The sequence below is a fragment of the Mycolicibacter longobardus genome, assembly GCF_002102265.1.
Taxonomy (GTDB): Bacteria; Actinomycetota; Actinomycetes; order Mycobacteriales; family Mycobacteriaceae; genus Mycobacterium; species Mycobacterium longobardum.
Window position 1 is genome coordinate 1 of sequence record NZ_LQPG01000019.1, and the last position, 56,511, is coordinate 56,511.

The following is a 56,511-nucleotide window of genomic DNA, read 5'->3' on the forward strand; positions in this document are numbered from 1 at the left end:
CCCCGCCGAAGAACTCGACCGACTACTGTCAGACCCGTCCACATTCGTTGCAGCGACCGCCTGAATTCAGGCGCACTTCTTCGCCATGGACGCAGAGTCAGCGGAGACGGATGGAGAACTGAGCCACACCGGGTTCACCCGGGCGGGCCACGTCGTAGCCGCCGCGGCGCAGTGCATCGGTGGGCGCGGCCATCGGCTCGAAGCAGACCACGTCCTCGGCGGCTGGGGCATAGATCTGCGCTGCCGGATATCCCTGATCGAAGCGCACCTCGATGCGCCGGCCGCCGCCGGATACCGCGAACTCCGCCCCGGCCGGAACCTCGTCGAAACCGTGGTCGAAAACCTTGTTGCCCAACAATTCCGTGGTGGCCGGGTGGGGCTCGACCGCCCCGGTGGGTATGCCGCGGGCGTCCACGATCCGAGACCGCATGGCCGGGGTCTCGATGAGCCACTGTGACCGGGGCACACCGGGAAGCCGTAGATACGGGTGGAAGCCGAAGCACAGCGGCACCGCCGTCTCGGTCGTGGCGGTGACCGCGGTGCGTACCGTCAGAGTGCGGTCCGTCAGGGTGATCGCGATCTCCAGCAGGTGCGGGAAGGGAAAGGACGCCAGCAGCTCGGGCCGCGACCCGAAGTCCAGTTCCGCCGTCAACGACGACGCCGACTGCTCGCTCACCCGCCAGCCGTCATCTCCGGCTAGCGTGCCGTGGATCGGGGCGCCATGCTCGTCGGCGTGCACCCCGCCGGTTCCGGGGGTGAGCGTGACGTCGGCTCCTTCCACCCGGTATCCGTTGCCACTCAAACGATTCGCCCACGGATACAGCAGTGGTATGCCCATGGTCTTCTGGTCGGAGACGTAGGCTGCCAGGCCCCTGCGCTGGCCGAGCAGTTCCACACCGCCGTCGGACAGCGAGGTTCCGATCATGCCGGCCTTCGGGACGAACGTCGCCGTCAGCGGCGACGACGGATCGGACAGCAGACAGGCTTGCGGATCGCTCACCATCACTCCGACAGCGGGTCGTGTTGAATGCGATGCGCGGGAGCGCCTTTGGCGATCAGTGCGGCCTCGGTGGCCCGCGTCATCTTCGGCCCGCCGCAGATCAGGATCTGCCGATCGCCCCAGCCGCCGTACCGGGTGACCACCTCGGCAAGCCGTCCGGTCTGGCGTACATGCAGCCCCCGCGGTGGGGCCACCTCGGGGTAGTCGGCGGCCCACTGCGGGTCGGCGGAGTACTCCGAGACCGGGGTCACCGACAGCCACGGGTTGTGCACCGCGATCTGCCACAGGGTGGGCAGGTCGTAGAGCTCGCATGGGTACCGGCCGCCGAAGAACAGGTGCACGCGCGGGTTCACGCCCCACCGCGTGAGGTCCATGATGATCGCCCGCAGCGGCGCCAGACCGGTGCTGCCGGCGACCATCAGCACGTCGCCGGCGTCGCGGTCGACATGCAGGCCGCCGTGCGGACTGGACAGTCGCCAGCGGTCACCGGGCCGGGTCTCGTTGACGATCGCGGTGCTGACCAGCCCTGCGGAGACCGCTCGCACGTGAAACTCGATCGCTCCGGTCTCGTCGGCGGGGATGCTCGGGCTCAGGTACCGCCATGATCGCGGGCACTGCGGCACCTCGACCTTGACGTACTGGCCGGGGTGATAGGGCAGCGGGGAATCCAGCTGCAGCCGGACAACAGCCAGGTCGCGGGAGACCCGCAGGTGTTCGACGACGGTGCCGTCCCACCAGGCCGGGCCCTCCTCGGCGTCGGCGGCACCGCCCATCACCCCGGTGATCAGATTCAGTGACTCGCGAGCGGCCTCGTCGACGGCGTCGGTCCAGTCGTCGCTCAGCTCGTCGCGCAGGGCGGCGTAGAGCACCCGGCACATGGAGTCGTAATGCTGTTGCATCACACCGTATTTACGATGATCACGGCCGAGTTGAGCCAGAAACGACACCGGTTCCTGGGCGCGTTGGGCGATGAACTCGCCGTACACCCAGCTCATGGCCTGAGCGAAGGCGATGCGGGTGGCGGCCAGGTCTGCGGGGAACAGATCGCGGGTCGACGGGTTGGCGCCGAACCAGCGGGTGAAGAGGCGGCCGACGAAGCTCTGGGCGCTGTCCGGGGCCGTGAAGTTGTCGCGCAGCACCTGTAGTGCATCACGGTCGTCAAGGCCCACGGTCGCGATCCTAAAGCGTCCCGCCCACGGGCGACGTCGACGTACCGTGAGGCCATGGGCTATGAGTACATCGAGGTCAGCCGCAGTGGCGATTTCACGACGATCACGATGAACCGACCGGAGCAGCGCAACGCGCTCTCCCGCGCCCACCTCGCAGAGCTCACCGCGGCGTTCCGCGCGGTCGGCGACAGTGATGCGCGGGGCGTCGTGCTGGCCGGCAACGGTCCGGTCTTCAGTGCGGGGCATGACTTCGCTGAGATGGCGGATGCCGATCATGCCGCCATGCGACGGCTGCTGACCATCTGCACGGAGTTGATGGTCACCATGCAGCAGATCCCGCAACCGGTGGTGGCCCGGGTCCACGGATTGGCGACCGCGGCAGGCTGCCAACTGGTGGCCAGTGCCGACCTGGCGGTCGCCGCGGACACCGCCGCCTTCGCCGCGCCCGGCGGCAAGGCCGGTCTGTTCTGCCACACTCCGATGGTTGCGATCGCTCGCAATATCGGCCGCAAACGGGCCGCGGAGCTGGCGCTTTCGGGTGATGTGATCGACGCGGCGACCGCGCTGGACTGGGGCCTGGTCAACCAGGTGGTGCCGGTCGGGCAGCTCGACAGCGCGGTCGCGGAGCTGCTCGAGCGGGTCACCCGCGGGAGTGCGGAAAGCAAGGGGCTGGGCAAGCAGGCGTTGTACACCCAGCTCGATCTCGACCAGAACGCCGCGTATGCCTACGCGATCGAAGTCATGGCGGCAGCAAGTCAACTCCCCGATGCCCGCGAGGGCGCCCGGGCGTTCCTGGAGAAGCGCAAGCCGGAGTGGCGACGAGACTACAAACCGTGAATTCCGTTGTAGACCACCATCGCACCGATGAGGACCAGGACGACGGCGACCAGCGCGGCGTGCTGCTGCTCCATCCACTCCTTGAGCCGGTTCAGCGCCGGATCCAGCCGGTGGCTGGCGGCCAGGTAGCCCAGAATCGGGATCACCACCGTGGATGCGGCGAGAGCGACGAAGAACACGGCCGCCGGCCAACTGTCCGCGACGCCTACACCGGCGCTGCCGATGGCCAGTCCGGCCGCTGCGCACATGAGCAGTACCTCCGGCCGTATCACGGCCAGCGCCGCGGCCGTCAGCCCGGCACGCAGCGGGGTCATCGAGGTGAATGAGCGCATCCAGCTTGGCATCTCGCTGTGCCGGTTCCTGGCCGTCCAGCGGTAGATGCCGAACGCGATCAGCGCCGTACCGACGACGATTCGCAGCCACGACGCCCAACTCGGCGGCGTGGTGCGCAACCCGCCCAGCAGACCGGACGCGCCTACGAAGGCCGCGGTAAGTGCCGCCAGACCCGCCAGCCAGCCGATCAGAAATGCCAGGCCCGTCTCGCGCGGGCGTGCGGTGTGCAGCACCAGCACCGCCGGAATAACGGTGATCGGGGAGAGCGCCACCACCAGCGCGAGCGGAATCAACGCAGGCCACACCGAACCCAGGCTGGTCGTCATGGCAGCACCGTAGCCCACCGGGTTCCCGCCCACGCGTCTCCCTTGCCAGATACCTATACGGGGTATAGGTTTGGCAGCGGCACCTAGCGGAAGGCGGAGATGTCCCCCACTTCAGAATGTCGCGATCGGCCGGTGAGACCTGCCGGTCGTCGGTTCGGGATGGCGGGAGTGCTTGCCGCACTGACCTGTACGTTGGCCTGCTGCCTCCCGGCGATCCTGGTGGCGCTCGGGGCCGGCGCCTCTGCCGCCGGGGGTGTGGGTCACGCTGCGCACGGTGGTGCGCAGTCCCAGGGTTGGTTCGCCGCCGTGCTGGACGTGCTGCACCGGATCAGCCCGGGGCTGCTGCTCGCGTCGATTGTCCTGGTGGCCGTGGCGTTCGCCATGAGGCGGCGCGCGGCTATCCTCCCGGCGCTGGTGGCTGGGGTTGTGCTCTATCTGAGTGTGCACGGCCAGACCGATCCGGCCGTGATGTACGCCGGGATGGCGCTGGGCTACGGCGCCTGGATCGCCCTATACCTGTGGACGCGTCCGCGGCCCGGCGCCGGGTCGTGCGAGAAGTCAGTTCTTTGACGGGCTCGCCGCGCGCAGCTCGGCTCGTACCAGACCGGCTGCGAACGCCACCAGCTCGGCGCGGCTGACGTGCAGTCGACCGTCGGCCCAGTCGAGAACCAGCGCGGTGAGCGCTCCGGACAGGGCGCTGGCGCTCATGGCTCGCGCGGCGGCGGCGGGAGACGAATTCCCGGCGCCGGACGGGCCGACCAGTGCGCTGAGCAGGCCGGGCAGGACTTCGGCGCGATGATCGGCGAGCAGACTGCTGGACTGCGGCTCGCGCAGCAGGATCCGCAGCCGACGCGGGTCCTCCTCGAAATAGGCTGACGCGCTGTCGAGTGCCGCGCTGATCGGAGACGGTTTGCCGGCGACGCCGGCCATGATGGCGAGCAGTTCGGCGTTGCACTGGTCGTAGACGGCCAGGATCAGCTCGTCGGTGTCACTGAAGCTTTCATAGAAGTAGCGAAGGCTGAGCCCGGCGTGGCGGCATGCCGCGCGCATGGTGACGCCGGCCGTGCCCGCGGTGCCCATCAGTTCCACCCCGGCCTCGATCAGTTGAGCCCGACGTGCCTGGGCCCGGGCATCATGGGTCTGGCCGCGCCACACCCGCGGCTCTCGGTCGACCATGTGCACCTCCAAATCGGGGCAAGGCTTGAGGATACGTTTGCCCGCCTGCTACGCATTCTAGGAATCGACTGATTCCAGTTTGAGCTGACAGCCGCGAGCAGTCCCCCGCAAGCGGGAGGTACCCCCAAGAGAATCGCACCGTGCGGCAGCGCGGAGTGCGATTCTGCGTCTGCTCGGCACAAAAATGGACTTGAGCGGAACAGACTCAACCTTGACGGCGTTGAACAACCCGACAAGCATTTTTCCCGGGCTCTTCCAGGCCCGCTCTGACCCCGAAATGGAGGTGTCGTGGACTCGTTCAACCCGACCACCAAGACCCAGGCTGCCCTGACCGCGGCTTTGCAGGCGGCCACCGCCGCCGGCAACCCCGAAATCCGGCCCGCGCACCTGCTGCAGGCTCTGTTGACCCAGAACGACGGGATCGCCGCGCCGCTGCTGGAGGCGGTTGGCGTGAACCCCGCGACGATCCGGACCGAGAATCAGCACCTGCTGGACCGGTTGCCGCAGGCCAGCGGCGCCAGCGCGCAGCCGCAGCTGTCCCGTGAATCCCTCGCGGCGATCACCGTCGCCCAGCAACTGGCCACCGAGATGGACGACGAGTACGTCTCCACCGAGCACCTGATGGTCGGCCTGGCCACCGGCGACTCCGATGTCGCCAAACTGCTGACCGGCCACGGCGCCTCCCCGCAGGCCCTGCGCGAGGGGTTCACGAAGGTGCGCGGCAGCGCCCGGGTCACCAACCCCGACCCGGAGGCCAGCTACCAGGCCCTGGAGAAGTACTCCACCGACCTCACCGCCCGCGCCCGCGAAGGCAAGCTCGACCCGGTGATCGGCCGCGACACCGAGATCCGCCGGGTGGTGCAGGTGCTCTCCCGGCGCACCAAGAACAACCCGGTGCTCATCGGTGAGCCCGGAGTCGGCAAGACCGCGATCGTCGAGGGCCTGGCCCAGCGCATCGTCGCCGGCGACGTTCCGGACAGCCTGCGCGACAAGACCGTCGTCGCACTGGACCTGGGCTCGATGGTGGCCGGCGCCAAGTACCGCGGCGAGTTCGAGGAACGCCTCAAGGCCGTCCTCGATGAGATCAAGGACTCCGCCGGTCAGGTCATCACCTTCATCGACGAGCTGCACACCATCGTCGGCGCCGGTGCCACCGGCGAGGGCGCGATGGACGCCGGCAACATGATCAAGCCGATGCTGGCCCGCGGCGAGCTGCGCCTGGTCGGCGCCACCACGCTTGAGGAATACCGCAAGTACATCGAGAAGGACGCCGCGCTGGAGCGCCGTTTCCAGCAGGTCTACGTCGGCGAACCGTCGGCCGAAGACACCGTCGGCATCCTGCGCGGGCTCAAGGACCGCTACGAGGTGCACCACGGTGTGCGCATCACCGACTCGGCGCTGGTCGCCGCGGCCACCCTTTCCGACCGGTACATCACATCGCGGTTCCTGCCGGACAAGGCCATCGACCTGGTCGACGAGGCAGCCTCGCGGCTGCGGATGGAGATCGACTCCCGGCCCGTCGAGATCGACGAGGTCGAGCGCCTGGTGCGCCGACTCGAGATCGAAGAGATGGCGCTGAGCAAGGAGGAGGACGACGCCTCCAAGGACCGGCTGGTCAAGCTGCGTGCCGAGCTGGCCGACCACAAGGAGAAGCTCGCGGAGCTGACGGCCAGGTGGCAGAACGAGAAGCACGCCATCGACATCGTCCGCGAACTCAAGGAGCAGCTGGAGGAGCTGCGCGGCGAGTCCGACCGCGCCGAACGCGACGGCGACCTGGCCAAGGCCGCCGAGCTGCGCTACGGGCGCATCCCCGAGGTGGAGAAGAAGCTCGAGGCGGCGCTGCCCAAGGCCGAAGCCCGTGAGCAGGTGATGCTCAAGGAGGAGGTCGGCCCGGACGACATCGCCGATGTGGTGAGTGCCTGGACCGGCATTCCGGCTGGACGGCTGCTGGAGGGCGAGACCGCCAAGCTGCTGCGCATGGAGGACGAGCTCGGCAAGCGCGTTGTCGGGCAGCGTAAGCCGGTGCAGGCGGTGTCGGATGCGGTGCGGCGCAGCCGGGCCGGGGTCGCCGACCCCAACCGCCCGACGGGCTCGTTCCTGTTCCTGGGACCCACCGGCGTCGGCAAGACCGAGCTGGCCAAGGCCCTGGCCGACTTCCTGTTCGACGACGAACGCGCCATGGTCCGTATCGACATGAGCGAATACGGCGAGAAGCACTCGGTGGCGCGGCTGGTCGGGGCGCCCCCCGGCTACATCGGCTACGACCAGGGCGGTCAGCTGACCGAGGCGGTGCGCCGACGGCCCTACACGGTGGTGCTGTTCGACGAGGTCGAAAAGGCCCACCCGGACGTGTTCGACGTGCTGCTGCAGGTTCTCGACGAGGGCCGGCTCACCGACGGGCAGGGCCGCACCGTCGACTTCCGCAACACCATCCTGATCCTGACCTCCAATCTGGGATCGGGTGGCACCGAGGAGCAGGTGATGGCGGCGGTGCGGGCGGCGTTCAAGCCGGAGTTCATCAACCGGCTCGACGACGTGCTGATCTTCGAGAGCCTGGACCCTGAGGAGCTGGTGCGGATTGTCGACATCCAGCTCGAGCAGCTGAGCAAGCGGCTGGCGCAACGCCGGCTGACCCTCGAGGTCTCGCTGGAGGCCAAGAAGTGGCTGGCCGACCGTGGGTTCGACCCGATCTACGGGGCGCGTCCGCTGCGCCGGTTGATCCAACAGGCGATCGGCGACCAGCTGGCCAAGATGTTGCTGGCCGGTGAGGTGCACGACGGCGATGTGGTGCCGGTCAACATCAGCCCGGACGGCGAGTCGCTGATCCTGGGCTGACGGTTCCGGCTGGAAAGGCCGGCTCAAAAGGCAAGGTCCCCCGAATGATTTCGGGGGACCTTGCCTTTGCCTACTTTTGCGTGGGCTCCCTTTGCAGATGCGGTGTTGAAGCTGATCGGTTAGCCTGACGGTTACTGAGAAAATCCGGCAGTTCATCGGAGGGGTAACCATGTCAGCTCGTCGCCACCGCTTGGTGGGTGCAATCAGCGCTGCTGGCGCGTTCCTGGCATTGAGCACCCCCGCCCCGGCCGCAAACGCTGACTGGGACGACCTTTTCCAGCCGATCCTCGATGCGTTTTCCTTCGTCGACCCGGGGATCGCTGCCGACACCGATCCGGGTTCGTCCCTGGCCTCGCTGGACTCGCTGTTCGACGGCTGGTACCAGAACCTCGTCTACACCCCGCTCAACAGCATCGCGCCGTGGCTGTTCGCTACGAGTGATGTACCGGGCAGTGCCGTTGCGTACGGTCCGGACACCCCGGTCGACCAACTCCCCACCAGCTTCACCGTCCCGATGGACGTCAATCTGACCACCCAGCCGGTGGTCAATGTCTCGGTGGGCGGCGGCGCGCAGACCGAGGTACTGGTGGACACCGGCGCTGCCGGGCTGGTCATACCGATCTGGAACATCAACCCCTTCGGCATCACCGGCCTGCCGACCGGCTTCAACATCGGCCAGTTCGGCGGCTACCTGAACTACTTCTACCTGGAACTGCCCACCACCGTTACCTTCGACGGCTTCGACGCGGACGGTGTCGCGGGCTCAGTCACCGCCGACACCTCGGTCGCCGCGGTGCTCTTCGCGTTCCCGGCGGACTTCAACATCTTCGGGCCGTGGTCTATCGAGGACTATCTGGCCGGCACCTCCACCGGCATCCTGGGGATCGGGCCCAACGCGCTCGGGCCCACCGTGGACCACATTCCGACCGCTGACCTGCCAGGTGAGCTCGGTAAGGGCGTGTTGATCGACCAGCCGGGCGGCCAGCTGGTCTTTGGGGCCAACCCGCTGGAGGGCGGGATCGTGGTTCAGGGGGCGCCGTGGTCCACCCTGCACGTGAGCCTCAACGGGGCAAACCCGACACCGGTCAACTCGGTGATCGACTCGGGTGGTGTGTTCGGCACCATGCCGCGGTCGGTGCTCACTGCTGCGGGCGTAACTCCGACCGCCAACGGATCTCTGCCGGTCGGGACGACCGTGCAGGTCTACACCCCCGGCGGGCAGCTGCTGTACGAGTACACCATCGGCGAGACCAGGTATCCGGGGGACCAGGACCCGCAGGACTGGCCTCTGCTTCGTAGCCCGGTCGTGATCAACAGCGGCGGCATGAACACCGGAAACTTCTTGTTCGCCCAGCAGCCGGTCTACATCGACTACACCGCGCCCGACGGCAAGGGGCTCACCATCATCGGTGGCACCCCCATCGAATTGTGATGTTGACCTGTTGGAACACTGCTGATGCACGGTTGTGACCAGCCAGCGTTCTCGGTTCGGGGCCGAGAGCAGATACGCTAGGTCCAATGGTCCCGCTCTGGTTCACGCTGTCCGCGCTGTGTTTTGTCGGCGCGGCGGTGCTGCTGTACGTGGACATCGACCAGCGTCGCGGCCGCAGCCGGCGACGTAAGTCCTGGGCGCGCTCGCACGGCTTCGACTTCGAACCGGAGTCCACTGAGATCCTGCGGCGCTGGAAGCGCGGCGTGATGTCGACGGTCGGCGACGCTCCGGTCCGCAACGTGGTGCTCGGCCAGATTCGCGGCGAGGCCGTCTACATCTTCGACCTGGACGAAGTGGCGACGGTGATCGCACTGCACCGCAGGGTCAGCACCAATGTGGTGGTCGACGTGCGGCTCAAGGGGCTCAAGGAGCCGCGGGAGAACGACATCTGGCTGCTCGGCGCGATCGGTCCCCGGATGGTGTACTCCACCAACCTGGACGCGGCGCGGCGCGCGTGCGACCGGCGGATGGTCACCTTCGCCCACACCGCCCCGGACTGCGCGGAGATCATGTGGAACGAGGCGAACTGGACTCTGGTGAGCATGCCCATCGCCAGCACCCGCGCCCAGTGGGACGAGGGTCTGCGCAGCGTTCGCCAGTTCAACGACCTGCTGCGGGTGCTGCCGCCGACGCCGCGGCGCCAGCCGGCCGAAGCGGCGGCGGCCTCAGCGGGCCGGCGCAACGGGCAGCCCAGCCGTCCGCTCGGTTCGGCCGGTGCGGTCGAATCGCTCGACGACAGCGACGCCGAACAGGTCCCGGCACCGTCCCGGGCCGCGACTCCTCCGCTGGGTAACACCGCCCCGGCCGCCGAGCCGCGGCCGCGCCGCCGGACGAGCCGGGATGAGTCGTCGGGCGTGCTGCGTTCCTCTGCCGGTCGCAACGGCCGGCAGACCGCGCACCATCAGCGCTGACAGCCTCGTTAGGCTGTCCGTCATGTCCCGCCCCGTCGCTGTGGTCACCGGACCCACCTCAGGGTTGGGAGCCGGCTACGCGCGCCGCTACGCGGCCGACGGATATGACCTGGTCCTGGTATCCCGCGACGTCGAACGCCTGGAGGGATTGGCGACCGAACTGCGCGGGAGCCATGGCGGCGCCGTCGAGGTGCTGCCCGCCGACCTGGCCGACGGCGACGGCCGCGCGAAAGTCGCCGACCGGCTGGGCGCCGGGGTGCGGGTACTGGTCAACAACGCCGGGTTCGGCACCTCCGGTGAGTTCTGGACCGCCGACCCGGCCCTGCTGCAGTCGCAACTGGACGTCAACGTCACCACGGTGATGCAGCTGACCCGGGCGGCGCTGCCCGCGATGATCGAGGCGGGCGCCGGCACCGTCATCAACATCGCCAGTGTCGCCGGGCTGCTGTCCGGGCGCGGCTCGACCTACTCGGCGTCCAAGGCCTGGGTGGTGTCGTTCACCGAAGGGCTGGCCGGCGGGCTGCACGGCACCGGTGTCGGCATCCACGTGGTCTGCCCGGGGTATGTGCACACCGAATTCCACGAGCGCGCCGGCATCGACATGGCGACTCTGCCGTCGTTTATGTGGATGGAGGTCGACGACGTCGTCGCGACGAGCCTGGCCGACATCGCCCGCGGCGATGTGATCAGCATCCCGGGCCTGCAGTACAAGACATTGGTAGGCGTTAGCCGGCTGATTCCGCGCGGGGTGTCCCGGAGACTGACCAACACCTTCGGGAGGGGCCGTGGGCGCACTTAACAGCGACGAGCGCGACGAACTGGCCGCGTTGGTGCGTGAGCTTTCGGTGGTGCACGGCCGCGTGACACTGTCGTCGGGAGCCGAAGCCGACTACTACGTCGACCTGCGCCGCGCCACCCTGCACCATCGGGCCGGCGCGCTGATCGGGCGGCTGGTCCGTCAGCTCACCGACGACTGGGACTACGTCGCCGTGGGCGGTTTGACCCTGGGCGCGGACCCGGTGGCGACCGCCGTCATGTACGCCCCGGGTCGGCCGATCGACGCGTTTGTGGTGCGTAAGTCGGTGAAAGCCCATGGCATGCAACGTCTTATCGAGGGGGCCGACGTGGCGGGCCGGCCGGTTCTGGTGGTAGAGGACACCAGCACCACCGGCGGGTCGGCGCTCACCGCGGTGCGTGCGGTGCGTGAGGCCGGGGGCCAGGTCGTCGGCGTGGCCACCGTGGTGGATCGCGCCACCGGCGCAGCCGAGGCCATCGAGGCCGAGGGCGTGCCGTACCGCAGCGTGCTCGGCCTGGCCGAACTGGGCCTGGGCTGAGCCGCCGGGGCCGGGTCGTGCGGACTCTCATCGCGGTGGTGTCGGCGCTGGCCGTCGCTTGGGTGGCGGCCTGCTCGGGTCCGGGCGCGACCGGTCCGTACGGCGCCCAGGGTGCCCGGATCGATTCGGCACTGACCGTACTGGGCTGGGAGATGACCCTGTCCAACCTGCGCTGGGAGGTCGATCACGTCCTGATCGACGTCAAGGCGCAGGTCGTCGATTCAGATGCCCCGCACGCCGCGGCCCGCGATTTCCGGTTCGGGGTGTACGGCACCCCCGCGCGCCCGTTCGAGGCGACCGGTCTGGGCAGCTGCAACGCCCTGGGGGAGTTGGCGCCCACGCCGCTGGCGGCCACTGAACCCGACCGGCTGAACGGGACCGTGTGCCTGGGGCCGCTCAAGGAACGCAGCGCGGTGCGCGGGGTCTACGTCTACTCGCCGGCCGACCGGATCAAGGACACCACGGTGGCCTACGGGGCGGCGTTCCCGGTGGGGCTGGCTCCGGTCAATCCGGGGGACACCGGCCTGGCGCTCACCTCACAGGGCGTGGCGGCCTACCGGGGTGATGGGCTCCCGCTTACTCCGGCTGCTCTCGGCGACCCGAAAGCCTTCACCGGCGCCGGTTATATGGTCCTGAGCTTCACCGCGGACGCGGTGGCCGGCCGATACCGCCAGGACGCACAAGCGCGCGGCGGGCCCCTGATGCTGATCGCCGGACCATCCACACCGATACCCGGTCTGGGACCGGATTGCCTCGCGTTCGGTTCGTCGGTGCTGATTCTGCCGGAGGCGTCGCTGAACTCGGTGCACGTGCCCACCTCGCTGTGCACGCACGGCGAGATCAACGCCGCGCTGCTGTACGCCACGGTGTCGGTGGTGGGCACGCATGCCGCCGTGTGGACCACCTCGTGACCGAGCCGTCCGATGCGGCCGATTCATGCGGCGGTCCCAGCTTCGCCTCTCCTCCGTCGAGCCTCGCTGAACCGCCGGGCCCCACCGAGTGGTTCCCGCCGGCCAACGGGGTAGGGCCGTGGGAGGGCCCGCTGCCGGCCGACCCCCGCTACGACCCGGAACTGCTGCGCGAAGGCGACAGCCGCAACGTCGTCGACGCCTACCGCTACTGGACCCGTGAGGCGATCATCGCCGACATCGACCGGCGGCGGCACCGGCTGCACATCGCTATCGAGAACTTCGGGCACGACGCCAACATCGGCTCGGTGGTGCGCACCGCCAACGCGTTCGCCGTGCACACCGTGCACATCGTCGGGCGTCGGCGCTGGAACCGGCGCGGCGCCATGGTCACCGACCGCTACCAGCGGCTGCAACACCACGAAACCACCGCTGAGTTACTGGATTTCGCCGCGCAGCAGGGCCTGACCGTGGTCGCGGTGGACAACGTCGCCGGGGCGGCGCGCCTGGAGCAGACCGCGCTGCCCGCCGACTGTCTGCTGGTGTTCGGCCGGGAGGGCCCGGGCATCAGCGACGAGGCCCGCGCCGGAGCGGATCTGACGGTGTCCATCGCTCAGTTCGGCTCCACCCGCAGCATCAACGTCGGGGTGGCCGCCGGGATCGTGATGCACGCCTGGATCACCCGGCACGGCCACCTCGACCAGGCCTGGTGAACCCGCTCGGCACTGCGGACCACGCCTCATCCAGGGCTTTTCCAGGGGTTGGCGAGCCAAATGCAAGGGTTTTCCCTGTTTCGGCCACACGAGGCTGGCCAATAGCGTTTTCCCAGTAAGCGCTCAGCATCAACTTACAGTTGTAATGGGCGATGGCACTGTTTTTGGGGAGGTTTGAAATGGTCTCAAGTATTCGCCCACTGGCGACTATGGGTGTCGCCCTGACCAGCGCGAGCATGATCGCGGCCGGCCCGGCTGTCGTGGCGGGCCCGCCGGTGCTGACGCACACCGTCACGTCCGTAGAACTGCTGGCCAGCCCGGACGAGATCTCGGATTCACTGGTCGACCTGCTTCCGCTCTTCGGGTGGCTGGGCGACATCGACTTGGAACAATTCGACGGACTCGCGCCCTACGTTGCCTTCGTCGCCGACTTGTTGCGGTCCACCATCGAGACCCTGGCCGACTTCGGAACCACGGTCGATTCGTGGCTGGAGCCCATGGGGATCTCGGGGCTCGGCGATTGGATCGGCGGTCAAGTCGCGCTCTTGAGTCCAATGCTGGACACCGGCTGGGACGCGGTGGCTTGGCTGACGACGGGGTTCCCGGAGGTTATCGGCAACGTCTTCACCCCCATGGCGGAGTTCGACCTCGACGGGCTGTACACCATGTTCGGCCTTCCCGAAGAGACCTTCGACCCGCTCAATGAGCTGGCGAGCGTCGGGTCGAGCATTCTCGGCGGTCTGACCAGCGGACTGATGATGGGGACGGTAGCGCCGGTCGGAATCGTGGCGCAGATTCTTGCGGGCAATCTGGACCTGGCCGACCTGCAGTCCCTGCCACTGTGGGAGAACATCGAGGAGCTGCAAATCCAAGTGCAGCAAACCTTCGATTCGCTGAGCGACCAGCTGTTGAACCTGCTGATGTCGCTGTCGGACATGGTGCCGAGCGTCTAGGCGGTTCACCCGGGGGGCGACAGGCATCCTTCCCGTGGCGACACCCGCCGCGGGAAGGATGTCCGCCTGCCGACTCGCCCGATAGGGCAGGATCAACGGCTATGGATCTGCTCTGGGCGAACCGGGCCGAAAGCGCCGAGGCCGCCGTCACCGCGAGACACCTCAAAGCCCTCTGGCGCATCCCGGGCACCCAGCTGGGGGTGGTGGCCTGGCCCCCGATCCGGCGCGCCCCGCACTGGCACTACTGGTGGCAGGCGCACCTGCTGGACTGTTTGGTCGACGCGCAACTCCGTGACCCGCAACCGGAACGGGTGACCCGGATCAAGCGGCAGATCCGTACGCACCGGCTGCGGAACGTGGGCCGCTGGACCAACGCCTACTACGACGACATGGCGTGGTTGGCGCTGGCCATCCAGCGGGCCTGCCGGGTCACCGGCGTCGACCGGCATCGCGCGTTGGGCACCCTGACTCGCGAGCTGACCGACTCGTGGATGCCCGAAGCCGGCGGCGGCATCCCATGGCGCAAGGACGAACAGTTCACCAACCCGTTCTTCAACGCCCCCGCAAACGGGCCGGCCGGGATCTTCCTGGCCCGCGAGCCGGACTGGCTTGGGCGCGCCCAGGAGATGGGCGACTGGATCGACGACACCCTGATCGACCCGGAGACCCACCTGGTGTTCGACGGCATCAGAGCTGGCTCGCTGGTGCGCGCCGAGTACACCTACTGCCAGGGCGTGGTGCTGGGGCTGGAGACCGAGTTGGCGGCGCGCACCGGAGCCGAGCGGCACGCCGCCCGCGTCCACCGGCTGGTCGCCGCGGTGAAAAAGCAGATGGCCCCCGGCGGGGTGATCAAGGGCGCCGGCGGCGGCGACGGCGGGCTGTTCGCCGGCATCACCGCGCGCTATCTGGCGCTGGTCGCCACCGATCTGCCGGGTGACTCCGCCGCCGACGCCGAGGCGCGTGACACCGCGGGCAAGCTGGTGTTGTCGTCGGCGAAATCGGCGTGGGACTACCGGCAATCGGTCAACGGGCTGCCGCTGTTCGGGGCGTTCTGGGACCAGGCCGCCGAGGTGCCCCGGGCCGACGGCGAAGTGGCCACCTCTATCGGCGGTGCGGTGCGCGAGTCCGAGGTGCCCGAGCGCGACCTGTCGGTGCAGCTGGGCGGATGGATGCTGATGGAGGCCGCACACACCGTCGCGGCCGCCCAACCGGCTAGCTGACCTACTCGGGATTCTGCGCGCTGAGGGCCGACTCGTCGGCCGGTGTCTGCGCCGCGCGGTTCCGGCGGCGCGCCAGGTACGCCTTGGCCGCCGAGAAGATCGCCGGCAGCAGCGAGACGAACAGAATCCCGATGATGATCAATTCCAGGTGCTCGGTGATGCCGGGCACCTTGGTGCCCAGCCAGTATCCCGTCAGGGTCATCCCGGCTCCCCACAGGATGCCGCCGACGATGTCGAAGGCCAGGTAGACCGGGTATCGCATGTAGGAGACGCCCGCGATAGCCGGGACGAAGGTCCGTGCGAACGGCACGAAGCGGGCCAGGATGATCGCGGCCGGCCCGTACTTCTCGAAGAAGGCGTGCGAATCCGTCACATAGTGCTTCTTGAAGAAGCGGGAATCCTCTTTCTTGAACAGCGCCGGCCCGAGACGGCGGCCGATGAAATAGCCGGTCTGATCGCCCAATATCGCCACGATCGCCACGGCAGGCGCCAGCACCCAGATGTCGGGATTGCCGGCGGCGGCCAGCAGGCCACCGGTGACCAAAAGCGATTCACCGGGTAACAGCGGAAACAGCAAGCCGGTTTCGACGAAGACGATCACCAGGATGGCCGGCAGTACCGCGTGCTCGAATAGGCCGCCCTGCCCGATCCAGTACATCGGGTCCAAGATGTGGGGCATCGCCGCCGCCACCGTCATGCTCATGAGGCCCCAACATACCGGTGTCGTGGGGAATTAACCGTTGGGGATACTGGGGAGGCACAGTCTGCCCCCAGGAGGAGAGAGTTCCATGCCCATCGCCACCCCCGAGGTCTACGCCGAGATGCTGGGCCGCGCCAAGGAGAACTCGTACGCGTTCCCGGCGATCAACTGCACGTCGTCGGAGACCATCAACGCGGCAATCAAAGGCTTCGCCGACGCCGGGAGCGACGGCATCATCCAGTTCTCCACCGGGGGGGCGGAATTCGGATCCGGGCTGGGTGTCAAGGACATGGTGACCGGCGCGGTGGCACTGGCCGAGTTCGCCCACGTGATCGCCGCCAAGTACCCGATCAACGTGGCCCTGCACACCGACCACTGCCCCAAGGACAAGCTGGACGGCTTCGTGCGTCCGCTGCTGGCGATCTCCAGTGAGAGGGTGCGAGTGGGCCAGAATCCGCTGTTCCAGTCGCACATGTGGGACGGCTCGGCCGTGCCGATCGACGAGAACCTGACCATCGCCCAGGAACTGCTGGCCCAGGCGGTGGCCGCCAAGATCATCCTCGAGGTGGAGATCGGCGTGGTCGGCGGTGAAGAGGACGGCGTGGAGGCCGAGATCAACGAGAAGCTCTACACCTCACCGGAGGACTTCGAGAAGACCGTCGCCGCCCTGGGCGCCGGCGAGCAGGGCCAGTACCTGCTGGCCGCCACCTTCGGCAACGTGCACGGCGTCTACAAGCCCGGCAACGTCAAGCTGCGCCCCGACATCCTGGCCGAGGGCCAGAAGGTGGCGTCGGCCAAGTTGGGCCTGGCCGACGGCTCCAAGCCGTTCGACTTCGTCTTCCACGGCGGCTCGGGTTCGTTGAAGTCTGAGATCGAGGAGGCGCTGCGCTACGGGGTGGTGAAGATGAACGTCGACACCGACACCCAGTACGCGTTCACCCGCCCGGTCGCCGCGCACATGTTCACCAACTACGACGGGGTGCTGAAGGTCGACGGCGAGGTCGGCAACAAGAAGACCTACGACCCGCGCAGCTACCTCAAGAAGGCCGAGGCCGCCATGACCGAACGGGTCGTCGAGGCCTGCAACGACCTGCACAGCGCCGGCAAGAGCCTGAGTTGAACTCGTTGACTCTGCGTCCACGGCGGAAAAGTGCGAGAAGACTCCACCGTGGACGCAGAGTCAACGTGCTAACCGGCGTGCCTGATTCGGCGGCCCAGCTGCGCCCCTCCTCCGTCGAGCCTTGCTAGCCGCCGTGCGACTGGCAGATCTTCCACTGGTCGTCGCGGAACTGCAGGTCGAAGCTGCGGGTTGAGCGCACCCGCGGCTCGTAGGCCATGAACGCGGTGACGTTGGCTTCGGCGTGACCGTCGTTGACGACGACTTCGTCGATGCTGGCGACCACCGGATACTGCTTGGCCGCCGAGATCCGGCGGTAGGTGTCGTCCCAGGCCTTCTGGTCGTAGTTGACGTAGCGGTCGCGGAAGTCGCCGCAGGTGAGACTGCGCAACGCGGCCAGGTCACCGTTCTGCATGGCGATGTCGAAGTTCTGGATGGTGGCGCGGACGTGCTCTTCCTGCGAGGCGGCCTCCCTGCTGTCGCGGGTCAGCCACAGGGTGCCCAGCACCGCGACGACCGCGAGCAGCAGGACGATCAGGATCACCGCCATCACCCAGCCCCAGCTACGTGACACGGTGGACGGCAGCCTCCCGCCCGCCCGAGCCGGGATCTGTTGCGGTATCGCCTTTCCCGCGTCATCGCCCTGCTGCGCGATCACCTCGGTCTCCGCGTCACCCACCGACGGGATGACCTCGGTCTGCCCGGCGTCGAACCCGGGTGCGGTGAACCGGCGCTCCGGCGATCCGTCGACACCGGGTTCCTGGGGCGCGGCCTCGGTGGTGATCACCTCGGTGACGGCCTCGGTGTCGGCCGGGGCTTCTGCGGGAGTCTCCGGCATGACGGTGGTCTCGTCTTCCGCGGAGGCGGCGGCGTGGACCTCGGTGACCTGTTCGTCGCCGTCGGGCTGCTGCTCGATCGGGGTGGCATCACCGGTCTGGGGACCGTGATCGGATGCGGGCGGGGCGGGGACGTCGTCGCGGTCGGGGCCGGATGGGTTCGGCATGGGCTACTGCTGTCCTCCCGCTAGCGAATCTGCTGGGCGCCAGCTTACTGAGCGCGGTGGCGGATTGCCGGAGTGGCTGGCTATGGACGGCACGGCAGAATGAACGATGTGACGCACACCGGTGATCTTCTCCGCCCCGATCCGATCTTGCTACCCGGCGACCCCGACGCCGAGGCCGGCCTGCGGGCCAACCAGAACCCCACGATTGTCGCGGCCGCGCATCCGGCTGCCTCGGTGGCGTGGGCGGTGCTGGCTGAAGCGGCATTGGCCGAGGACAAAGTGGTCACCGCCTATGCCTACGCGCGCACCGGTTACCACCGCGGCCTGGACCAGCTGCGCCGTAACGGGTGGAAGGGCTACGGTCCGGTGCCGTACGCGCATGAGCCCAACCGGGGCTTCTTGCGGTGTGTGGCCGTGCTGGCGCGAGCCGCCGACATCATCGGGGAGACTGACGAACAGGCGCGCTGCCTGGCTCTGCTCGACGACTGCGATCCCGGCGCCCGCTCTGCGCTGGGGCTGAGCTGACTCACGGCGTGCTGGGGCATCAGTATCCGAGTGGGCAGTGACCACCCTGCCCGGCAGGTTCCACCTGCACGGTGGCGTGAGTCAGCCCGCGGGCGGCCAGCACGGCCCGCGCGTCGGCCAGCACCCGGCCGGCGTCGGCGCCGGTGCCCAGGTGGGCGGTGGCCATGTCTTGGCCCGGAACCAGCGTCCAGACGTGTAGGTCATGTACGTCGGTGACACCGTCGACGGCGGCGAGCGCCGCGCGGAGTTCGTCGACGTCGATGTGGCTCGGTGATGCCTCCGACAGGATCCGCAGCGCCGCCCCGGCCAGCGCGAACGCCCGCGGCAGCACCCACAGCGCCACGAAGACGGCGACCACCACGTCGGCGTAGGGCCAGCCGGTGGTCACGGTGACGATGCCGGCGATCAGCACGCCGACGCTGCCGACGGTGTCGGCGACCACCTCCAGGTACGCCCCGCGCACCGCGAGGCTCTGCGCCGAGTGGGAGCGCAACAGCAGTGCCACTCCGATGTTGACGGTCAGTCCGGCGAGTGCGACGACGATCATCGGCACGCCGGGCACGTCCGGTGCGGTGCCGATGCGGCGGATCGCCTCGGTGAGGATGAAGGTCGCCACCCCGATCAGCAGCACGGCGTTGGCGACCGCGGTGAACACCTCGGCGCGGTGCCAGCCGTAGGTGCGCGACGGTGACGTGCTGCCGCGCCGGGCCAGCATCACCGCGGCCACGCCCATGAACAGGGCGGCCAGGTCGGTGAGCAGATGCCCGGCGTCGGCCAGCAGGGCGATCGAGTTGATGGTGATCGCGGTGGTCAGTTCGACGACGAACAGCGTGGTCAGGATCGCGGCGGAGACGATCATCCGGGACAGGCGAGTGTCGGTGTGACGATGATCGTGACCGGCGCCCATGGCTGGCAAATATATTCGGCGCGGGCGGCGTCCCGGCTCGGAACTCAGAACCAGGATCCCCAGAACTGGGTCAGCCCCAACCCCCACCCCACCAGCTGGCGCGGCACGTCGAACAGGTCGAAGAACCACAGCACCATTGCGAAGAACTTCCGGTTCAGCGCCGGTGAGGCGATCAGCAACATCAGCAGGACCAACAGGCCCCACTGCTGGAACGGCTGCACGGCGCGGCGGGTCGCCGGGCTCAGGTGCGGCTCCAGCGCGCCGTAGCCGTCCAGCCCCGGCACCGGCAGCAGGTTCAGCACCACCGCGGTGACCTGCAGGAAACCCAGGAACGCCAGCGCGGACCAGAACACCGGGTGCGCGGGGTCGTAGAACGCCCGGGTGGAGCCCAGCAACAGCACCGCCAGTATCAGGTTGGCCGCCGGGCCGGCCAGGCTGACCAGGGTGCGCCGCCACGGCGTCATGAACGACGTCTGGACGTACACCGCCCCGCCCGGCAGGCCGATGCCGCCGAGCATGATGAACAGCATCGGCAGCACCAGCGACAGTCCCGGATGGGTGTAGCGCAGCGGGTTGAGGGTCAGATAGCCGCGCATCTCCACGCCGCGGTCGCCGAACCGCCAGGCGGTGTAGGCGTGGCCGAACTCGTGCAGACACAGCGACACCAGCCAGCCGGCGATCACGAACACGAACACACCGGCGTGGGCCAGCGGACGGACGTCGGTGCCCGCCCACCAGGCCAGCGCGCCGCCGAGCGCGGTCACCGCCACCAGGGCCAGAAAGACCGGGCTGGGCCGCACCGCCTGGCCGCGCAGGGGATGGACGTTCACGCCCACGAACCTATCCGACCAGCAGCCAGTCCTCGATGTGCCGATAAAAGGTGGACCGCTTCACGGTCCGGGTGCCATAGACCCCGTCGCGCACCACCAGTGCACCGGTCGTGCCCAGCTGCGCCGCGCGGCCCGTCACCCAGCGTCGCACCCGGCCGCCTCGCTGCGGGATCCCGGCCCGCAGTCCCGGTGCGGTGCCGATCGGTTCGATCAGCACCCCGGCCACGTCCCCGTCGAACAGCGCGGCGTCATCGACGATGCCCTCACCGCGCAGCACCCCGGCGCCGTCGACCGGCAGCCAGCGGCCGACGCCCACCAGGGCGGTGCCCGCGTCGTCGCGGACCAGCGGCACCGGGCGGGCGGTGCCCCGCCGCGCGCGCCGCACTGCGCGCCACCCGGCCGGCAGGCGGTAGGCGGTGGTCGCGGGGGTGCGTCGCGGCGGCGCGTAACCCACCTCGACATCGAGCCGGTCGGCGCGCAGCATCCGGGTCAGCACCCGCGCCAGGTCCGCGTCACCGCCCACCACCACCAGCCGGCGGTAGCGATTGATCGCCGCGTCCAAGACTCCCGAGTTGTCCGTGTCCGCTTCGGCGACCTGCACCGTCGACAACCCACGCAGGGCCCGCGGCAGCGACCGCCCGGCAAACAGCAAAACGGCGGTTTCAGCAGGCATCAACCGGCCCCCGGTGCCGTTAGTGGCGTTCAACACGCTCCTTGTGAATCGCTTCAGATAGGCTCATTCCCCGGCTGGACCACAGTAAGCCAAGACAGTTAGCGAGAAATCCATGCCGGCAATCGTCGTCATCGGCGCCCAGTGGGGCGACGAGGGCAAAGGGAAAGCCACCGACCTACTCGGCGAGCGAGTGCAGTGGGTGGTGCGCTACCAGGGCGGCAACAACGCCGGCCACACCGTGGTACTGCCCACCGGGGAGAACTTCGCCCTGCACCTGATCCCATCCGGGGTGTTGACGCCGCACGTCACCAACGTCATCGGCAACGGCGTGGTGGTCGACCCGGGCGTGCTGCTCGAGGAGCTGGCGGGGCTGGAGCGCCGCGACGTGGACACCTCGCGGCTGCTGATCTCCGCCGACGCCCATCTGCTGATGCCCTATCACGTCGCCATCGACAAGGTGACCGAGCGCTACATGGGCAGCAAGAAGATCGGCACCACCGGCCGCGGCATCGGGCCCTGCTACCAGGACAAGATCGCCCGGATCGGGATCCGGGTCGCGGACGTACTCGACGAAGAGTCGCTGGCGAACAAGATCGAGGCCGCCCTGGAGTTCAAGAACCAGGTGCTGGTCAAGATCTACAACCGCAAGGCGCTCGAGCCGCAGCAGGTGCTCGAAGATCTGCTGAAGCAGGCCGAGGGTTTCAAGCACCGCATCGCCGACACCTCGCTGGTGCTGGGTGCCGCGCTGGACCGCGGCGAGAATGTGCTGCTGGAAGGCTCGCAGGGCACCCTGCTCGACGTCGACCACGGCACCTACCCGTACGTGACGTCGAGCAACCCGACCGCCGGAGGTGCGGCGGTGGGTTCCGGCGTCGGGCCCACCCGCATCACCACGGTGCTGGGCATCCTGAAGGCCTACACAACTCGGGTCGGCTCGGGGCCGTTCCCCACCGAACTGTTCGACGCCAGCGGCGAGTACCTGTCCAAGACCGGCGGCGAGGTCGGCGTGACCACCGGCCGCCGGCGGCGGTGCGGCTGGTTCGACGCGGTGATCGCCCGCTACGCCACCCGGGTCAACGGCATCACCGATTACTTCCTGACCAAGCTCGACGTGCTGTCCAGCCTGGAAACCGTGCCGGTCTGCGTCGGCTACGAGATAGACGGCAAGCGCACCGACGAGCTGCCGATGACCCAGGAAGAATTCGCCCGCGCCGAACCGGTCTACGAAGAACTGCCGGGCTGGTGGGAGGACATCTCGGGTGCCCGGACGTTCGAGGAGCTGCCGGTCCATGCGCGCGACTACGTATCTCGGCTGGAAGAGATTGCCGGAGCCCAGGTTTCGTGCATCGGGGTCGGTCCCGGACGGGAGCAGACCATCGTGCGTCGCGATGTCGTGCGGAGCCACGCGTGAGCGACGGTGCGCCGCTGGACGGCACAGACAACACCGATAGTGATCCCGACTACGCCAGTCACGGCGGATTCCCGGACTACGGCGTCGTCGAGCCGAGCGCGGGCTTCGCGCGGTTCGTCACCACCATGCGGCGGCTGCAGGACCTGTCGGTGTCGACCGATCCCAGCGACGCCACCTGGGACGACGCCGCCGACCGCGTCGAGGCGCTGGTGGGGTTGCTGGAGAAGTTCCCGGCGCCCGCGGGAGTCGCCCCGGCCGGGCGGGCACCGTCGCTGCCGGGTATGGGCAGCCTGCTGCTGCCGCCGTGGCGGATCAGCCGCTTCGAGCCCGACGGTGTCTCGATGACGGGCTCGTTCAGCCGGTTCCATGTGGGCGGTAACTTCGCGGTACACGGGGGCGTGCTGCCGCTGCTGTTCGACTGGATGTTCGGGATGGTGGTGCACGCCGCGAACCGCCCGATCAGCCGGACGGCGTTCCTGCACGTCGACTATCGCAAGGTCACCCCGATCGACACCCCGCTGTTGGTGCACGGCCGGATCGAGAAGGTCGAGGGACGCAAGGCGTTCATCGGCGCCGAACTCACCGACACCGACGGCACCGTGCTGGCCGAGGCGCAGGGCCTGATGGTGCGCCTGTTGCCCGGCCAGCCCTAATCGTTCGGGCGCGGCCCGCGCAGCGTCATCGCCGTGAACAGCGCCAGAAACGACGCGGCTGGCACGGTGTTGGGGATGCTGTCACGGACCCGGACGTGCGCGCCGACCGCGAGGATGAAATACAGCGTCAACGCCGCGGTGGTCACCCGGGCCAGCACCGGGAACCGGTGCACGGACAGCAGGCCGACTGCCGAGGCCACCTTGACGATCGGCAGGATCGGCCGGACCTGCTGCGGGCACTGCACCGTGTCGAGGGCTTTGGCGATGTAGGGCACCGGGATGGCGCAGGCCACCGCATCAGCGACCTGAAATGCGGCCAACCCCGTGTAGGTCTTCGGTGATGTCAGGACACTCATGGTTTCAACTGTATTCGGCTGCGCGCGCAGGCGCCGGGCCTATCCTGGAGCAGCATGCAACATTGCCGTGGCACGGGGAGGGTGGGGCGGTGAACGGCGAGGCGGGTGAGTTCGCGACCGAGCGGTTGTCCGCCGACGGTCCCAGCCGAACCAGGGTCGCGCTGCTCGGGTCTGGTGATCTCAGCCGGGAGTTGGTGACGGCGCTGCAGCGCCTGGGCGCCGAGGTGATCGCCGTCGACCGTTACGCCGACGCGGCGCTGCACGGGATCGTCGACCGCTCGGTGGTGGTCGACCTGAGCGACAACGACGAACTTGCCGCGGCGATCCGGTGGTTGCAGCCGAAATTCGTGGTGGTGGCCTCCGACGTGGTGGCCACCGACGCGCTGGCCGTCGCCGCCGACACCGGATTCACCCGACTGGTGCCCGGTCTGCGCGGCGCCCGCTTGGCCGCCGACCCGGAGGGGATGCGGCGGCTGGCCGCTGACGAACTGGGGTTGCCCACCGCGCCGTTCTGGTTCGCCGGATCCGTCGAGGAACTGCGGGAGGTGGCCGAGCACGCCGGATATCCGATGTCGGTCAAACCGGTGGGGGGCTCGCTCGGCGAGGGCCGTTCGGTCATGGTGCGCGACAGCGATATCGAGCCCGCTTGGCAGCGGGCGGTCTCGGCCGCCGTCCCGGGGACGCCGCCCCGGGTGCTGGCCGAGACGGTGGTGGAGTTCGACAGCGAGGTCACCCTGCTCGCCGTACACAGCGAGGGCCCGGGTGGACCGGCGCTGGACTTCTGCGCACCGATCGGGCACAGCAGCGCCGAAGATCCGAATGGGCAACTGACGGTGGAGTTCTGGCAGCCGCACCCGATGACCGCCGTGGCGCTGGACGCCGCCAAGTCGATCGCCGCGCGGGTGGCTCGGGCGCTCGGCGGACGCGGCCTGTTCGGAGTGGACCTGCTGGTACACGGCGACGAGGTGTATTTCGCCGGCGTCGATGTGCGCCCGTATGACGCCGCGCTGCTGACGTTGCGGACCCAGCGGCTGTCCGGTTTCGAACTGCAGGCGCGTGGAATCCTCGGGCTGGCAACCGACACCATCATGGTCTCGCCCGGTGCCGCCCGGCTGATCTACTCGCGTCGCCGCACCGGTCCCGCGGCTGAGGTCACCCCCGACAGCGTGACCGTGGTCGCCGATGCGCTCAGCGTGACTGAAAGTGATGTGGTGGTGTTCCGGCACCATGAGGGACACCCGCGCCGGCGGTTGGGCTTGGCGCTGGCCACGGGGCCGGACGTGGCGATCGCCCGGGACCGCGCCGGGCAGGTGGCGACCGTTCTGGACAAGCTCTGGCCGTGACCCGCCGTGGCGTGAACCGGATTCAGGTGCGAGACTTTCGCAGGTGAGCTACGCAGGAGATATCACACCCGAGCAGGCCTGGGCGATACTGCGCGACGACCCGGCGGCGACGCTCATCGACGTGCGCACCGACGCCGAATGGCGCTTCGTCGGCCTGCCCGACGTGTCCGGTCTGGGCCGCGAGGTGGTCTGCGTCGAGTGGGTCCACTCCGACGGCAGCCCCAACCTCGATTTCTCCCGCGAACTGGCGGCGCGCGTCGCCGGCGGGCCGGCGATCTTCTTGTGCCGCTCGGGCAACCGCTCCATCCCGGCGGCCGAAGCCGGTACCGCGCTGGGTCTGACCCCGTCCTACAACGTGCTGGATGGTTTCGAGGGCCAGCTCGACGAGCACGCCCACCGGGGTGGCACAGGCTGGCGTGCCGTCGGCCTGCCCTGGAAACAGTCATGAGCGAGCCGGGCCCGAAACGTTCTGTCCGTATTCCGAAACCCCTGCCGGACGGCGTCGGTCCGGCCACCATCGGCGTGCGCGGCGGGCTGCTGCGCTCGCAGTTCGAGGAGACCGCCGAGGGGTTGTTCCTCAGCTCCGGTTACGTCTATGAATCCGCGGCCGCCGCGGAGCAGGCCTTCGCCGGCGAGGTCGAGAGGTTCGTCTATTCGCGGTACGGCAATCCGACGGTGTCGATGTTCGAGGAACGGCTGCGCCTGATCGAAGGGGCCCCGGCGGCGTTCGCCACCGCCAGCGGCATGGCGGCGGTGTTCGTCGCACTCGGTGCGCTGCTGGGCGCGGGTGATCGTTTGGTGGCTGCGCGCAGTCTGTTCGGATCGTGTTTCGTGGTCTGCAACGAGGTTCTGCCCCGCTGGGGGGTGGAAACCGTCTTCGTCGACGGTGATGACTTGGCGCAGTGGGAACAGGCACTGTCGGTCCCCACCAGCGCGGTGTTCTTCGAGACGCCGTCCAACCCGATGCAGTCACTGGTCGACATCGCCGCGGTCACCGAGCTGGCCCATGCCGCCGGCGCGAAAGTGGTGCTGGACAACGTGTTCGCCACTCCGCTGCTGCAGCAGGGCATTCCGCTCGGTGTGGATGTGGTGGTGTACTCCGGCACCAAACACCTCGATGGGCAGGGCCGGATCCTGGGCGGGGCGATCCTGGGCGACCAGGAGTACATCGACGGCCCGGTGCAGACCCTGATGCGTCACACCGGCCCCGCCCTGAGTGCTTTCAACGCGTGGGTTCTGCTGAAAGGCCTTGAAACACTGTCGGTTCGGGTCGACTACGCCAACACTGCGGCGTTGCGGATCGCGGAGTTCTTGGAGCAGCATCCGGCGGTGCGCTGGGTGCGCTACCCGTTCCTGCCGTCGCATCCGCAGTACGAGCTGGCGCGCAGGCAGATGTCCGGCGGCGGCACCGTCGTCACCTTCGAACTCGACGCCCCGCCGAGCGCTGCCAAGCAGCGAGCATTCGAGTTGCTGGACAGGCTGCAGCTGATCGACATCTCCAACAACCTCGGGGACGCGAAGTCGCTGATCACCCATCCGGCGACCACCACCCATCGGGCGATGGGGCCCGACGGGCGTGCGGCGATCGGGCTCGGCGACGGGGTGGTGCGGATCTCCGTCGGGCTGGAAAGCACCGACGATCTGATCGCCGACCTGGATCAGGCGCTGGGGTAGCGCGGGCTTTTGCGGGTTCAGTCGCCTTCGACGACGCCGGTGGCGTGCTGCGCGCGGTCCTCGTAGGCCTTGCGGGCCGCGGTGTCGAACTGCAGAAACACGGTGTCGTTCTGGGTCTTCTTGTTCAGCCAACGACGGCCCCGGTCCGGCAGCAGGCTCGCCAGGATCGAGACGCGACGCCCAAAGCTGGGCACGGAAACCAGAGTCTTGGGCTTATCGAGCACTTTGACAACGCCGGCGGCGATGTCTTCGGGCTCCACCGGCTTCTGGGCCGCCGACGGCGTTGTGCCCGAGATCAGTTCGGTGTTGGTGAAGGTGGGCAGTACCGCGGAGACCTTGACGCCCTGCGGTGCGAACTCGTCGGACATTGCGGTGGTCAGGCCGACGACGGCGAATTTGGTTCCGGCGTAGAGCACCTGGCCCGGTACGGCCACGACCCCGGCCAGCGAGGCGATATTGATGATGTGGCCGCTGCGGCGTTTGACCATCTCGGGCAGCACCAGCTGGCAGCCGTTGAGCACGCCGTAGAAGTTGACCTCGGTCGCCGAACGAATGGTCTGCGGCGTCTGCTCGAGGAAGGGTCCCACCGGCATGACACCGGCATTGTTGATCAGCACGTCGATGTGGCCCTCGCCGTCGGCGCGGGCCTTGTCCAGAAACGTCGAGAACGACTCGCGGTCGGTGACGTCGAGCGGGTGGCCGGTGACCGGACCGCTCGAACCGAGTTGCTTGACCGCTTTGTCGAGCACGCTCACGTCGCGGTCGCCGATGACGACCCGGGCGCCCCGAGCGAGCAGTGCGGCGGCGGTGGCCAGCCCGATCCCACGGGCGGCGCCGGTGATGGCGATGGTCTTACCGCGAATGTTGTCCACGCGACGAACTTAACAGGTGTCAAATTCGTCCGTCGAGGGGTTTGACGATCCGGGGTCGCAGGCGCCGAGGGCGTCAGGCCCAGCGGCCCAGGATCTCGCCGGCATGCCTGCCCAGCGCGGCTTGGAGCAGTGGCCCGAAGCTGACCCGCCCGACACCGAGTGGGCCGAATGAGGCCGGGTCGTCGGTGTCGGGTGCGGCCAACGCGTTGACCGGCTTCGGCAGTCCGGCGGCCAGCACACGCAGGGTCTCCCCGTCGTGTCGGCCGACCGGGTAGAGCACGTCCGCTCCGGCGTTCGCGCACTCGGTCAGCCGGGCGATGGCACGGTCGATGCGGTCGGAGTCGTCGCCGTCCTTGCGCAGGAACAGGTCGGTGCGGGCGTTGATCACCAGGTGTGTGCCCGCGGCGTCGGCGGCCTGCCGCAGTGCGGCGACATACGCGGCGTGCTCGGAGGATGACCGCAGCCGCTTGTCTTCGCTGTGCACCGAGTCCTCGATGTTGCACCCGACCACGCCGGCGTCCAGGAGACCGTCGACCAGGTGGGCCGGGGTTTCGCCGTAGCCGGACTCGATATCGAGCGACACCGGCACGTCGACGGCCTCGGTGATCTGGCGCGCCCGGCTCAGCGCCTCGGCGAACGTCATCCCTTCGCCGTCGCTGCGGCCCATCGATTCGGCAACCGGCTTGCTACCGACGGTCAGCGCGGCGAACCCGGCGCCGACAGCCAGCCTGGCCGACCACACGTCCCACACCGTCGGCAGGATCACCGGATCGCCGGGCCGGTGCATCGCCAGGAAAGCCGCCGCCCGCTGCCCAAGAACCTCGCTACTCGTCATTTTTACAACTCTGCCATGTGTTAATTAATCGCGGAAGGTGGGGCCTGTGGTCATTCGGCGGAGCCGGGCTCCGGCGTCAGCGGAAGGCACCCGACCCGGTGAAGGCCTGGCCCAGCACCAGCTGATGCATCTCGGGGGTGCCCTCGTAGGTCAGCACCGACTCCAGGTTGACCATGTGCCGGATTACCGGGTACTCCAGCGATATCCCGTTGCCGCCCAGGATGGTTCGGGCGGTGCGGCAGATCTCCAGCGCGCTGCGGGTGTTGTTGAGTTTGCCGAAGCTGACCTGCTCGGGGCGCAGCCCCGCGCTGTCCTTGAGCCGTCCCAGATGCAGCGAGAGGAGCTGGCCCTTGTGCAGCTCGACGGCCATGTCAACGAGTTTGGCCTGGGTGAGCTGGAATCCGGCGATCGGTTTGCCGAACTGCGTGCGCGCCATGGCGTAGTCGCGGGCCGACTGCCAGGCCGAGCGGGCCGCGCCCATTGCGCCCCAGATGATCCCGTAGCGCGCCTCGGACAGGCTGGCCAGCGCACCCTTGACGCCGCGCGCCTTGGGCAGCATCGCCTCGGCCGGAAGCCGCACGTCGTCGAGCACCAGTTCGCTGGTGATCGAGGCGCGCAGTGACAGCTTGTGGTGAATGGTGTTGGCGGAGAACCCGGGGGTGTCGGTGGGCACGATGAAACCGCGGATGCCCTCGTCGGTGGCCGCCCAGACCACCGCGACGTCGGCGATGGTGCCGTTGGTGATCCACATCTTGCGGCCATTGAGTATCCAGTCGGATCCATCCCGCTTGGCCCGGGTGGTCATGGCGGCCGGATCGGAGCCGACGTCGGGTTCGGTCAGCCCGAAGCAGCCGATCAGCTCGCCGGTGGCCATGCCCGGCAGCCACTGCTGCTTCTGTTCTTCGGAACCGTTGTTGTAGATCGAGTACATCGCCAACGAGCCCTGCACCGACACCAGCGAGCGCAGGCCGGAGTCGGCGGCCTCCAACTCCACGCAGGCCAGTCCGTAGTGCACCGCGGATGCCCCGCCGCAGCCGTAACCGTGCAGGTGCATGCCCAGCAACCCGAGTTTGCCGAATTCTCGGGCCAGTTCGCGGGCCGGCAGGTCGCCGATCTCGAACCAGTCGGCGATGTGCGGCAGGACGTGTTCGGCGCAGAACTTCGCGACGGTGTCGCGCAGCGCGATCTCGTCGTCGGAGAGCAGGGTGTCCAGGCTCAGCGGGTCGATCGGGTCGAAGGGCGCGGTGCTGCTGGTTGCCATCCGTTCATCCTGCCACCGCCGGGTCAGTCGCCGACGCCGCTCGAAGTACCAGGTGCACCCGGCGTCCCGTCGGAGCCGCCGTCACCGCCAACACCACCGGGCTGGCCGGCCGCGCCGTCCGAACCGCCGTCGGCGCCGTCGCCGTTCGGCCCGACCTGGCCGCCATGCCCCCCGGCTCCGCCCGCTCCGCCGATACCGCCGGGGCCGGTCTCGGCGGCGTCTCCGCCCTTCCCGCCGTCGCCGCCGGTACCGCCGTGGCCTCCGTCGGCCGCGGCGGTGCCATCACCGCCGTTGCCCCCGTTACCGCCGGCGCCGCCGGCACCTCCGGGCTGGCTGCTGGCATCGGTGGTGTCGTCGCGCGGCGGAACGTATCCGCGCCCGGCGCTGCCACCCTGGCCACCATCGCCGCCGTTGCCGCCGGTGCCGCCGCCGGACCCGGTGCCGCCGTTGCCGCCGTTACCACCCTGGCCGGAACTGCCAACACCCCCGGCGCCACCGTTGCCTCCGGTACTTCCGGCGCCGATGCCGGCACCTCCGTTGCCGCCATTGCCGCTCTCGGCCAGGTACGGGGTGTCGCCGCCGGCGGCGCCGTTGCCTCCGTTGCCGCCGGTACCGCCATCAACACCGGCGCCACCGATGCCGCCGGTACCGCCGGTGGACTGGGCACCCGCGCCGCCGGCACCACCGTCGCCACCGGTGCCGGCGATTCCAGCACCGCCACCACCACCGCCGCCACCGCCGGCTGCGCCGAGAGCCGGCGGGGTGCCGCCGTTGGCGATGGTGCCGACAGCGTCGAAAAAGCCACCGATCCCGGTGGCACCGGTGCCACCGGTACCGCCTTGACCGGCCACGCCGTCACCGCTGGTGCCTCCCGCACCGCCGGACCCGCCGGCACCACCGGAGCCGTTGAAGAAGCTGCCGGTTCCGCCTGTTCCGCCGTTGCCGCCGTACCCGGCGGATGCACCGTCGGTGCCGTTTCCGCCCCTACCGCCGTTGCCGCCGTTACCGCCATTGCCCGAGAGCGGGCTGGCCGAGGCGCCGGCGCCACCCGCACCGCCGTTTCCGGCGACGGCATCGGTACCGCCGGCGGTGCCGCCGTTACCGCCGGCGCCACCGTTGCCCGGGGTACTGGTGTCACCGACCAGACCACCGGAGCTGCCCGCGCCGCCGGTGCCGCCGTGGCCGGCGACACTGCCGTCGCCGACGGTCGCACCGCCATCGCCGCCTGCGCCACCGTCGGCGCCGCTACCACCGAACATGGTGCTGATCGAGGGGAACAGCGCGTTCCCGGTCAACTGCCCGGACAGCTCCTCGAGCCTGTCGAGGGTTTCCTGAATGTCCGCAGGGGACCTGCCGGTGGTGGCCGAGATCTGTTGGATGACCGCGGCGAGTTGATCGGGCGAGCTGAAGAAACTGCCCAGCGAACCGGCGCCGCCGCCGTCACCGCCGGCGCCGGCGTTGCTGCCGGCGCCGTTGCCGGCACCGCCCGTTCCACCGTCTCCGCCGGCACCGGCGTTACCACCGCTGAACATGCTGCCGATCCCGCCGCTGCCGCCGTCACCACCCGCACCGGCGGTGCCGTTGACGCCGGTGACGTCACCGCCGGCGCCGCCGTCACCGCCTGCGCCGCCCTGGCCCCGAAGCAGCATCGAGCCGAGTCCGCCCGTCCCGCCGTTGCCGCCCGTGCCTGCAGCGCTGCCGTCACCGACCGCGGCGCCACCGGCGCCACCGTTGCCGCCCTGACCGCCGCCGGAGCCGAACAGCGGCCCGCCGAGGCCGCCGGTCCCGCCGTTGCCGCCGGCACCGGCGGTGCTGTCGACACCGGTTGCGGCGCCGCCGTTGCCGCCGTTGCCGCCCGCGCCGCCGTGGCCGCCGAACAGGATTGCGCCGAGGCCGCCGTTGCCGCCGTTGCCGCCGGCCCCGGCGACGCCCTGCTCTGCCTCGACCGCGCCGCCGTCGCCGCCGTCGCCACCTGCGCCGCCGTTGCCGCCGAACCTCGCCGAGTTGGCGCCCCCGGCCCCGCCGTTGCCGCCCGCGCCACCCACATCGGTGCCGTCTCCGCCGGCCCCGCCGTTGCCGCCGACGCCCCCGAAGGACAACCACCTTCCGGCGGACGCACCGCCGTCGCCGCCGTCGCCCCCGTTGCCCCCGGTCAGGCCGGCTCCACCGGCGCCGCCCGCACCGCCGATGCCGATCACGGTTCCGCTGGTGCCGCCGTTGCCGCCGTCGGCTCCGGCGCCGCCCACCCCGCCGGCCCCGCCGTTGCCGAACCACCCGGCCGCACCGCCGTTGCCGCCGGCCAGACCGGCCACATCGGAGTTGTAGCCCGCGCCGCCGTCGCCGAACAGCCAGCCACCGGCGCCGCCGTCGGGATCGGCCTCGGTGCCGGCGATGCCGTTACAGATCAGGCCGCAGGTGGTCTCGGAGGCGAACAGCGGGTTGATCAGGTCATTGACCTGCTGCCCGAACGAACTGGACATCCAGTCCTGCATGCCGGTGTGCCACTGCAGGTAGATGCTCTGGGCGAAGTCGGCGAAGCTGTCCGTGGAGAAACTGAAGTCGGCGGCTCCCGCACCGTCGAACCACGGCGCGAAATCTCCGAGGCCCAGGGCGGCGGGGTCGAACACCGCGCTGCCGATATCGGCGAACTGATCGCCGTCGAACCAGCTGCTCACGTCGAACCAGTAGCTCGGGTCGAGCAGATCTTCCAGGTCGGCGTTGGCGGCGGGCGCCAACCCCAGGGGGCTCAGCCCCAGTGCCAGCGCGGCGCCCCCCGCGAGAGTGCGGTGACGGCGCTGCGGTGCAACGATTCTGCGTTGGCGCGACATGGGGTACCTCTCAGCGGGGCGGTCGCGGCCTCAACGCCGAACCGGATTCAGGGATCTCAGACCCGGAATTTACCTTGACCTAACGAAGTCTGCAGTGCACCGGATGACCACTGCGGATCACCTTGGCGGACCCTGCGAGGTCACTGAGTGTCGCGCTGACCCGAAATCACCTCGCGCAACCGGTACTTCACCACTTTGCCGGACTGGGTGCGGGGCAGGGCATCGACGAATTCCAGCCGAATCGGCAGTTTGAACGCCGCAAGCTTTTCCCGGGCGAACTCGCGCAGTTCGTCGAGTTCCAGCGTCGCGCCTGATCGCAGCACCACCACCGCGGTCACGGCCTCACCCCACTTCTCGTGCGGGGTGCCCAGCACGGCCACCTCGGCGACGGCCGGATGCCCATAGAGCACGTCTTCGACCTCGGCGGGGTAGACGTTCTCGCCGCCGGAGATCACCATGTCCTTCACCCGGTCGAGCACCCAGACGTAGCCCTCGTCGTCGGCCTGACCGATATCGCCGGTGTGAAACCAACCCTCGTCATCGATCACCGCGGCGGTGGCCTCCGGGTTTCGCCAGTAGCCGGCCATCACCTGCGGGCCCCGCACGCAGATCTCCCCGCGTGCACCCGCGGGCACCGGCCGGTTGTCGGCGTCGACCAGTCGCACATCCGACAGCGGCAGCACCTGGTTGCCCGCGGCGCCGATCTTCACGCCGACCTCGTCGGTGCGCAGCACCAGGGCCAGTGGCGCGGTCTCGGTGAGCCCGTAACCCTGTGCGAACGGGATGCCGCGCTCGCCGTAGCGGTGGATCAGCGGCTCGGGCACCGGCGCGCCGCCACAGACGAAGTTGCGCACGCTGGACAGGTCGGTGTCGGCGAACTGCGGCTGCTGACTCATGAACAGGAACATCGCCGGCACCCCGAACATGGTGGTGACCCGGTGTTCGGTGATGAGCCGCAGCGCTTCGGCCGGATCGAAGGTGGGCATCAGCACGATCCGGCCGCCCTTCTGCAGGGTCAGCAGCGTGGTGACGTTGAGCCCGCCGATGTGAAACAGCGGCGCGCAGACCAACGACACGTCGTTCTGGCTGGTGTCGAACGTCAGCAGGGCATTGATGTTGTTCCAGAACAGGTTTGCGTGAGTGAGCATGGCGCCCTTGGGGTGCCCGGTGGTGCCCGAGGTGTACATGATGATCGCGACGTCATCGGGCTCGGCGAACACCGGGTCGGTCAGCGGGGCGCGCTCGGCCAGCAGCTCGTCGAGCACCTCCCAACCCGGGACCGGGGCCAGGGCGATCACGCGGTGCAGGCCGGCCGCGGCGCGCACCGGATCGACCACCGTCGCGCGTTCGGCGTCGGCCAGCAGGGTGTGCACCTGGGCGTTGCCCAGGATGTAGCCGAGTTCGTCGGCGGTGAGCCGCCAGTTCAACGGAACGAACGTCGCCCCGATCCGGGCCGCGGCGAACAGCGTGACCAGAAAATCCGGGTGGTTGAGGCCGGCGTAACCGACCCGATCCCCGCGACGCATGCCGCCGGCGGCCAGCTCGGCCGCCAGCCGATCGACGCGATCCGCGAAATCCCGGTAGCTCCAGGTGCTTTCGCCGAACGTGATCGCCGGAAGATTCGGGGTGGCCGCCGCCCGCCGGGAGATCCAGGAACCGAGGTCGATCGGGGGTGTGCTCATCCGGTGAACGCTAGCCCGCCGGTGTGTCGACCTGGGGGCGATTCGTCGCGTCGACGCCGTGACCGCGGTTGCGGGAGCTTATCGCTCGCCCTGATTTTTTCTGCCGGACAGCGGTGATCTCCGGTGCCGAGTCAAGAATGGCGGGCGCCGTCAGGTGGCCGGCCGAATCATTCAGCCGTGATTTCGGCCCGAACCGGTGTGACGGTCGTCTCAATTACCGCTGCCACCTGGGAAAACGTGAATCGGATGGCTTGACGGATGACGGCAGATGAACGGTGCTTGAATATTGTTGTTCGACGGCTTTTCGGTTCGCGAAATCGGACCCGGCGGGGCTACGTTCTTCCTCGCCGAGCAGACCATCGCTCGGGTATCGAGGAAGGGCTTCGCAGATGCGTCGGGTGATGACTGCCCGCGGTGCGGTCACGGCACTGCTGTCGTTGGGAATCTGCCTGTTCGCCGCTCCCGTTGCGCACGCCGACATCGAGGATCTGCTCGACACGGACATCGGGCCGGCAAGCGCCGAGGCGCCCGGCGCCCCGGGAGATCCCGCGGCCCTCGACGCCTCCGGTGTTCTTCAGGACCCGCTGGCCCAGCTCGCCCAGCTGTTCCGCAGCGCGCCCGCAGAGTCCGGCTCGGAGCCGCGCCCGGCGGCCAAGCCCGACGAGGACGACACGCCCACGTACGAGCAGGACGACAGCAGCTCCGACAACTCGCTCAAGTTCCCGAAGGTCAGCCTGCCCAGCTCCGGTAACGGCTCCGGTGGTAACGGTGGTGGCTCCAATGGTTCCGGTTCGCACGCCGGGCACGGCGCGAAGCCCAAGACGAACGCCAGCGCCACCAAGCCCCACGTCGGAATACCCGAAATCGACGGCCACGGGTAAGCCGGCCTCCGGCGTCAACTTCGGCGACTAGCATGCGGTGTCGAAGAACCCGGAAATTGCTGCTGCCCAAAGAAAAGACCTGGTGATGACCGCATACCGTTCCAGCTGGCTCGACGACGACCTCGACGCGGTGCGGGAACTCGCTCGCTCATTCTGTGAGAAGGAGATCAAACCCCACGCCGAGCGGTTCATCGACCAGCATCACGTCGACCGCGAGCTGTGGAACAAAGCCGGTGAGCTCGGCCTGCTGTGTATGTCGATTCCGGAGGAATTCGGCGGTGGCGGAGGCACATTCGCCCACGAAGCGGTGCTGATGGAGGAGCAGGCACGCATCGGCGACACCTCATGGGGCCAGAGCGTGCACAACGCGATCGCCGCGCACTACATCAACAGCTACGGCACCGACGAGCAGAAGCGTCAGTGGCTGCCACGGATGGCCAGCGGTGAGACCGTCGCGGCCATCGCGATGACCGAACCCGGTACCGGCTCGGATCTGCAGGCGGTGCGGACCAAGGCTGTCCGCGACGGTGACGAATACGTGGTCAACGGCTCGAAAACCTTCATCACCAACGGCGCCCAGGCCGGGTTGATCATCGTCGTGGTCAAGACCGACACTTCGGAAGGCGCCAGCGGGATCTCGCTGGTGCTGGTGGAGGCGGACCGGCCCGGCTTCCGGTGCGGGCGGCTGTTGGACAAGGTCGGGCAGCGCGGTCAGGACACCGCCGAGTTGTCCTTCGAGGATGTCCGGATTCCGACGTCGAACCTGCTGGGCACCGAGGAGGGTCAGGGGTTCATCCAGCTGATGCAGCAGCTGCCGCAGGAGCGGCTGATCATCGCGGTCGGCTCGGTGGCCGGTATGGAGGAAGCGCTGGCGCAGACCATCGCCTACACCAAGGACCGGCACGCCTTCGGCCGGCCGATCTTCGGCTTCCAGAACACCAAATTCAAGCTCGCCGAGGTGGCCACCGAAGCGCGGATCGCCCGGGTCTTCATCGACGACTGCGTCTCCCGGCACATCCGCGGGGAGTTGGACATCACCACCGTCGCGATGGCCAAGTGGTGGACCACCGATCGGGCGATGGTCGCGCTCGACGAATGCCTGCAGCTCTACGGCGGCTATGGCTACATGACCGAGTACCCGATCGCGCGGGCGTGGGCCGACAACCGGGTGCAGAAGATCTACGCCGGCACCAACGAGATCATGAAGGAGATCATCGCCCGGTCGCTGTAGGCGCGGTCGGTGCCGTGGCAGGCTGAACCGGTGCCCGGATCGATCTGCGACGTCCTGCCGTCCGCGGCCGCGGTGCTCGGGGTCGCGGGCGCAACCGACACCCTCGACCTGGCCGGGCGGGTCGGCGACGTGCGGCGGGTGGCGGTGGTGCTCGTCGACGGCCTGGGTTATCACCTGTTGCCGCAGCTGGCCCAGGATGCCCCGCTGCTCGCCTCGGTGCTGTCCGGCACCACCGGGCAACTGACCGAGCTGGCCTGCACCTTTCCCTCCACCACGCCGACCAGCCTGGTCTCGCTGGGCACCGGGGTGTCGCCGGGGGAGCACGGCGTGCTGGGCTTCACCGTCAACGTCCCCGGGACCGACCGGGTGCTCACCCACATCTTCTGGGGCGACGACCCGTCGCCGGTGTCCTGGCAGCCGGTGCCCACCTGGTTCGAGCGGCTGCACGACGCCGGGGTGAGCGCGCGGGCGGTGCTGCCGGAGATGTTCATCGGCAGCGGATTGACCGAGGCCGCCTACCGGGGCGCGCAGTTCCACCCGAGCGCCAAGGGCACCGACTATGCCGGGCACCTCGCCGCCGAAGTCGCGGCGGCACCCGGCCTGGTCTACGGCTACACCGCAGCGCTGGATCATGCCGCGCACGTCTCGGGGATCGGTTCGCCGCACTGGCATGCCGCGGCCGCAAAGGTCGACGCGCTGCTGCGCCGGCTCCTCGAGGAGCTCCCCCGCGATGGCGCGCTGCTGGTCACCGCGGACCACGGCGGGCTGAACGTGCCCGATCAGGCCCGCGTCGACCTGGATGCCGAGCCGGTGTTGAGCAACGGAATCCGGGTGGTCGCCGGCGAACCGCGGGTGCGCTACCTGCACACCGCGCCCGGCGCCACGGCTGATGTGCTGGCCGCGTGGGCGGAACGCCTGGCCGGGCGGGCCACGGTGCAGACCCGTGAGGAAGCGGTGGCCTCCGGCGTCTTCGGCCCGGTGCGTGAGGCGCATCTGGCCCGCATCGGCGACGTCGTGGTGACCTGCACCGGCGACACCGCGATCCTGGCGACCGAACACGAGCCGCCGCAGACGGCGCAGCTGATCGGTTTCCACGGCGGGCTCACGCCGGCCGAGACCGCGATCCCGCTCATCACGTTCCGTTGACGCTGCGTCCAGGGCGGACTCCACTCGAACTTCTCCGCCGTAGGCGCAGAGTGAACGGGGGCGGTTACTCCGAGTCGCCGTACTCGTCGAACCAGTGGGCCAGCTTGCCGCGCCGGCTGACCGCCCGCAGCCGGCGTTCGGCCGACAGGCGGGTCTTGCTGGTGGTGACGATGAGCAGTTCGTCGCCGATGGTGATCCGGGTGTCCGGCTGTGGGACGAAGGTGTCGCCCTTGCGGATGATCAGGGTGATGACACTCGGGTCCGGCAGGCGCAGCTCGAGCACCGAGACGTTGTGCAGCTTCGAACCGGGCTGCACCGTCATGGTCAGCAGCTCGGCCTCCAGCACATCCAGTGGCGCGGCCTCCACCTGGATCTCGCGGGTGGCATCCCGCGGTATCAGCCCCAGCCAGTGCGCGAACAAACCCAAAGTGGGGCCCTGCACCACCGTGTAGACCACCACCAGGATGAACACGATGTTGAGCAGGCGGTAACTGTCCGGCACGCCCTCGACGATCGGGAATGTCGCGAGCACGACCGGAACCGCGCCACGAAGACCGGCCCAGGACAGGAAGATCTGTTCACGCCAGGGCACCTTGAACCAGATCAGCGAGGCCACCACCGACAACGGCCGGCTCAACAGCAGCAGCACCGCCCCGATCACCAGCCCCGGCATCAGCTCCCCGGACAGCTGACTCGGGCTGACCAACAGGCCGAGCAACACGAACAGACCGATCTGCGCCAGCCAGCCCAGTCCCTCGGCGAACGAGCGGATGGCCGCACGGTGCGGCAGACCGGAGTTCGCCAGCACCACCCCGGACAGGTAGGCGGCGATGAACCCGCTGGCGTGCACCCATGAAGCCGCGGCGAACGCCACCATCGCCAGCCCGAAGGTCGCCAGCGGGTACAGGCCGGACGCCGGCAGCGCGGCGCGGCGCAGGGCCATGGCTCCGAGCAGACCGACGGCCAGGCCGATCGTCGAGCCGGTCGCCAGCTCATAGACCACCCCGCCGACGGCGTGAACCGGGTCGATCACCAGCGGTGTGGCGCTCAGCATCAGCACCACGATCGCCGCGGGCGCGTCGTTGAAGCCGGACTCGGCCTCCAGCAGGCCAGCCACCCGACGCGGCAGCGGCAGCACCCGCAGGATGGAGAACACCGCGGCCGCATCCGTGGGTGAGACGATCGCACCCAGCAGGAAGGCCAACTGCCAGCTGACGCCCAGCAGCAGATGCGCGGCCACCGCGATCACCGCCATGCTGACCGCGACGCCGACGGTGGCCAGCACCGCCGCCGGCGCCAGCACCCGGCGGATGTTGGCGAAGCGCGTCGTCAACCCGCCTTCGACCAGGATCACCGCCAAGGCGGTGGTGCCCAGATCGCTGGCCAGCTGCACGTCGGAGAAGTCCAGGCCCAGCCCGTCGTTGCCGATTGCCACCCCGACCAGCAGGAACAGCAGCAGGCTGGGCAGGCCCACCCGATCAGCCGCCCGAGTGGCGATGATGCTGGCCAGCAGCACCAAACCTCCGATCAGCAGGGCCAGGTAGAGCTGCTGCAGGCTCATCTGATCCCCGTTCGGGCAGGTGGTGGTGGTCGGACCCGTCCGTGTGATTCGCTCAAGGTCAGCGGGTTCGTGTTAGCTATCAGTAAATCAGTAGCTGCCGTCACAGCTGTGGTACACCCGGAGCAGTTGGTCGCTTGGGGGGATGAGGGGAGCCATCATGCGGATCGGGATCGCCGGCGCTGGGGCGGTGGGGCGATCTGTCGCGCGAGAACTGATCGGCGACGGCCATCGGGTGCTGTTGATCGAGCGCAACCCGGCGCACTATCAGCCCCATATCGTCCCGGAGGCCGAGTGGCTGCTGGCCGACGCCTGCGAGCTGAGTGCACTGCAGGAATGCGGCATCGAGATCTGCGACGTGGTGATCGCCGCCACCGGGGATGACAAGTCGAACCTGGCCACCGCGTTGCTGGCCAAGGCGGAGTTCGGGGTGGCCCGGGTGGTGGCCCGGGTCAACAACGCCCGCAATGAGCCGCTGTTCACCGAGGAGTGGGGTATCGACGTGGCGGTCTCCACCCCGCGGGCGATGGTCGCGGCGGTGGAGGGCGCCATCGACGTCGGCCACCTGGTGCCGTTGATGGGCTTGCGGCGCAGTCAGGCCAGCCTGACGAAACTGACCTTGCCCGAGCACAATCCGTTGGTCGGTCGACGGGTCTGTGACATTGCGCTGCCGGAGGGAGCCGCCCTGGTCGCGGTGCAGCGCGGTGAGACGGTCATCCTGCCGCGGGCGACCGAGGCACTGCAGGCCGGCGACGAGATGCTGTTCGCCGCGGCCAGCGGGGTGGAGGATCAGATCCGGGCGGTGGTACACGGTGCTCCGGCCGGCAGAAGAACGCATTGATGCCGTGCCGCTGCGGTACAGACCCATGACCATGGCACCGACCGATCAGGACGACGCCGGGAGCCTGGCCACCGGCGCCGGCGTCATCGCCACCGTGCTCGCGGCGGCACGGGCGGCGGCGGCCTCACGCGGGCTGATCAGCGACCCGTTCGCGGCGCCGCTGGTGCACAAGGTGGGCCTGGAGTTCTGCATTCGGGTGGCCGACGGCGACCTGGACATCAGCCGGCTCGGTAAAGACGGGGGATTTCCCCGGCTGGCGGAGTTCTCCGCGGCGCGCACCAAGTTCTTCGACGCGTTCTTCACCGACGCCGCCCGCGGCGGCATCCGCCAGGCGGTGATCCTGGGCTCGGGCCTGGACACCCGCGCCTACCGGCTGTGGTGGCCGGCCGAGACCATGGTCTATGAGGTCGACCATCCGCATGTGGTCGACTTCAAGACCTCCACCATGCGGGCCTGGGGCAGCGCGCCGAGCGCCAACCGCCGCGCGGTCGGCGTCGACCTGCGAGACGACTGGCCGGCGGCGCTGCGGCGGGTGGGTTTCGACGCCGCCGCACCCACCGCCTGGGTTATCGAGGGTCTGCTGGTCTGGTACGTCCCATCGGATGCGCAGAATCGCCTGCTGGACGGTGTCACCCGGCTCAGTGCTCCGGGCAGCCGGCTCGCCGCCGATCACGCGGTGCCGCCCAGCCGGCCGCAGGCGGTACACAACGAGTCCCTGGTCGAGCGCTGGCGCCGACGCGGCCTGAGCCTGACCGGGCCGGGACCGTTCTATTCCGGAGAACACACCGACGTGGTGCGGCATCTGAGCGAAAGCGGCTGGATCACCGTCCCGTCCGGGATCGCCGACCTGTTCGCCGCGGCGCGGCTGCCGAAGCTGTCCGTCCGTGAACTCGACGGGGCGCCGGCCGCCATCCGCTACCTCGCCGCTACCCGGCCATGAATTCGGCGTAGGCCGAAGCCAGCCCGGGCGGAAGCACCGTGGTCTGGCACTGCCGTTGCGTCTCACCGATCGGCGCCAAGATGCCGCGCAGTTCGTAGTACTCGTGGGGGTGAGCGGTGAAGTAACTGCGCATCTCGGCGGCGGCCTGCGGTCGCGGCTGGTTCATGGCCTGAGTCACCACGGCGTTGGCGCCGGGATGGCTGGCCAGATACTGCTGTGCCGAACCGGTCACCGAGTCGACGGTGTTGGACACCGCGGCCGGACTGCAGTCCGGTGCCGCGGATGCCGCGGGGGCGGCGACCACGGTGGCAGTGGCGGCACCCAGGAGACCGGCGCCGAGGCCGAGCCGCCGGAACATGGTGCTGGGGTTCTTCGACATGGGGTTTCCTTCCGGGTGGGGAATCTGGAGCCCAAGGTACGCGCGGGCCAGGGGTGTCCCGCTGTGACGCTGAATGCGTTCTGTCGCAAGGTTTTCGGCACATGTTGACGATTCCGGACCTAAGGTCCACAACTACGGATCTGATCGCTAAGGGCCGCCCTTAAACTGCCTGATCAGCGCTTATCGGATTGTGACCTTCCACGTCTGCCCGCGCGGGCGATAGCGGCCTCGGCGGCCTCTTTGATCGGGCCGCGCCACACGTCGCCGTGACCGGGCGCCAGGATCTCGGTCTCCAGCAGGGCCAGTGCGCTCAGGCTGCGGAGGCTGTCGTCCTGGCTGTGGCTGAACAGTGCCGGCAACAGCTGCGGTCCGGTGTGGGCCAGCACCGGGTGGCCGGTTATCAGGGCGTCACCGCTGGCCAGCACACCGTCGACCAGATACGAGCAGTGGCCGCGGGTATGACCGGGGGTGGGGATGGCCACCGGCTGACCGGGCAGGCTCGCGGCGATGTCTCCGGTCAGCGGTTGGGCAGACGGGATGCCCTCGCGGTTCAGGCCGCCGTTGCGCAGCACGTGCACGCTCCACAGCGCCCAACTCGGCCGCCACAGGTGCGGGGCCACCGCCAGCGGCGACGCCTGCTCCAGATACTCACGTTTGGCGTGGCCCACTTCGTCGGCGTGGCAATAGACCGGTGTGCCGTGCGTTTTCGCGAGCCAGATCGCCGCGCCGAAATGGTCGACGTGGGCGTGGGTGAGCAACACCGCGCGCACATCGGCCGCGTGATAACCCAGCGCGCCCAGCGACGCCAGCACGTCGGTGCGGTCACCGGGATAGCCGGCGTCGATCAGCAGCACGCCGGTGTCGTCCGTCACCAACAGCCAGTTGACCGCCTCGCCGCGGGCCAGGTGCACCCGCTCGGTGACCGGAACGAGCTCGACCAACTTCTCGCCCATGCCCGTGAGTCTAGAAAGACGGTGGGAGTGTAGAAAAGGTGGAATGGCGGAACTGAAACTGGGATACAAGGCATCGGCGGAGCAGTTCGGGCCGAGGGAACTCGTCGAGCTCGGTGTTGCCGCCGAAGCACACGGTATGGACAGCGCCACTGTCAGCGACCATTTCCAGCCCTGGCGGCACGAAGGCGGGCACGCCCCGTTCTCGCTGGCGTGGATGACCGCGGTCGGAGAGCGCACCAGCAGAATCCAGCTGGGCACCTCGGTGCTGACCCCGACGTTCCGGTACAACCCCGCCGTGGTCGCGCAGGCCTTCGCGACCATGAGCTGCCTGTATCCGCAGCGGATCTTCCTCGGCGTCGGCACCGGCGAGGCCCTCAACGAGATCGCCACCGGTTTCACCGGCCAGTGGCCCGAGTTCAAGGAACGCTTCGCCCGGCTGCGCGAGTCGGTACGGCTGATGCGCGCGCTGTGGCGGGGCGACCGGGTGGACTTCGAGGGTGACTACTACCAGCTCAAGGGCGCCTCGATCTACGACGTGCCGGAGGCCGGCGTGCCGGTCTACATCGCGGCCGGTGGGCCGGCGGTGGCAAAGTACGCCGGGCGAGTCGGCGACGGCTTCATCTGCACCTCGGGCAAGGGCGAAGAGCTCTACACCGAGAAGCTGATGCCCGCCGTGCTGGAAGGCGCAGCCGCCGCGGAGCGCGACGCCGACGGGATCGACAAGATGATCGAGATCAAGATCTCCTACGACCCGGATCCCGATCTGGCGCTGAACAACACCCGGTTCTGGGCGCCGCTGTCGCTGACGGCCGAGCAGAAGCATTCCATCGACGACCCGATCGAGATGGAGAAGGCGGCCGACGCCCTGCCGATCGAGCAGATCGCCAAACGCTGGATCGTGGCCTCAGACCCCGACGAGGCCGTGGAACAGGTCGGCCAATACGTTCAGTGGGGCCTGAACCACCTGGTGTTCCACGCTCCCGGCCACGACCAGCGACGCTTCCTGGAGCTCTTCAAGTCCGACCTGGAGCCGCGGCTGCGTCGGCTGGGCTGACGGTGCGGCTTTCCAGGTGGTAACTCACGGACCGACGAGGAGTCCCTGATGCGGGTCGGCATCCCCGCCGAGGTCAAGAACAACGAGTTCCGGGTGGCTATCACACCTGCCGGTGTCTCGGAGCTGGTCCGCCGCGGGCACCGCGTCTTGGTGCAGGCCGGTGCCGGTGCGGGGTCGTCGATCGGTGATTCGGAGTTCAGATCCGCTGGTGCGCAGATCATCCCAGGCGCGGAAAGCATCTGGAGCGAGGCCGATCTGGTGCTGAAGGTGAAAGAGCCGGTCGAGCACGAGTACCCGATGATGCGGCCGAAGCAGGTTTTGTTCACCTATCTCCATCTGGCCGCGTCCCGGGCGTGCACAGCGGCGTTGCTCGACTCGGGCACCACGTCGATCGCCTACGAGACCGTACGCGCCGACGACGGTTCACTGCCGTTGCTCGCGCCCATGAGCGAGGTGGCCGGGCGGCTGGCGACACAGGTCGGCGCGTTCTACCTGATGACGCCGGCTGGGGGCCGCGGCGTCCTGATCGGCGGTGTGCCGGGTGCCCGTTCGGCTGAGGTCGTGGTGATCGGGGGCGGCACGGCGGGTTACAACGCAGCACGGGTCGCTGTCGGCATGGGTGCGGATGTGATCATCTTGGATGTTGACCTGACCAGACTGCGGGACCTGGATGCCGCCTTCGACGGCCGCGTCCACACACAGTATTCGTCGGCATTGGACCTTGAAGCCGCAGTGCGGCGAGCCGACCTGGTTATCGGCGCGGTGCTGGTTCCGGGCGCCAAGGCGCCCAAGCTGGTCTCCAATTCAATTGTGGCGCAGATGAAACCAGGCTCGGTGGTGGTGGACGTCTCCATCGATCAGGGTGGCTGCTTCGAGGATTCGCGACCGACCACGCACGACGCGCCGACCTACACGGTTCACGACGCGCTCTTCTACTGCGTGACGAATATGCCCGGTGCGGTTCCGGGCACCTCGACCGTGGCACTGACCAACGCCACCATGCCGTATGTGATCAGTCTCGCCGACTCCGGATGGCGTAGGGCGTGTCAGGCCGATGTCGCGTTGGCGCGAGGACTCACCACCCACGATGGCGCGCTGTTGAATCAGCAAGTCGCAGAAGCCCTGAGCCTGCCGTTCACCGAACCGGAGACGGTGCTGACGTAGCAGAACCGTTGTCAGGCGTAGCCGCAGCTGGGATCGGGCGCGTCCTGAAACAGCGGGGCGTCGATCGGTACGCACGACCGAGTTCGAATCGCCAGCAACGGTTTTGGTGTCGACGAGGTACTCCTGGGAAACGGGGTGTTCGCCGGGAATCGATCGGTCTCCATCGGGCGCACATCATTGCCATAGAGGTTCCATCAGCCGGAGGCTTTGATCTCGGCTGGGATGTCCTTGACAGTCTGGGGGTTCATCCATGTCTTTGTCCAAGTGCCGTCAGGGTTTCTGTCCACGTGAGCGGTGCCGACATCGCTGGACAGCAACCATAATTGGTCTGTGTTGGACAACCATGTGATCCCGACGCCATGTCGGGTGCTGTAGGTCTCCGTGTCACGGAACACTTCCTTGCCGAACTTGTCTTGAATGACCGCGACCCATGTCGCTACGCCGTTTTCCTCGGGGCCGTGGTCGGCCAGCGCCGTATAAGAGCCGGAAGGAGACATCTTGGGTTGTCCAGGCTGGACGAAGCGGTCGTTAGTGCGGTCGGACTTGCCGAACAGGCCACAGGCAGCAACCAGTGCCGCTACTGCGACTACGCCAATTGCGCCTTTGATCATGGTGCTGGATATCCCTCTACCTTCAAGACGTTGCCTGCGTCGTCGGCTTCGCGAAAGTCCTCGCGTTCGGCGTCATTGACGCCGACAGCACCAGTCCCTTGTTGCTCTGTTGGGCCTGCGCGCCGCGGGTGGCGATCGCGGCCGCAGTGCGCAGCATGTCGGCCGGGCCGTGGACTACCACCACGTCAGCGGCGGCGCGGTGCTGGAAGGCTTGCGCTCCGCCGCCACTCCACGGAGTGCCGCCGGGGCGCACCGAGGCGTCGCGGACTTCGGTGAACGCGGCTTCCCAGGTGTTGGCTAGGTTGGTCCAGGTGGCGGCGCTGCTTGCAAGGTAGTCCCAGTTGGCGTCCTCGATCTGCGTCAGCGTCGGAAACGTCATCGTGGGCTACCTCGGCGTCCCGAGACCGCTGGCGTCGCCGTCGATACCGGAGCCAGCAGCGCGTGAAGGCTTTCCATCCCGACCCATCAGAACGTGCTCATCGGCCGCACCGCGTTGGCCATATCGACCAACGCGTAACGGTGCTCCTGCGTGGGCGCCAGCCGGGCCAGCGAGCGCAGCGCCATCTCCACACCGAGCCGCAGCCCATGATCGGTGAACGGGAATCCCAGGATGTGGTTGGTGCTGGCCTCGTGCTCGGTCAGCCAGTCCATCGCCGCACCCAGCACCAGCGCCCGGATCTGCAACACCCGAGGTTCGGTGTCCGGCAGTGCCTCCACCCGGCGCGCGGCGTCGCGGATCTGAGCCTCGGTGATCTCGTTGGTCGAGCGCCCCGACAACAGCGTCACCGCGCTGGTCAGGCGCGCAGTGGTGAAATGCCTTGAGGTAGCGGGTACTTCGTCAAGGGTACGAACCGCCGCGGTCCGGTCGCCCTCCACCGACAGGGCCCGGGCCAGACCGAAGGCGGCCGAGATCACGCTGTCGTCGGTGTGCCACACGGCCTCATAGAAACCGCGCTCGTCGTCGGTCCCGGCCAGCTCGGCGGTGGCGGCCAGCGCCATCTTCGGCGCCAGCTCACCCGGGAACATGTCGAGGACCTCGGTGAAATCCTTGCGAGCCGCCTCGTAGTCGCCGGTGAGCAGCTCGGCCACCCCGCGGAACCAGACCAGCCGCCACCGCCAACCCACCTGCTCGGCGAGCTCATCGAGCTTGCTTGCGGCCTTGGTGACGTTGCCGAGATCCAGCAGTGCGCGCACCTCCATCAACGGCAGTCCGATGGACTTCGATAGGTCGATGCCCTCGGATTCCAGCGCGCTGTTGCGCACGGCGCGCAGTGATTCCAGCGTCTGCACCGGTTCGCTGAGCTCCATCGACGACAGCAGCGGGGCGGCGACGTCACCCGGGTCGATCAGCGGCACCTGCAGTGCGGTGACGATCTCGCGTGCGGTCAGATTCTGGGAGTGCACATGCCCGTCCAGGTAGACGTCGGTGTGCGCGACCAGCAGATGTACGCCGAACGTGGACCGCGACCGGGTGAACACCGTCGACAGCCCGGGCCGCGGTATCCCGGTGTCCTCGGCGACCACCTCGCGCAGCACACCCATCAGCTGGGCCGACATCTCCTCCGCGGAGGTGAATCGGCGGCGCGGGTCGGGGTCGATGGCCCGGCGCAGCAGCCGTCGGTAGGAGTCGTACTTCGTCAGGACCGGGTCGTCTTCGGGCAGACCCTCGACGTAGCGGCCGTCGCGGGTGCGCAGCTTCAGCGTCAGCGCGGCCAGGGTGCGGCCCACCGTGTAGATGTCGGTGGCCACCGTGGGTCCGGTGCGGACGATGTCGGGCGCCTGGAAGCCCGGGGTGCCGTAGAGGTATCCGAAGGAATTGATGCGTGCCACCGCGCCGAGGTCGATCAGCTTGAGCTGTTCCTCGGTCAGCACGATGTTCTCCGGCTTGAGGTCGTTGTAGACCAGTCCCAGCGAGTGCAGATAGGCCAGCGCCGGAAGGATTTCCAGCATGTAGGCGATGGCCTGGGCCACCGGCAGCCGACTGCCGCGGCGCTGCTTGAGCGACTGCCCGCCGACGTACTCCATGACGATGTAGCCGACCGGGTCGCCGTGCGAATCCGGGTGCTGGACGAAGTTGAAGATCTTCACGATCGACGGGTGGGTCACCTCGGCGAGGAACTGCCGCTCGGCCATCGCGATGGCCTGCGCCTCGGCGTCGCCGGAATGCACCAGACCCTTGAGCACCACCGGGCGCTCGTTGACGTTGTGGTCGACCGCCAGGTAGACCCAGCCCAGGCCACCGTGCGCCACACAGCCTTTGATCTCATACTGCCCGGCCACCATGTCGCCCGGTTTCAGTTGTGGCAGGAAGGAATACGGGCTGCCGCAGTGCGGGCACCAGCCTTCCGAGGCCCCCTTCGCGTCCCCGGTGGAACGGCCCACCGGACGACCGCAGTTCCAGCAGAACCTCTTGGACTCGGCGACCACCGGGTCGGCCATGAGCGCCGAGAGGGGGTCGATCTCGGGAACCCGGGGGATCTCCACCAGGCCGCCGCCCAGGCGGCGCTGCGGGGCGACCGTGCGCACCACCGTCGTCTCATGGGATTCGGCCAATCCCGCGGAGTTCGATTCGCGCGGGCGGAAGATCGCCTGGGTCGACATCGGGCGGCGAACCGACGACGATTCGGCCAGTACGTCCGCTCGCTGGGTGGCCGGCCCGTCGTCGTCGAGCTCCGCAGCGCCGCTGCGCTCTGCGTCGTCGGTGTCGTCGCGCGGCTCCTCGGCGTCGCTGCGCACTGCATCGTCGTCGCGGGCCATCAGTCCGAATACCTCGGCGTAGGCGGCACCGGCGCCGGACCCAGCACCGTCAACCACTTGCGGTACAACGTGTTCCAGGTGCCGTCCCGGCGGATGCGCTCCAAGGTGCCGTTGACGAAGCGCACCAGCCCGGTGTTGTCCAGGTTGATCCCGATGCCGTAGGGCTCCTCGTCCATGCTCGGTCCGACGATGTGCAGATACGGGTCCTGCGCCATCAGCCCGGCCAGGATCGAGTCGTCGGTGCTGACGGCGTCGACCTGGCGCTGCTGAAGGGCCACCAGGCAGTCGGCCCAGTTCACCACCGAGACGATGATCGGCGCCGGTGAGATGTTCCGGATCCGCCGCAGCGAGGTGGTGCCCTGCGCGACGCAGACCCGTTTGCCGGACAGGTCTGCCGCCTGCCGGATCGCGGAGTCGCGTGGCACCAGCAGACGTTGGTTGGCGACGAGATACACCGTCGAGAAGTTCACCAGCTCCCGTCGGCCGCAGGTGATGCTCATGGTCTTGACCACGATATCGACTTCGGATTTCTGCAGTGCGGCAATCCGTTCGGCCGACGCCAGGATCCGGTACTCCACCTGCGACGGCGTGCCGAAGATGTCGCGGGCCACCTCGCCGGCGATGTCGACGTCGAAACCGGTGATCTCGCCGGTGATCGGATCGCGGAAGCTGAACAGGTTGCTGCCGATGTCCAGCCCGACGATCAGCCTGCCGCGCTGGCGGATCTTGGCCACCGCCGCGTCGGCCTCGGCCTTGTTGCGGAACGGCCGCAGGCTGGCGGTGGCGTCGCAGTCTTCGGCGGCCGGCTCGGGTGGCCGCGGCGCCTCGGGCGGCAGCTCCTGCATCCCGGCCGGGGTGGGCGGCGGCAACGTCGGCACCGCGGTAGCCGTCACGAACTCGGTGTGTCCGCATCCGGTCACAGCGGACAGCATCAGGATCGCGCCCAGTGCGCCCAGGAGCAGCCGGGGCCGGCGGGGGGTCATCATCGGTACTCGCTCAGTCGTGGCCACAACCCAAGCCCGACCGCGATCGCGGCACCCAGACTCAGCACCGCGCCCCCGACCGGGGCCACCGACAGTACCCGGCGGGCGTTGAGGACGTCACCGCGCAGCTGATTGCGGCTGTGCTGCAGCGCCTTGTCGAGGGCCGAGTCGAGCTGGTCGAACGCCGGCGTGGAGTCGTCGCCGCTGCCGCCCAGCGCCACCTGGGTGGCCGCCCGGTAGTTGCCGACGGCGATGTAGGAGTTCATCCGGTCATTGGCCTGCCGCCACCGGGCCAGCAGCTTCCCGGTGTTGGCCAGATCCGCCTTGTCGACGGCGTCGCCGCGGGCGAGGTACTCCTCCAACTGTTGCTGCATGGCGTCGATGCGCTGGTAGAAGGTCTGCTTGCGGGTTTCCTCGTCGCCGCGACGGATCAGCGACAGGGTTTCGTCGGCACGCGCCTGCTGCGCGGTGATCGCCAGGTTGGTGATCGCCTTGAGGGATTCGGCTCCGGTGTCCTTGGCGGTGCGACTGCCCGCGGTGGAGATCACCAGGACGGTGCCGACCCAGATCACCATCACCAGGATCGCCAGCCCGCCGGCGACCAGGCCGGGGTTGATCCGGCGCCGGGTGGTGCGGGCCAGCCAGCGGTGCGCGAACGCACCGAACAGCACGGTGGTCGCCACCACCAGGATCACCGGGGCCGGCACCCGGGTGGACGCCGTGGTCTGGAGGTCCACGGTGGCCGAAGTGGCCTGGTAGAGCCGTTGGGCGTCGGGCAGGATGGTGTGCTGCATCAGCTCGGAGGCTTCCGACAGGTATGACGAACCGACCGGATCGCCCGATCGGTTGTTGGTCCGGGCGGTCTCGATCAGGCCGGTGTAGACGGCCAGCTGGGCGTTGATCCGCCCCAGCAGCTGCAGCAGCGGCTCGTCGCTCAGACCGCCGGAGGCCCTGGTCACGGCGACCGCCGCGTCGGTGATGGCCTGCTCGTAGCGTTCCCGCACCGCCCGCGGCTCACCCTGGGCGATGAATGCGGTGGCCGCGGCGGCGTCGGCGACCGACAGCCTGGTGTAGAGCTGACCGGCGGCGTAGGCCAGCGGCTCGGTGTGGTCGAGCACCGTGGTCAGGGTGTTCTGCCGGTTGTTGATCGTGGTCGCGGTGGCGAAGGCGCTGATGCCGCCCAGGGAGGCCAGCATGAGGCCGATGGCCAGGATTCGCCCCGGGGTGGTGGTGAAGAACCACCAGCGGGGCCGGGCCGCTTCGGTCGGCGACCGTAACCCTGCCGGCTCGGTTGACGGATGCGCCAACTCAACGGTCACGTCTGTTCAGACTCCATCCCTGCGGCTGCTCGCGACACCAACGATAGTAAAGGAATTCTAAGAGTGCAGGTGTCGTCCACGCCGCCCGTCGCAACGGTTGTTGCCGAAAACGACGCGTGATCTCGCCACAACCGAGACCTTGCCTGTCCCGATACGCTTCCAGCGTGCGTGGTGACGGCGATGGATGGGCGTTCTCCGATACCGGCGCCCGCTTCTGGGGACGGCACGGCGCGGCGGGTCTGCTGCTGCGGGCACCCCGTCCCGACGGCTCCCGCACCGTGCTGCTGCAGCATCGCGCCTGGTGGAGTCATCAAGGCGGCACCTGGGCGCTGCCCGGCGGCGCCCGCGACAGCCACGAGACCGCCGAAGAGGCCGCCATCCGCGAGGCGCAGGAGGAGGCCGGCGTGCCCGCCGATCGGATCGTCGTGCGCGCGGCGGTGGTGACCGCGTCGGCCAGCGGCACCACCTGGACCTACACCACCGTGGTGGCCGACGCCGACGAACTGCTCCCGGTGGTGCCCAACGGGGAGAGCACCGAACTGCGGTGGGTCGACGAGCATGAGGTGGCCGGGCTGCCGCTGCACCCCGGCTTCGCCGCCAGCTGGGAGTCGCTGCGCGGGGTCTGACCCCGGCCGCGACGTTCCGGCTCGCCGAACGTGTACTCAGCGCGAGAAAATGCCGGGCAAATCGCGGGCTCAGTGCACGTTCGGCGCGGCCAGGCTCAGCGCGCGGCGAGCCCGGCCCGCAAGGCCGCCGCCGCAGCCCGCGGATCCTCGGCGGCGGTGATCGCCCGCACCACCACCACCCGGTGGGCGCCGGCGGCCAGCACCTGCGGCAACCGCTCGACGTCGATGCCGCCGATGGCGAACCACGGCTTGGCGGCGCGCCGATCCGTGGCGAATCGCACCAGGTCCAGACCCGGCGCCGGTCTGCCCGGTTTGGTGGGGGTGGGCCAGCACGGTCCGGTGCAGAAGTAGTCGACCGGTTCGGCCATCGCGGCGCTGACCTGGTCGGGGTCGTGGGCGGACCGGCCGATCAGTACGTCGGGCCCGATGATCTCGCGGGCCACCGGCAGCGGGAGATCGTCCTGGCCCAGGTGCAGTACGTCGGCCCCCGCGGCCCGGGCGATGTCGGCGCGGTCGTTGACCGCCAGCAGCGCCCCGTGCCGGCGCGCGGCGTCGGCCAGGATCTCGCAGGCCGCCAGCTCGCCGCGGGCTTCCAGGGGACCGAACCGCTGCTCGCCCGGGGAACCCTTGTCGCGCAGCTGGATGATGTCCACCCCGCCGGCCAGTGCGGCGTCGGCGAACTCGGCCAGATCACCGCGTTCCCGGCGGGCATCGGTGCACAGGTAGAGCCGGGCATCACCCAGGCGGGTCAGACGGTCGGAGCGTTTGTGCACACCGCGACGGTAGCGGCTAGCTTGGTGAGTTGACACCCAGGTGGAAGGGAGCCGCACATGCCCGGGCCCTCGCTCGGTTCGCTGGCCGTGATCGGCGGCGGCGTCATCGGGCTGTCGGTCGCTCGGCAGGCCGCCCGCGCCGGGTGGACGGTGCGCGTGCACCGCACCGCCGAGCACGGTGCGTCCTGGGTGGCCGGCGGAATGCTGGCCCCGCACAGCGAGGGCTGGCCCGGCGAGGAACAGCAGCTGCGGTTGGGGCTGCGCTCCCTGGAGTTGTGGCATGACTTCCTCCAGGGGCTGCCGGACCATGTCGTCACCGCGCGCGAATCGCTGGTGGTGGCCGCCGACCGGGCCGACGCCGCCGACCTACGCACCGTCGCCGACTGGCTGTCCGGGCAGGGCCATCCGGTGCGCTGGGAGTCCGACGCCCGCGACGTCGAACCGCTGCTGGCCGCCGGCATCCGGCACGGTTTTTCCGCCCCCACCGAGCTGGCTGTCGACAACCGTGCCGTGGTCACCGCCCTGATCGGCGCCTGCGAGGAACTCGGCGTGACGTGGGCGCCCCCGGTGGGTGATCTGGCCGAGGTGGTGGACGACGATGCCGTGGTGATCGCCAACGGCATCGACGCCCCGGCGCTCTGGCCCGGGCTGGCGATCCGGCCGGTCAAGGGGGAAGTGCTGCGGCTGCGCTGGCGCAAGGGCTGCCTGCCGCCGCCGCGACGGGTGATCCGGGCCCGGGTGCACGGCCGGGCGGTGTATCTGGTGCCGCGTCCCGACGGCGTGGTGGTGGGAGCCACCCAGTACGAGCACGGCCGCGACACCGCCCCGGCGGTGTCGGGGGTGCGCGACCTGCTCGACGACGCCTGCGCCCTGGTCCCGGCACTGGGGGAGTACGAGCTGGCCGAGTGCGCCGCCGGCCTGCGGCCGATGACACCGGATAACCTGCCGCTGGTGCAACGTCTCGACGAACGGACGTATATCGCCGCGGGTCACGGCCGCAACGGTTTTCTGCTGGCGCCGTGGACCGCCGAACAGGTTGTCTGCGAACTACTTCCGGTTGGAGTACGGCAATGATCATCAATGTCAACGAGAAGCCGGTCGAAGTGGCCGAGGCGACGACGGTCGCGGCGCTGCTGGCTTCGATGGGCTACCCCGACCGCGGTATCGCGGTGGCGGTGAATCAGGCGGTGCTGCCGAGATCGCGGTGGACCACCACGCTTTCCGACGGCGCCCGGCTCGAGGTGGTGACGGCGGTGCAGGGTGGTTGATGACGCGAAGCTGACCATCGCCGGGCGGGAGTTCAGCTCCAGGCTCATCATGGGAACAGGTGGGGCGCAGAGCCTGACGGCACTCGAAGAGGCGTTGGTGGCATCCGGCACCGAGCTCACCACGGTCGCGATGCGCCGGATCGACGCCGAAGGCGGGACCGGGATGTTGGATCTGCTGAGCCGGCTGGGCATCACGCCGCTGCCCAACACCGCGGGCTGTCGTAGCGCCGCCGAAGCCGTGCTCACCGCGCAGTTGGCGCGCGAGGCGCTGGGCACCGAATGGGTGAAGCTGGAGGTGATCGGCGACGAACGCACCCTGCTGCCCGACGGCATCGAATTGGTCCGTGCCGCAGAACAATTGGTTGACGACGGGTTTGTGGTGCTGCCCTACACCAATGACGACCCGGTGCTGGCCCGCCGGCTCGAGGACGTCGGATGCGCGGCCGTGATGCCGCTGGGGTCGCCGATCGGCACCGGGCTGGGCATCGCCAACCCGCACAACATCGAGATGATCGTTGCGGCTGCCGGGGTTCCGGTGGTGCTCGACGCCGGCATCGGCACCGCCAGCGACGCGGCGCTGGCGATGGAACTGGGATGCGACGCGGTGCTGCTGGCCACTGCGGTGACCCGAGCGTCCGACCCGCAGGCCATGGCTACGGCCATGGCGGCCGCCGTCACCGCCGGGTATCTGGCGCGCCGCGCCGGCCGTATCCCGAAACGCTTCTGGGCGCAGGCATCCAGCCCGGCCCTGTGATGCGCACCGAGTGTGAGTATCGCGACGCCTCGGCGGCGTGTTGCGTCGCCAGATTCACCCCTCGGCGGAGGTAGACGAGCGTGAATCGCTATGTCGCCCTCGGGAGTTCGATGGCGGCCGGTCCCGGAATCCGGCCGGGCGCCGCCGGCGCGCCGACGGCATCGGGACGCTCGGCGCGTAACTATCCGCATCTGGTCGCGCACGCGCTGAACCTCGACCTCGTCGACGTCACGTTCTCCGGTGCGACAACGGCCCACCTGCTGGCTGAGCCGCAACGTGGCGCACGACCGCAGATCGAGGCGCTGGACGGCTCGGAAGCCCTGGTGACCATCACCATCGGCGGCAACGACGTCGGCTATGTGCCGTTGCTGATGGCAGCGATGCTGCCCCGGGTGGCCCGGCGGCTGCCGGCGATCTCCGCCCTACTGGACCGTGAGCAGCGTGAGCAGGCGCTGACCGAGGTCGAAGCAGCACTGTGCGAGGTGGGCACCGCGGTCCGAGACCGGGCGCCGCACGCGCGAGTGCTCTTCGTCGACTACCTGACCCTGATGCCACCGGAGGGCGTGCGGGCCGGGCGGTTGCCGGAACAGGTGGCGCAGCTGGCCCGTCACGTCGCCGACGGGCTGGAGCGACACACCGCCGCGGCGGCCGCCGCCACCGGATGCGAGATCGTCCGCGCCGGGCAGGCCAGCCGGGATCATCACCCCTGGTCGGTGCTGCCGTGGACGGTGGGGGCGGGCCTGCCACTGCCGTGGCGGCCGTGGCCGTTTCACCCCAACGCCGCCGGCATGGCCGCGGTCGCCGAGATGGTCGGCGCACACCTGGGCGGACCGGGCCTGACCTCGCCCGCGGCGGGCACCCACTAACGTGGACGCGGTGGAGTACAAGTCGAAGTTGATGCCCGTCCTCGGTGCCGTTCTGGTCGGTGCGCTGTTCAGCGCCGGTTGCAGCCGCACCCCGGTGAACACCGAGCAGGGAGCCGATGCCGCCGCGGCCGTGGAGTTCGCCAACACCCTGCGCGACAAGGTCACCGTCGACGCGATGATGGCCCACCTGCAGAAGCTGCAGGACATCGCCAACGCCCACAACGGCACTCGCGCCATCGGCACGCCGGGATACGACGCCAGCGTCGACTACGTGGCCAGCACCTTGCGGGAGCACGGCTTCGATGTGGAGACGCCGGAGTTCACCGCCCGGGTGTTCAAGTCCGAACCGGGCTCGGTTCAGCTCGGCGACAAGACCGTTACGGCCCGCGCACTGATGTACAGCCTCGGAACCCCGCCGGAGGGTGTCACCGGCCCGCTGGTTGCCACGCCCGCCGACGACGACAGTCCGGGCTGCAGCGCAGAGGACTACAAGGGGCTGACGGTCAAGGACGCCGTCGTCCTGGTGGACCGCGGCACCTGCCCGTTCAAGGAGAAGATGGCCATCGCCGTCGAGCACGGCGCGGTGGCGATGGTGGTCGCCGACAGTGTCGACGAAGAGAAGATGGGCGGCACCCTGGGCGAGAAGACCGAGGTGAAGATCCCGGTGGTGAGCGTGACCAAGGCCGACGGTGCGATGCTGCGCGGCGGCCACGGGACCATCACGGTCAAACTCGACGCGCACACCGACGACATCCCGTCGCGCAACGTGATCGCTCAGACCAAGACCGGATCAACCGAGAACGTGGTCATGCTCGGCGCCCACCTGGACAGCGTCCCGGAGGGCCCGGGCATCAACGACAACGGATCTGGGGTTGCCGCGGTGCTGGAAACCGCTCTGCAGCTGGGTGATTCGCCACAGGTGCGCAACGCGGTGCGGTTCGGCTTCTGGGGCGCCGAAGAACTCGGCCTGATCGGGTCGATGAAGTACGTCGAGTCGCTCGACGTCGAACAGCTCAAGAACATCGCCCTGTATCTGAACTTCGACATGCTCGGTTCGCCCAATCCCGGCTACTTCACCTACGACGGTGACCAATCGCTGGCCCCGGACAAGCGGGGCCAGCCGGTGGTGCCGGAGGGCTCGGCCGGCATCGAGCGGACCCTGGCCGCCTACCTCAAGTCCGCCGGGAAGGAACCGCAGGACACCTCGTTCGACGGCCGCTCCGACTACGACGGATTCACCCTGGCGGGTGTCCCGTCCGGCGGCCTGTTCTCCGGGGCGGAGGTGAAGAAGTCGCCCGACGAGGCCAAACTGTGGGGCGGCGCGGCCGATGAGCCGTTCGACCCGAATTACCACCAAAAGGGCGACACCATCGACAACATCGACCGCGACGAACTGGCCGTCAACGGCCGGGGCGTCCCCTACTCGGTCGGGCTGTACGCCCAGGATCTCAGCGGCCGCAACGGAGTTCCGATTCGGGACGATCGCACTCGTCACGTCGTCACCCGCCCATGATCCGTCCGGCGGGAGCCCTGCTGGTCGCCGTCGGCGTGCTGGCGGGCTGCTCGCCGGAGCCCGCCCAGCCGCCACTGTCGAACCGGCTGGCCGGTCAGGTCACCGTGGCTGCGATGGTGTCGCACCTGCAGAGGCTGCAGGAGATCGCCGATGCGCATGGGCGGAATCGGGCCGACGGCACGCCGGGTTTCGACGCCAGTGTGGAGTACGTGGTGAACGCCCTGCGGGACAAGGGCTTCGATGTGGCCACCCCGGAGCTCACCAGGTTGGACACCACGTCGCCGGGCAATCCGACGCTGACCGTCGCCGGCTTCGGCTACCCGGTCGATCAGGCCTCCCTGCTGGTGCGTACCCCGCCCGGCGGGGTGACCGGTCCGGTGGTCCGCCCGACCCGATCGACCGGCTGTGCGCCGGCCGACTATCCGCCGACGGTTCCCCGCGGGGGGATCGCCGTGGTCAGCGACGCCGGCTGTTCGGTGGTCGCCAAACAGAACGTGGCGGCCGAACGCGGTGCTGCCGCGCTGGTGGTGGTCAGTCTGCCGAGCCGGAACGGTGCGCCCACCGGACTTTTCCCACCGAACTACTACGACCAGCTCACGCTGCCGGTGGCGGTGACCGGTCGCGACGGCGACAGCGCGCTGCGCCGCGCCACCGGTCCGGTGCGGCTGGTGCTGGACACCACCACCGTCAAGATCACTTCACGGAATATCTTGGCCCAGACCAGAACCGGATCCGAGTATGATGTCGTGATGGTCGGTGCGCACCTGGACGGGGCGCCGGGCGGGCCGGGCATCAACGACAACGGCTCGGGTGTGGCCGCGGTGCTGGAGACCGCCCTGCAGCTGGGCCCGTCGCCGGCGGTGACCAACGCGGTGCGGTTCGCGTTCTGGGCTGCCGAGGAACGACAGCTCGGCGGCTCGACGGACTACGTCTTCGGCCTCGACCGCGACCAGCTCAACGACATCGCCCTGTATCTGAACTTCGACATGCTCGCCTCCCCGAATCCCGGTTACTTCA

The 56,511-nt window shown here is 69.0% G+C and carries 56 protein-coding genes (1 of these 56 only partly in view); 32 read left to right on the forward strand and 24 right to left on the reverse strand.

All coding sequences use genetic code 11. From position 1 onward, the window contains the following. Window positions 1-97: 97 nt before the first annotated feature. Both AWC16_RS10810 and AWC16_RS10815 read right to left on the reverse strand, forming a co-directional pair. The gene (locus AWC16_RS10810; RefSeq protein WP_234812214.1) at window positions 98-1,000 is read right to left on the reverse strand and encodes an aldose 1-epimerase; all 903 of its coding nucleotides are present in this window, start codon (window positions 998-1,000) and stop codon (window positions 98-100) included. Window positions 1,001-1,002: 2 nt separating this feature from the next. After that, entirely contained in the window at window positions 1,003-2,169 is a 1,167-nt protein-coding gene (locus tag AWC16_RS10815) for an FAD-binding oxidoreductase (RefSeq protein WP_085264757.1), read from the reverse strand. Between the two features lie 54 nt (window positions 2,170-2,223). On the opposite strand from AWC16_RS10815, the gene AWC16_RS10820 reads away from it, so the two are divergent. Continuing rightward, the gene (locus tag AWC16_RS10820; RefSeq protein ID WP_085264758.1) at window positions 2,224-3,006 is read left to right on the forward strand and encodes an enoyl-CoA hydratase-related protein; all 783 of its coding nucleotides are present in this window, start codon (window positions 2,224-2,226) and stop codon (window positions 3,004-3,006) included. Here the strand turns inward: AWC16_RS10820 and AWC16_RS10825 are convergent. After that, a complete protein-coding gene (locus tag AWC16_RS10825; protein WP_085264912.1) occupies window positions 2,994-3,665 on the reverse strand; it encodes a GAP family protein in 672 nt (223 codons plus the stop codon). The two genes, AWC16_RS10820 and AWC16_RS10825, sit on opposite strands and share 13 nt — an antisense overlap. A 132-nt stretch (window positions 3,666-3,797) precedes the next feature. Here AWC16_RS10825 and AWC16_RS10830 point away from each other — a divergent pair, with 132 nt between their 5' ends. Next, the gene (locus AWC16_RS10830; RefSeq protein ID WP_234812215.1) at window positions 3,798-4,235 is read left to right on the forward strand and encodes a hypothetical protein; all 438 of its coding nucleotides are present in this window, start codon (window positions 3,798-3,800) and stop codon (window positions 4,233-4,235) included. Here AWC16_RS10830 and AWC16_RS10835 read toward each other — a convergent pair. Beyond that, window positions 4,224-4,841: a TetR/AcrR family transcriptional regulator gene (locus AWC16_RS10835; protein ID WP_085264759.1), complete on the reverse strand. Its 618-nt coding sequence runs from the start codon at window positions 4,839-4,841 to the stop codon at window positions 4,224-4,226. The two genes, AWC16_RS10830 and AWC16_RS10835, sit on opposite strands and share 12 nt — an antisense overlap. A gap of 288 nt (window positions 4,842-5,129) precedes the next feature. Between AWC16_RS10835 and clpB the strand changes: the two genes are divergently transcribed. From clpB to AWC16_RS10880, 9 genes are all read left to right on the forward strand, one after another. Then, window positions 5,130-7,676, forward strand: a complete 2,547-nt coding sequence (gene clpB / locus AWC16_RS10840; RefSeq protein ID WP_085264760.1) for an ATP-dependent chaperone ClpB — start codon at window positions 5,130-5,132, stop codon at window positions 7,674-7,676. 169 nt (window positions 7,677-7,845) lie between these two features. Beyond that, complete coding sequence (locus AWC16_RS10845) at window positions 7,846-9,108, forward strand: PecA family PE domain-processing aspartic protease (protein ID WP_085264761.1); 1,263 nt, start codon at window positions 7,846-7,848, stop codon at window positions 9,106-9,108. An 86-nt stretch (window positions 9,109-9,194) separates the two neighbouring features. After that, entirely contained in the window at window positions 9,195-10,079 is an 885-nt protein-coding gene (gene ttfA / locus AWC16_RS10850) for a trehalose monomycolate transport factor TtfA (protein ID WP_085264762.1), read from the forward strand. A 22-nt stretch (window positions 10,080-10,101) separates the two neighbouring features. Next, on the forward strand, window positions 10,102-10,878 hold the full coding sequence (locus AWC16_RS10855; protein WP_085264763.1) for an SDR family NAD(P)-dependent oxidoreductase: 777 nt from the start codon (window positions 10,102-10,104) through the stop codon (window positions 10,876-10,878). Further along, window positions 10,865-11,413: an orotate phosphoribosyltransferase gene (pyrE, locus tag AWC16_RS10860; RefSeq protein ID WP_085264764.1), complete on the forward strand. Its 549-nt coding sequence runs from the start codon at window positions 10,865-10,867 to the stop codon at window positions 11,411-11,413. Before AWC16_RS10855 ends, pyrE begins: the two co-directional genes overlap by 14 nt. A gap of 17 nt (window positions 11,414-11,430) precedes the next feature. Then, window positions 11,431-12,324 carry a hypothetical protein gene (locus AWC16_RS10865; protein ID WP_085264765.1) on the forward strand — a complete coding sequence of 298 codons (894 nt, stop codon included), beginning with the start codon at window positions 11,431-11,433 and terminating at the stop codon, window positions 12,322-12,324. Further along, on the forward strand, window positions 12,321-13,034 hold the full coding sequence (locus AWC16_RS10870; protein WP_085264913.1) for a TrmH family RNA methyltransferase: 714 nt from the start codon (window positions 12,321-12,323) through the stop codon (window positions 13,032-13,034). Before AWC16_RS10865 ends, AWC16_RS10870 begins: the two co-directional genes overlap by 4 nt. Before the next feature lie 209 nt (window positions 13,035-13,243). Further along, complete coding sequence (locus tag AWC16_RS10875; protein ID WP_085264766.1) at window positions 13,244-13,987, forward strand: hypothetical protein; 744 nt, start codon at window positions 13,244-13,246, stop codon at window positions 13,985-13,987. 107 nt (window positions 13,988-14,094) lie between these two features. Beyond that, window positions 14,095-15,207, forward strand: coding sequence for a glycoside hydrolase family 76 protein (locus tag AWC16_RS10880; RefSeq protein WP_409370681.1), 1,113 nt, complete (start codon window positions 14,095-14,097; stop codon window positions 15,205-15,207). A gap of 1 nt (window position 15,208) precedes the next feature. Here the strand turns inward: AWC16_RS10880 and AWC16_RS10885 are convergent, their stop codons facing one another. Then, window positions 15,209-15,910 (reverse strand): DedA family protein, encoded by a 702-nt coding sequence (locus AWC16_RS10885; protein ID WP_207572302.1) that lies wholly within the window; start codon window positions 15,908-15,910, stop codon window positions 15,209-15,211. An 85-nt stretch (window positions 15,911-15,995) separates the two neighbouring features. Here AWC16_RS10885 and fbaA point away from each other — a divergent pair, with 85 nt between their 5' ends. Next, the gene (gene fbaA / locus AWC16_RS10890; RefSeq protein WP_085264768.1) at window positions 15,996-17,027 is read left to right on the forward strand and encodes a class II fructose-bisphosphate aldolase; all 1,032 of its coding nucleotides are present in this window, start codon (window positions 15,996-15,998) and stop codon (window positions 17,025-17,027) included. A gap of 124 nt (window positions 17,028-17,151) precedes the next feature. Here the strand turns inward: fbaA and AWC16_RS10895 are convergent, their stop codons facing one another. Beyond that, complete coding sequence (locus AWC16_RS10895; protein WP_085264769.1) at window positions 17,152-18,027, reverse strand: Rv0361 family membrane protein; 876 nt, start codon at window positions 18,025-18,027, stop codon at window positions 17,152-17,154. 108 nt (window positions 18,028-18,135) lie between these two features. On the opposite strand from AWC16_RS10895, the gene AWC16_RS10900 reads away from it, so the two are divergent. Then, window positions 18,136-18,552, forward strand: coding sequence for a DUF3151 domain-containing protein (locus AWC16_RS10900; RefSeq protein WP_207572303.1), 417 nt, complete (start codon window positions 18,136-18,138; stop codon window positions 18,550-18,552). Window positions 18,553-18,571: 19 nt separating this feature from the next. Here the strand turns inward: AWC16_RS10900 and AWC16_RS10905 are convergent, their stop codons facing one another. The 3 genes from AWC16_RS10905 to AWC16_RS10915 are packed head-to-tail and all read right to left on the reverse strand — an operon-like array spanning window position 18,572 to window position 20,962. Beyond that, window positions 18,572-19,459, reverse strand: a complete 888-nt coding sequence (locus AWC16_RS10905; protein ID WP_085264771.1) for a cation diffusion facilitator family transporter — start codon at window positions 19,457-19,459, stop codon at window positions 18,572-18,574. Between the two features lie 44 nt (window positions 19,460-19,503). Beyond that, window positions 19,504-20,289, reverse strand: a complete 786-nt coding sequence (locus AWC16_RS10910; RefSeq protein WP_085264915.1) for a site-2 protease family protein — start codon at window positions 20,287-20,289, stop codon at window positions 19,504-19,506. Window positions 20,290-20,299: 10 nt separating this feature from the next. Next, window positions 20,300-20,962 (reverse strand): peptidase M50, encoded by a 663-nt coding sequence (locus AWC16_RS10915; RefSeq protein ID WP_085264772.1) that lies wholly within the window; start codon window positions 20,960-20,962, stop codon window positions 20,300-20,302. Between the two features lie 112 nt (window positions 20,963-21,074). Between AWC16_RS10915 and AWC16_RS10920 the strand changes: the two genes are divergently transcribed. After that, window positions 21,075-22,373 carry an adenylosuccinate synthase gene (locus tag AWC16_RS10920; RefSeq protein ID WP_085264773.1) on the forward strand — a complete coding sequence of 433 codons (1,299 nt, stop codon included), beginning with the start codon at window positions 21,075-21,077 and terminating at the stop codon, window positions 22,371-22,373. Between the two features lie 14 nt (window positions 22,374-22,387). After that, the gene (locus AWC16_RS10925; RefSeq protein ID WP_276062489.1) at window positions 22,388-23,026 is read left to right on the forward strand and encodes a hotdog domain-containing protein; all 639 of its coding nucleotides are present in this window, start codon (window positions 22,388-22,390) and stop codon (window positions 23,024-23,026) included. Here AWC16_RS10925 and AWC16_RS10930 read toward each other — a convergent pair. Beyond that, a complete protein-coding gene (locus AWC16_RS10930; protein ID WP_085264775.1) occupies window positions 23,023-23,382 on the reverse strand; it encodes a DoxX family protein in 360 nt (119 codons plus the stop codon). The genes AWC16_RS10925 and AWC16_RS10930 overlap by 4 nt on opposite strands. 89 nt (window positions 23,383-23,471) lie before the next feature. Between AWC16_RS10930 and purT the strand changes: the two genes are divergently transcribed. The 3 genes from purT to AWC16_RS10945 are packed head-to-tail and all read left to right on the forward strand — an operon-like array spanning window position 23,472 to window position 26,399. Beyond that, a complete protein-coding gene (purT, locus tag AWC16_RS10935; RefSeq protein WP_085264776.1) occupies window positions 23,472-24,725 on the forward strand; it encodes a formate-dependent phosphoribosylglycinamide formyltransferase in 1,254 nt (417 codons plus the stop codon). Between the two features lie 43 nt (window positions 24,726-24,768). Beyond that, complete coding sequence (locus AWC16_RS10940; protein ID WP_085264777.1) at window positions 24,769-25,173, forward strand: rhodanese-like domain-containing protein; 405 nt, start codon at window positions 24,769-24,771, stop codon at window positions 25,171-25,173. After that, complete coding sequence (locus AWC16_RS10945) at window positions 25,170-26,399, forward strand: O-succinylhomoserine sulfhydrylase (protein WP_085264778.1); 1,230 nt, start codon at window positions 25,170-25,172, stop codon at window positions 26,397-26,399. The genes AWC16_RS10940 and AWC16_RS10945 overlap by 4 nt, the downstream gene beginning before the upstream one ends. A gap of 17 nt (window positions 26,400-26,416) precedes the next feature. On the opposite strand, the gene AWC16_RS10950 is transcribed toward AWC16_RS10945, so the two are convergent. From AWC16_RS10950 to AWC16_RS10975, 5 genes are all read right to left on the reverse strand, one after another. Beyond that, window positions 26,417-27,271: an SDR family oxidoreductase gene (locus AWC16_RS10950; RefSeq protein ID WP_085264779.1), complete on the reverse strand. Its 855-nt coding sequence runs from the start codon at window positions 27,269-27,271 to the stop codon at window positions 26,417-26,419. 73 nt (window positions 27,272-27,344) lie between these two features. Beyond that, window positions 27,345-28,106: an isocitrate lyase/PEP mutase family protein gene (locus tag AWC16_RS10955; protein WP_085264780.1), complete on the reverse strand. Its 762-nt coding sequence runs from the start codon at window positions 28,104-28,106 to the stop codon at window positions 27,345-27,347. Between the two features lie 76 nt (window positions 28,107-28,182). Beyond that, a complete protein-coding gene (locus AWC16_RS10960) occupies window positions 28,183-29,367 on the reverse strand; it encodes an acyl-CoA dehydrogenase (protein WP_085264781.1) in 1,185 nt (394 codons plus the stop codon). Window positions 29,368-29,390: 23 nt separating this feature from the next. After that, window positions 29,391-32,195, reverse strand: a complete 2,805-nt coding sequence (locus AWC16_RS25540; RefSeq protein ID WP_165759206.1) for a PGRS repeat-containing protein — start codon at window positions 32,193-32,195, stop codon at window positions 29,391-29,393. A 140-nt stretch (window positions 32,196-32,335) separates the two neighbouring features. Further along, window positions 32,336-33,877 (reverse strand): acyl-CoA synthetase, encoded by a 1,542-nt coding sequence (locus tag AWC16_RS10975; protein ID WP_085264782.1) that lies wholly within the window; start codon window positions 33,875-33,877, stop codon window positions 32,336-32,338. 401 nt (window positions 33,878-34,278) lie between these two features. Between AWC16_RS10975 and AWC16_RS10980 the strand changes: the two genes are divergently transcribed. The 3 genes from AWC16_RS10980 to AWC16_RS10990 all read left to right on the forward strand — a co-directional run bounded on the left by AWC16_RS10980 (window position 34,279) and on the right by AWC16_RS10990 (window position 37,135). Continuing rightward, window positions 34,279-34,758, forward strand: a complete 480-nt coding sequence (locus AWC16_RS10980; protein WP_234812216.1) for a hypothetical protein — start codon at window positions 34,279-34,281, stop codon at window positions 34,756-34,758. A gap of 85 nt (window positions 34,759-34,843) precedes the next feature. Beyond that, window positions 34,844-35,989: an acyl-CoA dehydrogenase family protein gene (locus tag AWC16_RS10985; RefSeq protein ID WP_085264783.1), complete on the forward strand. Its 1,146-nt coding sequence runs from the start codon at window positions 34,844-34,846 to the stop codon at window positions 35,987-35,989. Between the two features lie 30 nt (window positions 35,990-36,019). Beyond that, window positions 36,020-37,135, forward strand: a complete 1,116-nt coding sequence (locus AWC16_RS10990; RefSeq protein ID WP_085264918.1) for an alkaline phosphatase family protein — start codon at window positions 36,020-36,022, stop codon at window positions 37,133-37,135. Window positions 37,136-37,199: 64 nt separating this feature from the next. On the opposite strand, the gene AWC16_RS10995 is transcribed toward AWC16_RS10990, so the two are convergent. After that, on the reverse strand, window positions 37,200-38,696 hold the full coding sequence (locus tag AWC16_RS10995) for a potassium/proton antiporter (RefSeq protein WP_085264784.1): 1,497 nt from the start codon (window positions 38,694-38,696) through the stop codon (window positions 37,200-37,202). Between the two features lie 157 nt (window positions 38,697-38,853). Between AWC16_RS10995 and AWC16_RS11000 the strand changes: the two genes are divergently transcribed. After that, window positions 38,854-39,534 (forward strand): potassium channel family protein, encoded by a 681-nt coding sequence (locus tag AWC16_RS11000; RefSeq protein ID WP_085264785.1) that lies wholly within the window; start codon window positions 38,854-38,856, stop codon window positions 39,532-39,534. 25 nt (window positions 39,535-39,559) lie between these two features. Beyond that, window positions 39,560-40,474 carry an SAM-dependent methyltransferase gene (locus tag AWC16_RS11005; protein ID WP_085264786.1) on the forward strand — a complete coding sequence of 305 codons (915 nt, stop codon included), beginning with the start codon at window positions 39,560-39,562 and terminating at the stop codon, window positions 40,472-40,474. Here AWC16_RS11005 and AWC16_RS11010 read toward each other — a convergent pair. Next, window positions 40,461-40,853 carry a heme-binding protein gene (locus AWC16_RS11010; protein ID WP_085264787.1) on the reverse strand — a complete coding sequence of 131 codons (393 nt, stop codon included), beginning with the start codon at window positions 40,851-40,853 and terminating at the stop codon, window positions 40,461-40,463. The two genes, AWC16_RS11005 and AWC16_RS11010, sit on opposite strands and share 14 nt — an antisense overlap. A gap of 173 nt (window positions 40,854-41,026) precedes the next feature. Next, entirely contained in the window at window positions 41,027-41,794 is a 768-nt protein-coding gene (locus AWC16_RS11015) for an MBL fold metallo-hydrolase (protein ID WP_207572308.1), read from the reverse strand. A 55-nt stretch (window positions 41,795-41,849) separates the two neighbouring features. Between AWC16_RS11015 and fgd the strand changes: the two genes are divergently transcribed. After that, window positions 41,850-42,860, forward strand: coding sequence for a glucose-6-phosphate dehydrogenase (coenzyme-F420) (fgd, locus tag AWC16_RS11020; protein ID WP_085264789.1), 1,011 nt, complete (start codon window positions 41,850-41,852; stop codon window positions 42,858-42,860). 48 nt (window positions 42,861-42,908) lie between these two features. Continuing rightward, a complete protein-coding gene (gene ald, locus AWC16_RS11025) occupies window positions 42,909-44,024 on the forward strand; it encodes an alanine dehydrogenase (RefSeq protein WP_085264790.1) in 1,116 nt (371 codons plus the stop codon). 194 nt (window positions 44,025-44,218) lie between these two features. Here ald and AWC16_RS11030 read toward each other — a convergent pair whose 3' ends face one another. The 5 genes from AWC16_RS11030 to glnX all read right to left on the reverse strand — a co-directional run bounded on the left by AWC16_RS11030 (window position 44,219) and on the right by glnX (window position 49,694). Beyond that, on the reverse strand, window positions 44,219-44,635 hold the full coding sequence (locus AWC16_RS11030; protein ID WP_165759207.1) for a hypothetical protein: 417 nt from the start codon (window positions 44,633-44,635) through the stop codon (window positions 44,219-44,221). Between the two features lie 22 nt (window positions 44,636-44,657). Then, window positions 44,658-45,014, reverse strand: coding sequence for a hypothetical protein (locus AWC16_RS11035; protein WP_085264792.1), 357 nt, complete (start codon window positions 45,012-45,014; stop codon window positions 44,658-44,660). An 86-nt stretch (window positions 45,015-45,100) separates the two neighbouring features. Beyond that, window positions 45,101-47,392 (reverse strand): serine/threonine-protein kinase PknG, encoded by a 2,292-nt coding sequence (locus AWC16_RS11040; RefSeq protein WP_276062493.1) that lies wholly within the window; start codon window positions 47,390-47,392, stop codon window positions 45,101-45,103. Then, window positions 47,392-48,324, reverse strand: coding sequence for a glutamate ABC transporter substrate-binding protein (locus AWC16_RS11045; protein WP_085264920.1), 933 nt, complete (start codon window positions 48,322-48,324; stop codon window positions 47,392-47,394). Before AWC16_RS11045 ends, AWC16_RS11040 begins: the two co-directional genes overlap by 1 nt. Before the next feature lie 50 nt (window positions 48,325-48,374). Next, window positions 48,375-49,694, reverse strand: coding sequence for a protein kinase G-activating protein GlnX (glnX, locus tag AWC16_RS11050; protein ID WP_085264793.1), 1,320 nt, complete (start codon window positions 49,692-49,694; stop codon window positions 48,375-48,377). 164 nt (window positions 49,695-49,858) lie between these two features. Here glnX and AWC16_RS11055 point away from each other — a divergent pair, with 164 nt between their 5' ends. Then, the gene (locus tag AWC16_RS11055; RefSeq protein WP_085264794.1) at window positions 49,859-50,320 is read left to right on the forward strand and encodes an NUDIX hydrolase; all 462 of its coding nucleotides are present in this window, start codon (window positions 49,859-49,861) and stop codon (window positions 50,318-50,320) included. Window positions 50,321-50,415: 95 nt separating this feature from the next. Here AWC16_RS11055 and thiE read toward each other — a convergent pair whose 3' ends face one another. Next, complete coding sequence (gene thiE, locus AWC16_RS11060) at window positions 50,416-51,093, reverse strand: thiamine phosphate synthase (protein WP_085264795.1); 678 nt, start codon at window positions 51,091-51,093, stop codon at window positions 50,416-50,418. A 57-nt stretch (window positions 51,094-51,150) separates the two neighbouring features. Between thiE and thiO the strand changes: the two genes are divergently transcribed. The 6 genes from thiO to AWC16_RS11090 all read left to right on the forward strand — a co-directional run. Beyond that, window positions 51,151-52,167, forward strand: a complete 1,017-nt coding sequence (thiO, locus tag AWC16_RS11065; protein WP_085264796.1) for a glycine oxidase ThiO — start codon at window positions 51,151-51,153, stop codon at window positions 52,165-52,167. Then, window positions 52,164-52,361 carry a sulfur carrier protein ThiS gene (gene thiS, locus AWC16_RS11070; protein ID WP_085264797.1) on the forward strand — a complete coding sequence of 66 codons (198 nt, stop codon included), beginning with the start codon at window positions 52,164-52,166 and terminating at the stop codon, window positions 52,359-52,361. The genes thiO and thiS overlap by 4 nt, the downstream gene beginning before the upstream one ends. After that, window positions 52,354-53,115, forward strand: a complete 762-nt coding sequence (gene thiG, locus AWC16_RS11075; RefSeq protein WP_085264798.1) for a thiazole synthase — start codon at window positions 52,354-52,356, stop codon at window positions 53,113-53,115. Before thiS ends, thiG begins: the two co-directional genes overlap by 8 nt. 80 nt (window positions 53,116-53,195) lie before the next feature. After that, window positions 53,196-53,981: an SGNH/GDSL hydrolase family protein gene (locus AWC16_RS11080; protein ID WP_207572304.1), complete on the forward strand. Its 786-nt coding sequence runs from the start codon at window positions 53,196-53,198 to the stop codon at window positions 53,979-53,981. A 31-nt stretch (window positions 53,982-54,012) separates the two neighbouring features. After that, the gene (locus AWC16_RS11085; protein WP_085264921.1) at window positions 54,013-55,494 is read left to right on the forward strand and encodes a M28 family metallopeptidase; all 1,482 of its coding nucleotides are present in this window, start codon (window positions 54,013-54,015) and stop codon (window positions 55,492-55,494) included. Next, window positions 55,491-56,511, forward strand: the 5' portion of a protein-coding gene (locus AWC16_RS11090) for a M28 family peptidase (RefSeq protein ID WP_085264800.1). It continues 437 nt past the right edge of the window; only the first 1,021 of its 1,458 coding nucleotides appear in the window; the start codon lies at window positions 55,491-55,493; its stop codon lies off the right edge, out of view. Before AWC16_RS11085 ends, AWC16_RS11090 begins: the two co-directional genes overlap by 4 nt.

Coding starts and splice junctions, on each gene's coding strand:
- AWC16_RS10820 (WP_085264758.1), top strand. CDS start 2,224: ATGGGCTATGAGTACATCGAGGTCAGCCGCAGTGGCGATTTCACGACG.
- AWC16_RS11005 (WP_085264786.1), top strand. CDS start 39,560: ATGACCATGGCACCGACCGATCAGGACGACGCCGGGAGCCTGGCCACC.
- AWC16_RS11045 (WP_085264920.1), bottom strand. CDS start 48,324: ATGCTGTCCGCTGTGACCGGATGCGGACACACCGAGTTCGTGACGGCT.
- fgd (WP_085264789.1), top strand. CDS start 41,850: ATGGCGGAACTGAAACTGGGATACAAGGCATCGGCGGAGCAGTTCGGG.
- AWC16_RS11035 (WP_085264792.1), bottom strand. CDS start 45,014: ATGACGTTTCCGACGCTGACGCAGATCGAGGACGCCAACTGGGACTAC.
- ald (WP_085264790.1), top strand. CDS start 42,909: ATGCGGGTCGGCATCCCCGCCGAGGTCAAGAACAACGAGTTCCGGGTG.
- AWC16_RS10895 (WP_085264769.1), bottom strand. CDS start 18,027: ATGCCGAACCCATCCGGCCCCGACCGCGACGACGTCCCCGCCCCGCCC.
- AWC16_RS10985 (WP_085264783.1), top strand. CDS start 34,844: ATGACCGCATACCGTTCCAGCTGGCTCGACGACGACCTCGACGCGGTG.
- AWC16_RS10980 (WP_234812216.1), top strand. CDS start 34,279: ATGACTGCCCGCGGTGCGGTCACGGCACTGCTGTCGTTGGGAATCTGC.
- AWC16_RS11010 (WP_085264787.1), bottom strand. CDS start 40,853: ATGTCGAAGAACCCCAGCACCATGTTCCGGCGGCTCGGCCTCGGCGCC.
- AWC16_RS10875 (WP_085264766.1), top strand. CDS start 13,244: ATGGGTGTCGCCCTGACCAGCGCGAGCATGATCGCGGCCGGCCCGGCT.
- AWC16_RS11085 (WP_085264921.1), top strand. CDS start 54,013: ATGCCCGTCCTCGGTGCCGTTCTGGTCGGTGCGCTGTTCAGCGCCGGT.
- AWC16_RS11040 (WP_276062493.1), bottom strand. CDS start 47,392: ATGGCCCGCGACGACGATGCAGTGCGCAGCGACGCCGAGGAGCCGCGC.
- AWC16_RS10915 (WP_085264772.1), bottom strand. CDS start 20,962: ATGCCTGCTGAAACCGCCGTTTTGCTGTTTGCCGGGCGGTCGCTGCCG.
- AWC16_RS10945 (WP_085264778.1), top strand. CDS start 25,170: ATGAGCGAGCCGGGCCCGAAACGTTCTGTCCGTATTCCGAAACCCCTG.
- AWC16_RS10960 (WP_085264781.1), bottom strand. CDS start 29,367: ATGGCAACCAGCAGCACCGCGCCCTTCGACCCGATCGACCCGCTGAGC.
- AWC16_RS10835 (WP_085264759.1), bottom strand. CDS start 4,841: ATGGTCGACCGAGAGCCGCGGGTGTGGCGCGGCCAGACCCATGATGCC.
- ttfA (WP_085264762.1), top strand. CDS start 9,195: ATGGTCCCGCTCTGGTTCACGCTGTCCGCGCTGTGTTTTGTCGGCGCG.
- AWC16_RS10885 (WP_207572302.1), bottom strand. CDS start 15,910: ATGAGCATGACGGTGGCGGCGGCGATGCCCCACATCTTGGACCCGATG.
- AWC16_RS10955 (WP_085264780.1), bottom strand. CDS start 28,106: ATGACGAGTAGCGAGGTTCTTGGGCAGCGGGCGGCGGCTTTCCTGGCG.
- thiS (WP_085264797.1), top strand. CDS start 52,164: ATGATCATCAATGTCAACGAGAAGCCGGTCGAAGTGGCCGAGGCGACG.
- AWC16_RS10845 (WP_085264761.1), top strand. CDS start 7,846: ATGTCAGCTCGTCGCCACCGCTTGGTGGGTGCAATCAGCGCTGCTGGC.
- thiO (WP_085264796.1), top strand. CDS start 51,151: ATGCCCGGGCCCTCGCTCGGTTCGCTGGCCGTGATCGGCGGCGGCGTC.
- AWC16_RS11030 (WP_165759207.1), bottom strand. CDS start 44,635: ATGATCAAAGGCGCAATTGGCGTAGTCGCAGTAGCGGCACTGGTTGCT.
- fbaA (WP_085264768.1), top strand. CDS start 15,996: ATGCCCATCGCCACCCCCGAGGTCTACGCCGAGATGCTGGGCCGCGCC.
- AWC16_RS10995 (WP_085264784.1), bottom strand. CDS start 38,696: ATGAGCCTGCAGCAGCTCTACCTGGCCCTGCTGATCGGAGGTTTGGTG.
- AWC16_RS25540 (WP_165759206.1), bottom strand. CDS start 32,195: ATGTCGCGCCAACGCAGAATCGTTGCACCGCAGCGCCGTCACCGCACT.
- AWC16_RS10905 (WP_085264771.1), bottom strand. CDS start 19,459: ATGGGCGCCGGTCACGATCATCGTCACACCGACACTCGCCTGTCCCGG.
- AWC16_RS10855 (WP_085264763.1), top strand. CDS start 10,102: ATGTCCCGCCCCGTCGCTGTGGTCACCGGACCCACCTCAGGGTTGGGA.
- AWC16_RS10920 (WP_085264773.1), top strand. CDS start 21,075: ATGCCGGCAATCGTCGTCATCGGCGCCCAGTGGGGCGACGAGGGCAAA.
- AWC16_RS10930 (WP_085264775.1), bottom strand. CDS start 23,382: ATGAGTGTCCTGACATCACCGAAGACCTACACGGGGTTGGCCGCATTT.
- AWC16_RS11000 (WP_085264785.1), top strand. CDS start 38,854: ATGCGGATCGGGATCGCCGGCGCTGGGGCGGTGGGGCGATCTGTCGCG.
- AWC16_RS10975 (WP_085264782.1), bottom strand. CDS start 33,877: ATGAGCACACCCCCGATCGACCTCGGTTCCTGGATCTCCCGGCGGGCG.
- AWC16_RS10825 (WP_085264912.1), bottom strand. CDS start 3,665: ATGACGACCAGCCTGGGTTCGGTGTGGCCTGCGTTGATTCCGCTCGCG.